Source organism: Modicisalibacter luteus DSM 23508, assembly GCF_000378505.1.
Classification (GTDB): domain Bacteria; phylum Pseudomonadota; class Gammaproteobacteria; order Pseudomonadales; family Halomonadaceae; genus Modicisalibacter; species Modicisalibacter luteus.
Window position 1 is genome coordinate 57,672 of sequence record NZ_KB899994.1, and the last position, 57,671, is coordinate 115,342.

At 59.8% G+C, this 57,671-nt stretch carries 48 protein-coding genes and 5 tRNA genes (1 of these 53 only partly in view); 33 read left to right on the plus strand and 20 right to left on the minus strand.

All coding sequences use genetic code 11. The features are described from left to right. The first annotated feature begins 222 nt into the window (after positions 1–222). The 3 genes from F568_RS0110050 (at position 223) to tmpT (ending at position 2,084) form a co-directional block, all read left to right on the plus strand. A complete protein-coding gene (locus F568_RS0110050) occupies positions 223–552 on the plus strand; it encodes a DUF1820 family protein (RefSeq protein ID WP_019018595.1) in 330 nt (109 codons plus the stop codon). Between the two features lie 212 nt (positions 553–764). Next, the gene (locus F568_RS0110055; RefSeq protein WP_019018596.1) at positions 765–1,376 is read left to right on the plus strand and encodes a TIGR04211 family SH3 domain-containing protein; all 612 of its coding nucleotides are present in this window, start codon (positions 765–767) and stop codon (positions 1,374–1,376) included. Positions 1,377–1,433: 57 nt separating this feature from the next. Continuing rightward, a complete protein-coding gene (gene tmpT / locus F568_RS0110060; RefSeq protein WP_019018597.1) occupies positions 1,434–2,084 on the plus strand; it encodes a thiopurine S-methyltransferase in 651 nt (216 codons plus the stop codon). A gap of 133 nt (positions 2,085–2,217) precedes the next feature. Here tmpT and F568_RS0110065 read toward each other — a convergent pair whose 3' ends face one another. From F568_RS0110065 to ggt, 3 genes are all read right to left on the minus strand, one after another. Continuing rightward, positions 2,218–2,811 carry a YajG family lipoprotein gene (locus F568_RS0110065; protein WP_019018598.1) on the minus strand — a complete coding sequence of 198 codons (594 nt, stop codon included), beginning with the start codon at positions 2,809–2,811 and terminating at the stop codon, positions 2,218–2,220. A gap of 205 nt (positions 2,812–3,016) precedes the next feature. After that, positions 3,017–4,195: an MFS transporter gene (locus tag F568_RS0110070; protein WP_019018599.1), complete on the minus strand. Its 1,179-nt coding sequence runs from the start codon at positions 4,193–4,195 to the stop codon at positions 3,017–3,019. 110 nt (positions 4,196–4,305) lie between these two features. Then, on the minus strand, positions 4,306–6,048 hold the full coding sequence (ggt, locus tag F568_RS0110075; RefSeq protein ID WP_019018600.1) for a gamma-glutamyltransferase: 1,743 nt from the start codon (positions 6,046–6,048) through the stop codon (positions 4,306–4,308). A gap of 193 nt (positions 6,049–6,241) precedes the next feature. Between ggt and rpe the strand changes: the two genes are divergently transcribed. From rpe to F568_RS0110095, 4 genes are all read left to right on the plus strand, one after another. After that, positions 6,242–6,940: a ribulose-phosphate 3-epimerase gene (gene rpe, locus F568_RS0110080; protein ID WP_026300462.1), complete on the plus strand. Its 699-nt coding sequence runs from the start codon at positions 6,242–6,244 to the stop codon at positions 6,938–6,940. Beyond that, on the plus strand, positions 6,921–7,229 hold the full coding sequence (locus F568_RS0110085; protein ID WP_026300463.1) for a GIY-YIG nuclease family protein: 309 nt from the start codon (positions 6,921–6,923) through the stop codon (positions 7,227–7,229). The genes rpe and F568_RS0110085 overlap by 20 nt, the downstream gene beginning before the upstream one ends. A 108-nt stretch (positions 7,230–7,337) precedes the next feature. Next, the gene (locus F568_RS0110090; protein WP_019018603.1) at positions 7,338–8,612 is read left to right on the plus strand and encodes a PQQ-dependent sugar dehydrogenase; all 1,275 of its coding nucleotides are present in this window, start codon (positions 7,338–7,340) and stop codon (positions 8,610–8,612) included. Between the two features lie 54 nt (positions 8,613–8,666). Then, positions 8,667–9,002 (plus strand): c-type cytochrome, encoded by a 336-nt coding sequence (locus F568_RS0110095; protein WP_019018604.1) that lies wholly within the window; start codon positions 8,667–8,669, stop codon positions 9,000–9,002. Positions 9,003–9,053: 51 nt separating this feature from the next. Here the strand turns inward: F568_RS0110095 and F568_RS0110100 are convergent, their stop codons facing one another. Beyond that, the gene (locus F568_RS0110100; RefSeq protein WP_019018605.1) at positions 9,054–10,352 is read right to left on the minus strand and encodes an NAD(P)/FAD-dependent oxidoreductase; all 1,299 of its coding nucleotides are present in this window, start codon (positions 10,350–10,352) and stop codon (positions 9,054–9,056) included. A gap of 228 nt (positions 10,353–10,580) precedes the next feature. On the opposite strand from F568_RS0110100, the gene F568_RS0110105 reads away from it, so the two are divergent. From F568_RS0110105 to trpC, 5 genes are all read left to right on the plus strand, one after another. Beyond that, entirely contained in the window at positions 10,581–11,246 is a 666-nt protein-coding gene (locus tag F568_RS0110105) for a phosphoglycolate phosphatase (protein ID WP_019018606.1), read from the plus strand. 234 nt (positions 11,247–11,480) lie between these two features. Next, positions 11,481–12,980, plus strand: coding sequence for an anthranilate synthase component I (gene trpE, locus F568_RS0110110; protein ID WP_026300464.1), 1,500 nt, complete (start codon positions 11,481–11,483; stop codon positions 12,978–12,980). A gap of 271 nt (positions 12,981–13,251) precedes the next feature. Beyond that, the gene (locus F568_RS0110115; protein ID WP_026300465.1) at positions 13,252–13,842 is read left to right on the plus strand and encodes an anthranilate synthase component II; all 591 of its coding nucleotides are present in this window, start codon (positions 13,252–13,254) and stop codon (positions 13,840–13,842) included. A 39-nt stretch (positions 13,843–13,881) separates the two neighbouring features. Next, positions 13,882–14,910 (plus strand): anthranilate phosphoribosyltransferase, encoded by a 1,029-nt coding sequence (trpD, locus tag F568_RS0110120; RefSeq protein WP_019018609.1) that lies wholly within the window; start codon positions 13,882–13,884, stop codon positions 14,908–14,910. A 24-nt stretch (positions 14,911–14,934) separates the two neighbouring features. Beyond that, positions 14,935–15,741, plus strand: a complete 807-nt coding sequence (gene trpC, locus F568_RS0110125; protein ID WP_019018610.1) for an indole-3-glycerol phosphate synthase TrpC — start codon at positions 14,935–14,937, stop codon at positions 15,739–15,741. Between the two features lie 58 nt (positions 15,742–15,799). On the opposite strand, the gene F568_RS0110130 is transcribed toward trpC, so the two are convergent. The 4 genes from F568_RS0110130 to ydiJ form a co-directional block, all read right to left on the minus strand. Next, on the minus strand, positions 15,800–17,875 hold the full coding sequence (locus tag F568_RS0110130) for a TonB-dependent receptor family protein (RefSeq protein WP_026300466.1): 2,076 nt from the start codon (positions 17,873–17,875) through the stop codon (positions 15,800–15,802). A 90-nt stretch (positions 17,876–17,965) separates the two neighbouring features. Then, positions 17,966–19,768 carry a cation:proton antiporter gene (locus F568_RS0110135; RefSeq protein ID WP_019018612.1) on the minus strand — a complete coding sequence of 601 codons (1,803 nt, stop codon included), beginning with the start codon at positions 19,766–19,768 and terminating at the stop codon, positions 17,966–17,968. A 187-nt stretch (positions 19,769–19,955) separates the two neighbouring features. After that, on the minus strand, positions 19,956–20,156 hold the full coding sequence (locus F568_RS0110140; RefSeq protein WP_019018613.1) for a DUF2905 domain-containing protein: 201 nt from the start codon (positions 20,154–20,156) through the stop codon (positions 19,956–19,958). Positions 20,157–20,221: 65 nt separating this feature from the next. Beyond that, positions 20,222–23,446: a D-2-hydroxyglutarate dehydrogenase YdiJ gene (gene ydiJ / locus F568_RS0110145; protein ID WP_019018614.1), complete on the minus strand. Its 3,225-nt coding sequence runs from the start codon at positions 23,444–23,446 to the stop codon at positions 20,222–20,224. A gap of 176 nt (positions 23,447–23,622) precedes the next feature. Here ydiJ and crcB point away from each other — a divergent pair, with 176 nt between their 5' ends. Together crcB and serS are read left to right on the plus strand one after the other, a co-directional pair. After that, a complete protein-coding gene (gene crcB, locus F568_RS0110150; RefSeq protein ID WP_019018615.1) occupies positions 23,623–24,000 on the plus strand; it encodes a fluoride efflux transporter CrcB in 378 nt (125 codons plus the stop codon). 25 nt (positions 24,001–24,025) lie between these two features. Next, positions 24,026–25,303: a serine--tRNA ligase gene (serS, locus tag F568_RS0110155; protein WP_019018616.1), complete on the plus strand. Its 1,278-nt coding sequence runs from the start codon at positions 24,026–24,028 to the stop codon at positions 25,301–25,303. A 75-nt stretch (positions 25,304–25,378) separates the two neighbouring features. Here the strand turns inward: serS and F568_RS0110160 are convergent, their stop codons facing one another. After that, positions 25,379–26,152 (minus strand): SIMPL domain-containing protein, encoded by a 774-nt coding sequence (locus F568_RS0110160; RefSeq protein ID WP_019018617.1) that lies wholly within the window; start codon positions 26,150–26,152, stop codon positions 25,379–25,381. Positions 26,153–26,290: 138 nt separating this feature from the next. Then, positions 26,291–26,890 (minus strand): cob(I)yrinic acid a,c-diamide adenosyltransferase, encoded by a 600-nt coding sequence (cobO, locus tag F568_RS0110165; RefSeq protein WP_019018618.1) that lies wholly within the window; start codon positions 26,888–26,890, stop codon positions 26,291–26,293. Between the two features lie 186 nt (positions 26,891–27,076). Between cobO and F568_RS23895 the strand changes: the two genes are divergently transcribed. Further along, positions 27,077–28,639 (plus strand): sensor domain-containing diguanylate cyclase, encoded by a 1,563-nt coding sequence (locus F568_RS23895; RefSeq protein WP_156817403.1) that lies wholly within the window; start codon positions 27,077–27,079, stop codon positions 28,637–28,639. Between the two features lie 18 nt (positions 28,640–28,657). Here the strand turns inward: F568_RS23895 and F568_RS0110180 are convergent, their stop codons facing one another. From F568_RS0110180 to F568_RS0110195, 4 genes are all read right to left on the minus strand, one after another. Next, on the minus strand, positions 28,658–29,725 hold the full coding sequence (locus tag F568_RS0110180; protein WP_019018621.1) for a PA0069 family radical SAM protein: 1,068 nt from the start codon (positions 29,723–29,725) through the stop codon (positions 28,658–28,660). Between the two features lie 76 nt (positions 29,726–29,801). After that, on the minus strand, positions 29,802–31,415 hold the full coding sequence (locus F568_RS0110185; RefSeq protein WP_019018622.1) for an OpgD/OpgG family glucan biosynthesis protein: 1,614 nt from the start codon (positions 31,413–31,415) through the stop codon (positions 29,802–29,804). Between the two features lie 200 nt (positions 31,416–31,615). Beyond that, on the minus strand, positions 31,616–32,860 hold the full coding sequence (locus F568_RS0110190; RefSeq protein ID WP_019018623.1) for a NupC/NupG family nucleoside CNT transporter: 1,245 nt from the start codon (positions 32,858–32,860) through the stop codon (positions 31,616–31,618). A gap of 154 nt (positions 32,861–33,014) precedes the next feature. Then, positions 33,015–33,836, minus strand: coding sequence for a glycerophosphodiester phosphodiesterase family protein (locus F568_RS0110195; RefSeq protein WP_019018624.1), 822 nt, complete (start codon positions 33,834–33,836; stop codon positions 33,015–33,017). Positions 33,837–33,901: 65 nt separating this feature from the next. Between F568_RS0110195 and F568_RS0110200 the strand changes: the two genes are divergently transcribed. Further along, positions 33,902–34,471: a hypothetical protein gene (locus F568_RS0110200; RefSeq protein ID WP_019018625.1), complete on the plus strand. Its 570-nt coding sequence runs from the start codon at positions 33,902–33,904 to the stop codon at positions 34,469–34,471. A gap of 28 nt (positions 34,472–34,499) precedes the next feature. Here the strand turns inward: F568_RS0110200 and kduD are convergent, their stop codons facing one another. Continuing rightward, entirely contained in the window at positions 34,500–35,252 is a 753-nt protein-coding gene (gene kduD / locus F568_RS0110205) for a 2-dehydro-3-deoxy-D-gluconate 5-dehydrogenase KduD (RefSeq protein ID WP_019018626.1), read from the minus strand. A 115-nt stretch (positions 35,253–35,367) separates the two neighbouring features. Between kduD and F568_RS0110210 the strand changes: the two genes are divergently transcribed. After that, entirely contained in the window at positions 35,368–36,462 is a 1,095-nt protein-coding gene (locus F568_RS0110210; protein WP_019018627.1) for an NADPH:quinone reductase, read from the plus strand. After that, complete coding sequence (locus F568_RS0110215) at positions 36,459–36,857, plus strand: septal ring lytic transglycosylase RlpA family protein (protein ID WP_019018628.1); 399 nt, start codon at positions 36,459–36,461, stop codon at positions 36,855–36,857. The genes F568_RS0110210 and F568_RS0110215 overlap by 4 nt, the downstream gene beginning before the upstream one ends. Before the next feature lie 83 nt (positions 36,858–36,940). Here the strand turns inward: F568_RS0110215 and F568_RS0110220 are convergent, their stop codons facing one another. The 4 genes from F568_RS0110220 to betI form a co-directional block, all read right to left on the minus strand. After that, on the minus strand, positions 36,941–39,391 hold the full coding sequence (locus F568_RS0110220; protein ID WP_019018629.1) for an acyl-CoA dehydrogenase: 2,451 nt from the start codon (positions 39,389–39,391) through the stop codon (positions 36,941–36,943). Between the two features lie 165 nt (positions 39,392–39,556). Beyond that, positions 39,557–41,239: a choline dehydrogenase gene (gene betA / locus F568_RS0110225; RefSeq protein WP_019018630.1), complete on the minus strand. Its 1,683-nt coding sequence runs from the start codon at positions 41,237–41,239 to the stop codon at positions 39,557–39,559. An 89-nt stretch (positions 41,240–41,328) separates the two neighbouring features. After that, positions 41,329–42,798 carry a betaine-aldehyde dehydrogenase gene (gene betB, locus F568_RS0110230; RefSeq protein WP_019018631.1) on the minus strand — a complete coding sequence of 490 codons (1,470 nt, stop codon included), beginning with the start codon at positions 42,796–42,798 and terminating at the stop codon, positions 41,329–41,331. Positions 42,799–42,843: 45 nt separating this feature from the next. Next, positions 42,844–43,440, minus strand: coding sequence for a transcriptional regulator BetI (betI, locus tag F568_RS0110235; protein WP_026300469.1), 597 nt, complete (start codon positions 43,438–43,440; stop codon positions 42,844–42,846). Between the two features lie 220 nt (positions 43,441–43,660). On the opposite strand from betI, the gene F568_RS0110240 reads away from it, so the two are divergent. The 6 genes from F568_RS0110240 to F568_RS0110265 all read left to right on the plus strand — a co-directional run bounded on the left by F568_RS0110240 (position 43,661) and on the right by F568_RS0110265 (position 45,329). Then, a complete protein-coding gene (locus tag F568_RS0110240; protein ID WP_019018633.1) occupies positions 43,661–44,614 on the plus strand; it encodes a choline ABC transporter substrate-binding protein in 954 nt (317 codons plus the stop codon). A 96-nt stretch (positions 44,615–44,710) separates the two neighbouring features. Further along, positions 44,711–44,787, plus strand: a tRNA-Met gene (locus tag F568_RS0110245). Positions 44,788–44,941: 154 nt separating this feature from the next. After that, positions 44,942–45,017 (plus strand) — tRNA-Asn (locus F568_RS0110250). Between the two features lie 28 nt (positions 45,018–45,045). Next, positions 45,046–45,121, plus strand: a tRNA-Asn gene (locus tag F568_RS0110255). A gap of 28 nt (positions 45,122–45,149) precedes the next feature. Next, positions 45,150–45,225: transfer RNA gene (locus tag F568_RS0110260), tRNA-Asn, on the plus strand. 28 nt (positions 45,226–45,253) lie between these two features. Further along, positions 45,254–45,329 (plus strand) — tRNA-Asn (locus F568_RS0110265). 62 nt (positions 45,330–45,391) lie between these two features. Here the strand turns inward: F568_RS0110265 and F568_RS22650 are convergent. Beyond that, complete coding sequence (locus F568_RS22650) at positions 45,392–47,674, minus strand: heavy metal translocating P-type ATPase (RefSeq protein WP_019018634.1); 2,283 nt, start codon at positions 47,672–47,674, stop codon at positions 45,392–45,394. A 266-nt stretch (positions 47,675–47,940) separates the two neighbouring features. On the opposite strand from F568_RS22650, the gene F568_RS0110275 reads away from it, so the two are divergent. The 9 genes in view from F568_RS0110275 to F568_RS0110315 are tightly spaced (each overlapping or abutting the next) and all read left to right on the plus strand, a layout consistent with a single transcriptional unit that may run on beyond the window. Next, positions 47,941–48,594 (plus strand): cytochrome c3 family protein, encoded by a 654-nt coding sequence (locus tag F568_RS0110275; RefSeq protein WP_019018635.1) that lies wholly within the window; start codon positions 47,941–47,943, stop codon positions 48,592–48,594. Next, positions 48,582–51,707: a TAT-variant-translocated molybdopterin oxidoreductase gene (locus F568_RS0110280; protein ID WP_019018636.1), complete on the plus strand. Its 3,126-nt coding sequence runs from the start codon at positions 48,582–48,584 to the stop codon at positions 51,705–51,707. Before F568_RS0110275 ends, F568_RS0110280 begins: the two co-directional genes overlap by 13 nt. Next, positions 51,704–53,068, plus strand: a complete 1,365-nt coding sequence (nrfD, locus tag F568_RS22655; RefSeq protein ID WP_019018637.1) for an NrfD/PsrC family molybdoenzyme membrane anchor subunit — start codon at positions 51,704–51,706, stop codon at positions 53,066–53,068. Before F568_RS0110280 ends, nrfD begins: the two co-directional genes overlap by 4 nt. Beyond that, positions 53,061–53,591, plus strand: coding sequence for a DUF3341 domain-containing protein (locus tag F568_RS0110290; RefSeq protein WP_019018638.1), 531 nt, complete (start codon positions 53,061–53,063; stop codon positions 53,589–53,591). Before nrfD ends, F568_RS0110290 begins: the two co-directional genes overlap by 8 nt. Beyond that, positions 53,588–54,184, plus strand: a complete 597-nt coding sequence (locus F568_RS22660; protein ID WP_019018639.1) for a c-type cytochrome — start codon at positions 53,588–53,590, stop codon at positions 54,182–54,184. Before F568_RS0110290 ends, F568_RS22660 begins: the two co-directional genes overlap by 4 nt. Next, a complete protein-coding gene (locus F568_RS0110300; protein ID WP_019018640.1) occupies positions 54,181–55,215 on the plus strand; it encodes a hypothetical protein in 1,035 nt (344 codons plus the stop codon). The genes F568_RS22660 and F568_RS0110300 overlap by 4 nt, the downstream gene beginning before the upstream one ends. Next, entirely contained in the window at positions 55,208–55,738 is a 531-nt protein-coding gene (locus F568_RS22665; RefSeq protein WP_019018641.1) for a hypothetical protein, read from the plus strand. The genes F568_RS0110300 and F568_RS22665 overlap by 8 nt, the downstream gene beginning before the upstream one ends. Next, the gene (coxB, locus tag F568_RS0110310) at positions 55,731–56,750 is read left to right on the plus strand and encodes a cytochrome c oxidase subunit II (RefSeq protein ID WP_019018642.1); all 1,020 of its coding nucleotides are present in this window, start codon (positions 55,731–55,733) and stop codon (positions 56,748–56,750) included. Before F568_RS22665 ends, coxB begins: the two co-directional genes overlap by 8 nt. Further along, a protein-coding gene (locus F568_RS0110315) for a cytochrome c oxidase subunit I (RefSeq protein WP_019018643.1) crosses the window boundary here: on the plus strand, positions 56,747–57,671 show its 5' portion. The gene runs 689 nt beyond the window's last position; only the first 925 of its 1,614 coding nucleotides appear in the window; its start codon is at positions 56,747–56,749; its stop codon lies beyond the right edge, outside the window. The genes coxB and F568_RS0110315 overlap by 4 nt, the downstream gene beginning before the upstream one ends.

Consider the following 57,671-nt stretch of genomic DNA (forward strand, 5'->3'; position numbering starts at 1 on the left):
AGCGTGCCGTCGGGTCAATGATGGCCCGATTTGTCCGTGATAGGAGTGAATGCATGGCCGATGTGGCCGGACCCGATGGTATCCGACAGGCCGTGGAATAGGATATGACGATGAATTATACGTAGGGGAGAGGGGACTTGGCCAGTCTCTCGCTGGGTGCGCTTCGAAGCCCCGGCGTCTGTGATATTCTTTGCGTTTTGCCAATGAGCAGATGGGAGCGGTATGGCAGCGAAGCCGATCTATCGGGTGGTTTTTCACAATCAGGGTGAAATCTGGGAACTTTACGCCCGTGACATCTTCCAGAGTGACCTGTGGGGCTTTATCGAGGTCGAGACGTTTGTCTTCGAGGATAACTCAAAACTTGTCGTCGATCCGTCCTCAGAGAAACTCAAGCGGACCTTCGAGGGTGTCAATCGCAGTTATATTCCGCTCAATGCCATCGTCCGTATCGACGAGGTGGAGCGGGAGGGAACGCCCAAGGCAGTCACGGCGCAGGGGAAGGTGGCCGAGTTCCCGCGTCCGTTCTCCTTACCGCCCAGAGATGACAGTTAATGGTTAAAAATTGATCGAATCGTGGCCTTGCCAGACAGTTCGCCGTTCCCGAAATGTTCCGGTCGAGGTTTTCCCAAGGTTTATCCACAGAATGTGTGGATGAGTGCCGGATCTGCCATGGCATCGACGGGCCTGAAAGGATTGACAGCCCGAACATCGCGTGGGCAGCTGCCCAAAGAGCCATCCGAAGGTCAAGATGACGGCAATGTAAAATGCGTAAAATTAAACGTTTAGTTATATGTCTGACGCTCAGCCTGGCGGCTTTGGATAGCCAGGCCCAGGAAGTCCGCTGGGTCGCGGATGACCTGGAAACCTATGTGCGTAGTGGGCCCACCAACGAATATCGCATTGTCGGCACGCTGACGTCCGGTGATGAGGTCACCGTCCTCGAGACCCAGGGCGACTATAGCCGAATCAGAGCGCCGGGTGGCGATGAGGTGTGGATAGAAAGTGATCAACTCCAGGCCGAGCGCAGTGTTAGCGATCGCTTTCCCGAGCTTCAGGCTCAGAACGCGAAGCTGAGTGCGCGTCTCGAGGGTATCGATGAAGAATGGCAAAGCCGAGTGGCCACCATGACCGAAACGCTCAAGCAGCGTGAAGCTCGCATCGCCGAACTGGAGAGTCGCAACGCTGAACTGAATCAACAGGCCAGCCAGGCTGCGGATCAGATTCGCGGGCTGCAGGCCAGGCTCGATACCCGGGAGCAGGACCTGCTGATGCGCTATTTCATGTATGGCGGTGGAGTCGCTGGTGCAGGGCTGATAATGGGCCTGCTGGTTCCGCATCTGCCGCGTCGGCGCAACAAGCGCGACCGCTGGTTTTGAAAAAATGCCAATGCATGTGCGGTGAGACACTCACCGTGACGAGCCGGAAGGACGACGATGCCTCAAGAATGGCTGCAGCGATGGCGTGAAGGACGTATCGGTTTCCATCGCAGCGAAACGCATCCTGCGCTGATCAAGCACTGGGGGGCCTTGGCCGTGCCAGACGGCGCCAAGGTGCTGGTGCCATTATGTGGCAAGAGCCTGGACATGCGCTGGCTGGCCGAGCAGGGGCATCCTGTGCTGGGTATCGAGCTTGCTGCCGAGGCCATCGAACAGTTCCTGGCCGAAGGCGAAGGCGACATCTCACGCTATCGGCAGGGCCATTTTAGTGTCTATCGGCAGGCCAGCGTAGAGCTCTGGTGCGGTGACTTCTTTCATGTACATGTGGAGCAGGCCAAGGAATTCCAGGCCTTCTATGACCGGGCGGCCCTGATCGCCTTGCCGCCGGCTACGCGACAGCGTTATAGCCTTCATCTCGCTCAATTGTTGCCGCCAGGGGCGCGTGGATTGCTGGTGACGCTGACACATCCCGGCGGGCCCGATGCGGGCCCGCCGTTCTCGGTGGATGATGAAGAAGTCCGGCGCTTGCTGGCGCCCAACTTCGAGCTGGCGCTGTTGGAGACCAGTCCACCCGACGAGCGTGGACTCAGCGAGCAGGTCTGGTCGTTGTGCCGCCGTGGCCCCGGACGAGCGGGAGTGGCTGACTAGGTCGTGTTCGAACAGTTGATGAGCAACGGCCAGGCAAGGCGAAAATAGCGAAAGAGCGACATTTACGCGTGAATACCTTGGACTGGTTTTCAATGCCGTATGTACCCAGTGCAGTCACTGTTAGGGCACGACCCTAGCGGGCTAGCAACTGTCCAACCTGCGGATCGTTGAAGGCACGCGCCAAGGCACGACTCAGGACATCGTTGACCATCTCGGTATTGGCTTCGCGGTTAGGCGAGAGAGCATAGGTCTGCTCGCGTTTTGCCGTGTAGGTGCCGGTATAGATCAAGTTGTCGTTTGCAACTTCAGCGCGCAGGCGCGCCAGTAATTGCGCCTTGTCGATGACAGGTTCGGCGTCGGCTTTTTCGTAATTGAGTTGAGCCAGCGTCAAGGTCATGCTTGGGCGATCCGGTGCGGGCTGCGTAGTAGGAGTGAAGCCCATTTGTGAAATTGCCGCTTCTGCCTGGGCCTGCAGCTTGGGAATGACGTCATAGGCCTCGACGGTAATGGTGTCGTTGGCCATGGCTGCGCCACTACGGGTTCCCAGGACATTGGATTCCCGACCATCCACGACCGTGACGGTGACGCTCTGACCACTGCCTATCCGAGGTAGGTTGCCGCTTACCGTAGGGTTGGTCTGTAGATAGTGGGGGCTGCTTGCGCAGCCGGCCATCATCATGACGACCAGTACTCCGCCCAGCCAAGCTACGGTCTTTAGTAAGCGCATAATGTATTCTCCTTGCTGCCAATGAACTGCCGCTCGATAGCGTTTCGAGCGGCAGTATAACGTTGGTGAGCATAGAAACGCAGAGGCTGCGCAGTCTAGGGTGAGAGACTGGCCCGGTGTCGGTGGGCTGTCGTCTCGGCGAAGCGGTGCCAGCAACGAGAAACAAGCTAACGCTAATTGGCCATCCAGACGAACATGTGGTGGTTCAGTTGGTTTTGGACGCGTCGAGGATGGGTTGGCGCAGCAGCCAGAGACCGACCAAGGGCCCCGGGAGTAACAGCCAGGCAATCCACTTGTCGAGCAAAGGCCACACCGGCACGAGGACGACCAGGGAAATTACCGAAATGCCGAAGCCAATGGCATTCTGCAGGGTAAGGGCTGTGCCCATTCGCTGGCTGGGCACAGCACGGGCGGAGAGCGCCGAAAAATGAGCTGAATCGACGACTGCCAGAGCGCTCCAGCAGCCGAGGAAGGGAAGGAGCATTGCAGCAGGTAGCGATGCCGCCCAAGGGTAGACAAGGCAGCAGGCGCCGGAGCCAGCCAGGCCCAGCATGGCGACGCGTCGGCTACCGATGTGTTGGCTCAGCCACCCGCCTAGCCAGCAGCCGGGACCGCCGATAGCGATCAGGGCAAAGCTGCCCAGAGCCAAGGTCACAGTCGAGGCCTGCGGCAATGCCGACGCTAACAACAAAGGCAGCAGGGCCCATAAGGTATACAACTCCCACATATGGCCGAAGTAACCGCCTGCAGCGCGTCGATAGCCTGGTATCGCAAAGACACTGAAATCGAGTACTGCCTGAACCGGAGGCGATCGCCGCTTGGCGGCAGCCACGTGGGGCGCTTCACCGAGCCGCCAGACCACCAGGCCTGCCAGCAGGGCCAATAGCGAGGCGCCCCACACCCCACTGGCCCATGGCAGGTCGAATATCCCGGCTTGGCTGAAGGCGTGCAGCGCGTGCGGCAGTGCCGTGCCTAATACCAGCATTCCGACCAGCCAAGCCAGACCCAGCCCAGTACGTCCCGGGGCCCAACCGACCATGAGTTTCATGCCGATCGGGTAGATCCCGGCCAGAGTCATGCCAGTAATCAGGCGCAGTAATACGGCTGGCCAGAAACCTCCCGCCAAGGGCAGTAGTGCATTCGACATGGCACCGACCAGGCAGGCGCCAGCAAACAGCCGGCTGGCATCGATACGGTCGGCCAGGCCGCTCAGGCCGATACCCAGCGTACCTAGCAGAAAGCCGACCTGCACGGCTCCGGTCAGCCAGCCGAGATCGGTCGCGGCTAGTCCCCAAGCCTGCTGAAGGGCACCGATCACAGCATTGGGGGTAAACCACAAGGCGGTACCGAACAGCTCGGCGACGGCAATAAGAAAAATGGCCATGGGATTTCTCGAAGGCAAAGCGTTATTGAGACACGACGCCTGTTGAGCGTCGATGGCACCTTGGTGGCGTGTCGGAACGCAATGCCCCGGCCGGAGCCGGGGCGAAAGGGTCAAAGCCCGATAGCTGAGGAAGTGGAGCGACGTGGATCGGCGCCGCCATAGTAGGTGCCGCCCTCGATCACGATCGACTGTGCGGCACCCATGGCATCCTGGCGGCTGACGGTGTGGCCGAGCGCTTCGAGCAGGGCGATGGTATCGAGACTGATACCCTGTTCGATACGGATCTCGTCGGGTAGCCACTGGTGATGAATGCGGGGCACGCTGACCGCAGTCTGGATGTTCATGTCGTGATCGACGACGTTCATCAGTACCTGAAGGGTCGTAGTGATGATTCGCGACCCGCCGGGACTCCCCGTGATCAGGAAGTTCTTGCCGTTCTTCTTGACGATGGTGGGCGTCATCGACGAGAGCATGCGCTTGTTGGGCTCGACCTTGTTGGCCTCGCCGCCGATCAGCCCGTAGGCATTTGGTACACCCGGCTTGGCAGAAAAATCATCCATCTCGTTATTGAGCAGAAAGCCTGCTCCGTCGACGACAATGCCCGAGCCGTAGCTGAAGTTGATGGTATAGGTATTGGACACCGCCAGTCCTTTGCCATCGGCAATCGAGAAATGCGTAGTCTCGTTGGATTCGTAGGGCAGCGGATTGCCCGGGGCGATGCTGTCGCTGGGTGTAGCCTGGGCCCTACTGATCTGGTTGCGCAGCTCGTCTGCGTAGGCCTTAGAGGTGATGCCTTCGAGCGGCACGTCGACGAAGTCGGTATCACCAAGGTATTTGGAGCGGTCAGCGTAGGCACGCTTCATGGCCTCGGCCATGACGTGAATGGTGGCAGCGGAGTTGAACCCCATGGCACCGATATCGTAACCCTCGAGAATGTTGAGCATCTGCACGATATGCGCACCACCGGAGGAGGGCGGACTCATGGCGTATACATCGTGGCCCCGATAAGTACCGTGACTCGGTTCACGAATTGCAGGCTGGTAATTGGCCAGGTCCTCTTGGGTCATCAGGCCGTCGTGTCTCTGCATTTCCGCAGCAATCAGTCGCGCCGTCTCTCCTTCGTAGAATTCGCGCGGGCCATGCTCGGCGATTCGCTTGAGCGTGGCGGCGAGGTCAGGTTGGCGGAAGGTGTCGCCGGCCTGGTAAAGGCTGCCGTCCGGTTTGAAGAATACCTTGCGCGTCGACTCCCATTTTTCCAGTCGGTCGCGAGCCTCACGAACGCCCTCGGCAAAACGCTGGGGCACGGCGAATCCATCCTCGGCCAGGCGTATTGCCGGCGCCAAGGCTTCGGCCAGGCTCAGCGTGCCATATTTTTCCAGCGCCAAGGCCAGGCCGGCCACGGTGCCGGGTACCCCGGAAGCATTGTGGGTATAGCGCGACAGCTCGGAAACCGCTTCACCCTGTTCGTTCTGGAACATTGTCTCGTACGCGGCGGAAGGCGCCTTTTCGCGATAGTCGATAGCGATGACCTCCCCGCTGTTCTCGTCCGAGATCAGCATGAAGCCACCGCCACCGATGTTACCCGAGCGCGGTTGAGTGACAGCCAGCGCGAAGCCGGCGGTCACTGCGGCATCGACGGCATTACCCCCCTTGGCGAGCACATCGCGCGCCACCTGCGACGCCAGAAAATGACTGGTGGCCACCATGCCACGGGTACCCACTTCTGGGTGGAAGCGCTCGCCCTCTAGGATGGCTTCCTGAGCGGAGGCGAGCGGAATTGACAAGGTGACGAAAAGGGCGACGCCCAGCCGGCGGTACCAGCCGGAGGAAAAAGGAAAGGAAGGTAAAGCCATGATCGACTCCCTGATTATGGTTCTTGGTTATGTGGGCTGGCTCTGTCTTGAGTACATTCGTTCAAGGCTTTAACAAAACCAGACGTTTTCACTATCGTCACGTAACGCAGCGCATGCAAATCTTGCGAACCGACAATCCCCGAAGGGTGCTGGTAGAATGGCCGCCTTCCATAGCTTCGCTGATGAAAGAGCCATGCCTGACCTGAACCCCGATTTCAAGATTGCGCCTTCCATTCTCTCCGCCGATTTTGCGCGTCTGGGACAGGAAGTGGATGACGTGTTGGCCTCCGGCGCCGATATCGTGCACTTCGATGTGATGGACAATCATTACGTACCCAACCTGACTATTGGCCCGATGGTCTGCGAGGCACTGCGCAAGCATGGCGTGACCGCCCCCATCGACGTGCACTTGATGGTCAAGCCGGTCGATCGGCTGATTGGAGATTTCCTCGACGCCGGGGCGAGCTACATCACCTTCCACCCCGAGGCATCCGAGCATGTCGATCGTTCGCTGCAACTGATCCGTGACGGCGGCGCCAAGGCCGGGCTGGTCTTCAACCCCGCTACGCCACTGACGTACCTTGACTACGTGATGGACAAGGTCGACATGATCCTGCTGATGAGCGTAAACCCCGGGTTCGGCGGGCAATCGTTCATTCCCGGCACGCTGGAGAAGCTGCGCCATGCCCGCCGACGTATCGATGAGAGCGGTTACGACATTCGGCTCGAGATCGATGGCGGGGTCAAGATCGACAACATTGCCGAGATCGCCCGGGCGGGAGCTGACACCTTCGTGGCCGGTTCTGCCGTGTTCAAGGCACGTCGTGAGGAGGACCCGCACCGTTATGACAGCGTAATCCGGGCATTTCGCGATGAACTCGCAAAGGCCTGACGCGCTGACAGGAGCCGCCGATACCTGCTGGTTTCTCTACATGATCGAGACTGCGGCGGGTGCGCTCTACACGGGGATAACAACCGATGTCGAGCGCCGCTTCGGCGAGCACTGCGGGAGCCGGCGCGGCGCACGGGCACTGCGTGGCAAGGGCCCATTGACTCTGGTTCATTACGAGAGGGTGGGAAGCCGCAGCGAGGCGCTCAAGCTCGAGGCGTCTCTCAAGCGCCTTTCTGCTGCCGGCAAGCGGGCCTGGTTAACGACCAGGCCCGCTTGCCGGGATCGCTGAGCCAAACGCTTACCCCCTCCTTTAGTCAGCTTGACGGGTATAAGCGGCCTGACTTAACTCCTTTATGTCAATGTTCGGAAACATTGCATAACAGGAGAGAACAAAATAATGAAGAACAAGACCTTCGCCACTTGCCTGTTGGCTAGCACGCCCTTCTTTTCTACCGCTTTCGCCCAAACCGACGACACCCTGAAAAAGCTGGGTAACTTCCAGACGACGGGAACCACAGAGTTCACCGTCATCGATCAGCAGAGTTCCAGTGCCGATGCGATCAGGCAGACATTGAAGCAAATCAAGCTGCCCGATGGCTTCACTATCGATCTTTACGCGCTAGTGCCTGATGCCCGCCACATGGCCATAGGACCGCAGGGGATCGTCACGTTTGTCGGTACGCGCAAGACTGAGGTCTGGGCCGTGACCGACCGTGACAAGGATCGTGTTGCGGACGAAGTGAAGAATTTCGCTCCCTCACTGGCCAAGTCGATCCCCAACGGCCCCTGTTTTTCACCTGAGGGCGTACTTTTCATCGCCGAACAGAATCGCATACTCGCCTACCCAGCGGCCGAATTCTTCTATGAGAGCCCCGATGTCGTCGCGACCCCTGTCGTCGCAGGCGGTGAACTCATTTCCGAGCCGTTCGTAAGTTACAACCATACCGCGCGCGTCTGTGATGTCGGCCCGGATGGTAAGCTCTATGTCTCGTTGGGGCAGCCTTACAACGTCGCCCCGGCGGAGCACTTGAGCGCGTTCGACGAACAGGGCATTGGCGGCATCATTCGACTCAACCAGGACGGCAGTGAACGAGAGGTATATTCCCTAGGAGTGCGTAATTCGGTGGGGCAGGACTTTCACCCCGGTACAGGGGAGCTCTGGTTCACCGACAACCAGGTCGACGGGATGGGCGACGATATCCCGCCGGGAGAAATAAACCGGCAGGTTCAGGCAGGACAGCATTTCGGTCACCCCTGGTTCGGAGGGGGAGAAGTACGTACCAACGAGTACAAGGATCAGGAGGTGCCGGTGGAGGTCGTCCATCCGGTCGTTGAGACCGATGCGCACGCCGCCGACCTAGGCATGATTTTCTATACCGGCAAGATGTTTCCCGAGTCCTATCGGGGCGGTATCTTTTCCGCCCAGCATGGGTCCTGGAACCGCACTGAGCCGATCGGTGCCCGCGTCATGTTCACGCCTGTCGATGCTGAGGGCAATGTGACCGGAGCAACGGTGCCCTTTGCCGAAGGATGGCTCGACGAAAACGGTGAGTATCTGGGCCGCCCGGTGGATGTCGCCCAGCTTCGTGATGGCTCACTGCTGGTCTCCGACGACTTGGCGGGGGCTATCTATCGGATTTCCTACAACGCGAATGCGCCGAGCGCCCAGTAGTCGTAGACTGCCGGCAGGAGCTCACCTGCCGGTTCGCTTTCATGAGGACGACACATGAAGCTTTTTGTCGCGGTCCTGACCGTGCTTGTCGGTGGGGTTGGATTGGAGCGTAGTGTCTATGCAGCGGACCCTGCCACCGGTCGTACCCTGGCTCGTCAATGCCAGACATGCCATGGCCTGGATGGAATAGCTCAGATACCGATCGCCCCGAATCTGGCTGGTGAAAGCCGAATCTACATCGAGACGCAGCTGAAGGCGTTTCGTAGTGGAAAGCGTGAACATGAAATCATGTCGGTCGTGTCGAAGGGGCTCAGCGACGAGGATATCTCCAATCTGGCAGCCTGGTACGAGTCCATACAGGTAACTGCCACGATGCCAGAAACTCCCTGATGAAAGATGGCTACGCCAATGCCAGGAGCGGGGCGTAGCCACCTTTGTATTTCAGTGCAGCTTCATCCTGGGACGCAGGAAACGGTTGAGGCCGTCAACCACTACAGTCATTCCGGTCTTGAACGGGCCGTGTATGGCCATCTGATGCATGCGATAGAGTGACGCGTAGAACATCTTGGCCAGCCGACCTTCAATGAATAGGCTGCGTGCCGAGGCGCCGCGCATCAGGCTGCCCACGGCATCGAAATGTGCCAGAGAGATCAATGAACCTCGATCACGGAACACGAAGTCCTTGAGCGGACGCCCTTGCATGGCAGCGGTAAGGTTGTTCGCCATCAGGGTCGCCTGCTGGTGGGCTGCTTGGGCGCGAGGCGGGACACGCTTGTCGTCGGGCTGAGGGCAGGAGGCGCAGTCGCCGAAGGCGAAGATGCGCTCGTCGTCCAGGCTTTGTAGGCTAGGCTTGACCTTGATTTGATGGTTGCGCTCGGTCGCAAGCCCCAGTTCGGAGAGAAAGGTCGGCGCGCGAATGCCGGCGGCCCAAACGCTGAGGTCGGTTTCGATGCGCTTGCCGTCGGCAGTAATGAAGCCTCCCTCGTCAGCGCTGGTCACGCGAGTGTCGACGTGGATATTCACGCCGAGCTTTTCGAGTTCGCGATGCACCGTACGCCCGAAACGTTCCGGCAGGGCAGGCAGGATACGTGGCGCCGCCTCGATCAGGTGAACATCGAGCTTGCCGCTATCCAGTGCGGTGAACCCGTAACTGTGCAGCATCTTCGAGGCATCGAAGAGCTCCGCGGCCAATTCCACGCCGGTGGCGCCGGCGCCGACGAGGCCTACTGTCAGCTTGGGGTGTACTCGGCGCTCCGGATCGCTGTAACGCAGGAATGTATTGAGCATATCGTGCCGAAAGGCCTCGGCCTGCTGCGGGCTATCCAGAAAGTGGCAATGACTGGCGACCCCAGGGGTGCCGAAATCGTTGGAAACGCTGCCTAGCGCCAAGACCAGATAGTCGTAGCTGACATTACGGGCCGGAAGAATAACGGAATCATCGTCGTCGAGGATGGGTGCCAGCGTGATGGTCCGCGCTTCGCGATCTAGATCGCTGAGTGTACCGCGCTGAAACTGGTAGCCGTGTGCCTTGGAGTGACCCTGATAGGAAACCTCGTCGAGGCCGGAGTCGAGAACGCCGGTAGCGACTTCGTGAAGTAACGGTTTCCAGATGTGCGTGGGATTGCGGTCGACGAGCACGATTTCGGCCTGCTTGCGCTTACCGAGTTTATGCCCGAGCCGGGTCACCAGCTCGAGCCCGCCCGCGCCTCCACCGACCACCACGATACGTGGGGTAGCCATGTGGGCTCCTTACGAAAGGTTGAAAGAATAAGTCGTAAAATGAGTTGCCAGGGTCAGGCGGTCTGGCGCCTGGAGTCGGCGACGGCTGGGACTTAGCATAATCCTCTTGTATGTAGATTCCTATGCTGCTTCGCCGGGATGGGGTATGTTTTTTCGTAATATTACATGCACGATGCGCACAGGCCTTGGCTCAGCCAGAGGCCGCTGTGCACGAGAAGAGGAATTGGCATGACTCCGAGTCTGGCAGGCATACGCTTGGTGACGTTCGACCTCGACGGCACCCTTATCGATTCCGTACCCGACTTGGCAATGGCAGTCGATGTCATGCTCACCGAGCGAGGCTATCCTGCCGCGGGAGAAGAGAAGGTCGCAGGCTGGGTTGGCAACGGCTCGCGCGTGCTGGTCGAGCGGTCCCTGCGGGATGCCTCGGGGCATGAGCCAGATGACCAGACCCTGGCGCAGGCGCATGACGCCTTTCTTTACCATTACGGTCGGGCCCCGAGCGAGCGCACTCGTGTTTTCCCTGGCGTCCGTGAGGCCTTGGCGGCCCTGCATGATCGCGGACTGAAACTGGCGGTCATCACTAACAAGCCTTACGCCTTCATTACCCCGATACTGGAAGCCCTGGGGCTGGACGGCTATTTCGATTATGCGATCGGCGGCGACTCGTTGCCGCAGAAGAAGCCCGACCCCGCACCGCTACTGCATGTGGCCGAGCGGTTTTCGATACCGCCACAGGCTTGTCTGATGGTGGGGGACTCGCGCCATGACATCGAGGCGGGACGACGTGCGGGATTTCGAACCTTGGCCGTACCTTACGGCTACAATCATGGTGAGCCGGTTGCTGCCAGCCGACCGGATTTCTTGGTTGAATCGCTCGCTGAACTCGTTTAGGGTGCAAAAGGGCGGTGATAAAAGCCGCTAAATCAATAAGATTCAGCAATAACGAACACGTCGGATTTCCGCATGACGCTGAATGCCCGCCATTCCTCCCAAGGCAATGCCACGCTGATGCGCGAGGTCAAGCGCTGGCGATGGTGACGCCCCGGCAGTTGCCACGTTAGCCGCCATCCTCCGGATGGCCTTTCTACCGCTTTACCGACTCATCTCAAGGAATCGACGGGTATGATGACTCCCGAACGCTTCGCCGAATTGGCGCAGGCTGGCTATAACCGCATTCCGGTCACGCGTGATGTGCTGGCCGATCTCGATACTCCGCTTTCCACCTATCTCAAGCTGGCCGATGCGCCCTGGACCTTTCTGTTGGAGTCCGTGCAGGGCGGAGAGAAGTGGGGCCGCTATTCCATCATCGGTTTACCGTGCCGTGAACGTATCGAGGTGCGTGGCTACCAGGTACGCCATGTCGTCAATGGAGAACAGAGCGGGGTCAGTGAGGTTGAGGATCCTCTGGCCTGGATCGAGCAGTTCCAGGCGCGATTCAAGGTCCCGAGTCTCGACGATCAGCCGCGTTTCGATGGCGGCCTGGTCGGTTACTTCGGTTACGACACCATTCGCTATATCGAACCACGTCTGCGTGGAGCGCATGTTGACGCCAAGCCCGATCCCATCGGTGTCCCCGATATCCTGCTGATGGTCTGTGACGAACTGGTGGTCTTCGACAATCTGTCGGGTAGGTTGACCCTGTGGACGCATGCTGATCCGGCCCAGCCGGAAGCCTATGCTCACGCCTGTCACCGTCTGGCGTCGCTGGAAAACCAACTACGCAGTGCCGTGGCCGACTCAGCGAGCCCCGGGACGGGACGTGCCGCGGTGGAAGAAGGCCATTTTACCTCGGGGTTCACCGAGGAGGGCTTCAAGGCCGCCGTAAAAAAGATCAAGGAATACGTACTATCCGGGGACGTCATGCAATGTGTCCCGTCGCAGCGTATGTCGATCCCGTTCCAGGCGCCGCCGCTGGATCTCTATCGAGCACTGCGCAGCTTGAATCCCTCCCCATATATGTTTTTCTTCAATCTCGGCGATCACCATGTCGTCGGCTCGTCGCCGGAGATACTTACCCGGTTGGAGAACGGTGAAGTGACGGTGCGTCCGATCGCAGGGACTCGTAAGCGCGGTCGCAACGAGGAGGAGGACAAGGCGCTAGAGGCCGATCTGCTGGCGGATCCCAAGGAGGTGGCCGAACACGTCATGCTCATCGACTTGGGGCGTAACGATGTCGGGCGTATCAGCGAAACCGGCAGCGTTCAAGTGACCGATAACATGGCAGTGGAACGCTATTCCCATGTCATGCATATCGTTTCCAATGTCACGGGTCACCTCAAGCCCGGGCTGTCGGCAATGGACGTGCTGCGAGCAACGTTCCCGGCCGGCACGCTCTCGGGCGCCCCCAAGATTCGCGCGATGGAGATCATCGATGAAGTTGAGCCGGTCAAGCGTGGCATCTATTCCGGCGCCGTCGGCTACCTTTCCTGGCACGGTAACATGGATACCGCCATTGCCATCCGTACTGCGGTGATCAAGGATGGCGAGCTGCACGTGCAGGCTGGCGCCGGTATCGTCGCCGATTCGGTACCTGAGCTCGAGTGGCAGGAAACCCTCAACAAGGGGCGGGCCCTGTTCCGTGCCGTGGCCATGGCCGAGCGGGGGCTGGACAATCTTGGGGACTAGAAGGAGGCGAAGGCTCCTTGCCTTGACAGCCAATGGCTATAACCACACTATAATGGGTATGAATACACCAGATTCTATCCGTTCAAGCCAGTGGTGGCGCTCCTAAGCGGGGCGGCACACCCATGTCTTGAACATAATGCCGCCGTCAGGGCGGCATTTTTGTGTCTGGGCTCCCTGTACGGCTGGCGGTAGCTTGACCGACCTGGGCACGAAGCCGGGTAACCAGAGGGGGAACCACATGAACGGTGAATCCAATCAAGAGCGTAGCGCCATGTCTGTGTTGATGATCGACAACTACGACAGCTTTACCTTCAATGTCGTGCAATATCTGGCCGAGTTGGGCGCCGACGTCGAAACGCACCGCAATGACAGCCTGACGCTGGCGGACATTGAGCGTATAGCGCCGAGTCATATCGTGATCTCGCCGGGTCCCTGCACGCCTAACGAGGCCGGAATTTCACTGGAGGTCATCCGACATTTCGCTGGCAAGCTGCCGATTCTCGGGGTCTGTCTCGGTCACCAGGCGATCGGTCAGGTCTTCGGAGGCAAGGTGATACGGGCGCCCCAGGTCATGCATGGCAAGACGTCACGGGTCCATCACCATGGCGAAGGGGTATTTGCGGGGCTCGATGATCCTCTCGAGGTGACGCGCTATCACTCGCTGGTCGTCGACGCCGACAGTCTGCCCGATGAGCTAGAGGTCACGGCCTGGGTGGGGGATGATGATGTCACGCCCGGATTGATCATGGGATTACGCCATCGCGAGCTTGACGTGGAAGGCGTGCAGTTCCACCCCGAATCCATTCTGACGCGCCAGGGGCATCAGTTGCTGGCCAATTTTCTCGAGCGCGGCCGGTCCTGAGGGGCCTGGCCGGCACGACGCTACCGAAGGAGACCCGACATGCAGATGCGTGAGGCGATCGACGCCGTAATGCACGGCCGCCATCTGAGTTACGCCGAGACCCATGCCGTGATGCGTTACATCATGACCGGTGAGGCGACAGATGCTCAGATCGGCGGCTTTCTGATCGGCCTGTCGATGAAAGGCGAAACCGTCGACGAGGTAGCGGCGGCTGCGCAAGTGATGCGCGAACTCATGATTCCGGTCGAACTCGCCTCTCTCGACAACGTGGTGGATATTGTCGGTACGGGGGGCGATGGCGCCAACCTATTCAATGTCTCCACAGCGTCGAGTTTCGTGGTTGCTGCCTGTGATGCGCATGTCGCCAAGCATGGCAATCGTAGCGTGTCGTCATCTTCAGGAAGCGCCGACCTGTTCGATGTCGCCGGCATCAAGCTCGACCTGACTCCCGCGCAAGTGGCTCGCTGTATCGACCAGGTAGGTGTCGGCTTCATGTTTGCCCCCATGCACCACAAGGCGATGCGCTATGCGATAGGGCCCCGCCGTGAAATGGGAGTGCGTACGGTCTTCAACATCCTTGGGCCGTTGACCAATCCCGCAGGAGCCCAGCATCAGCTGCTTGGCGTGTACAAGCCGGAGTTGGTCGCATTGATGGCAGAGACTCTGCAGCGCTTGGGAAGCCGGCACGTGCTGGTAGCGCATGCCGAGGATGGTCTTGATGAAATCTCGCTGGCAGCGCCGACCCGTATTGCCGAATTGCGTGACGGGCAGATCACGGAATACGTTATCACGCCGGAGCAGTTAGGGGTTGAGCGCCAGTCACTCGAGTCGCTCAAGGTCGTGACTGCCGAGGATAGCCTGCGTTTGGTCAAGGAAGCCTTGAAAGGTGAAGGGGCGGCAGCCGATATCGTTGCCTTGAATGCCGGTGCGGCACTCTATGCGGCTGATGTTGCGGACACTATCAAAGAGGGCGTAGCGCTTGCCCAGGATGCCATGGCGTCCGGCCTGGCGCTGGAAAAAATGAAAGAACTGACCGACTTCAGTCGCGTTTTTACCGACCAGGCATAAGCTGCTGCAAACCAGGATCATCCTATGAGCCCATCCGACAATCTACCCACCATCCTGGCCCGTATCCTCGCCCGCAAGGAGAAGGAGGTCGCCGAGCGAAAAGCCAGTGTCTCCGAGCTGGCCTTGCTGGAACGCGCCCGAGAACAGGGCGCGCCCCGTGGATTCATCGCTTCACTCAATCGGACCATTGCCGAAGGCGACCCGGCGGTAATCGCCGAGGTCAAGAAGGCGTCTCCATCGCGTGGCGTGATTCGCGAGGACTTTCGCCCCGCCGAAATTGCTCGGGCCTACGCTGATGCCGGGGCCAGCTGCCTGTCGGTACTCACCGATGCCGACTTCTTCCAAGGACATGAAGAAGACCTGATTGCAGCCCGCCAAGCCTGCGACCTGCCCGTGATTCGCAAGGACTTTATCATCCACGGCTATCAGGTCAGCGAGGCGCGTGCCATCGGGGCCGACTGTATCCTGCTGATTGTGGCCGCTCTGGATGATGTCCAGCTGAAGGATCTACATCAGCAAGCCGGTGAGCTGGGCATGGACGTACTGGTCGAGGTTCACGATGCTCTCGAACTCGAACGCGCCCTGGCGCTGGATTTGGCGCTGGTAGGGATCAACAATCGCGACCTGCGCAGTTTCGAAACCAGCCTGGATACGACGTTCCAGTTGCTGTCCCGCATTCCTCATGATGTCACGGTGATCACCGAGTCAGGAATCAATACGCGTGGCGATGTCGAGCACATGCGCGAGTACAACGTTAACGGGTTCTTGGTAGGCGAGGCCTTCATGCGTGAGGCAGACCCGGGCGCGGCGTTGCGCCGACTGTTCTTTTAAACCTCTCTGTGATGCATCGAGCGGGCCGCCAAGAGGCGGCCCGTCGTCGTTGGCAGCTTCAAAAGCCGAACTCTACCCCAGCATAGAAGGTCCGCCCCGGTGCCGTGTCGAAATAGCGCTCGCTGCTCGCATTGATCAACAGGTTGGCGTAGTGCTCGCGATCGAAGAGGTTGCGCACGCCTAGATAGCCCTTGAGCAGCGTGTCGGCGCCCAGCCGCCAGCCCTCACCGGCGCGCAGGTTGACCAGCCAATAGTCGTCGACCTCGACCTCATTGGCGTCGTCGGCATACATATCGCCGATATACTGGGTTTCCAGTGTGGCAAAACGCTGATCGAGTCCTTCCCAGGTCAGCCAGTTGACCCAGGTCTGCTCCGGCAGGCCGGGAATACGATTGCCGTCGTAGTCATTGTTACCGGTGGTGTAATCTTCGAATTCGTAGCGAGCCAGTGTCAGTGCACTATCGATGCGCCAAGCGGGTGTGAGCTGCCAGCCCAGCGAGGTTTCGATCCCTTCCTGCCGGCTCTTGCCGGCATTGCGATAATAGCTTTTCCCGGCGTCGTTCTCGTAAGCGATCAAGGAATCGCGAACGTAGGTCGAAAACACGGCTACGTCGTAATTCAGGCCATTGGCGAAATGACCGCGTAGACCGATTTCACGATTCCACGCCTTCTGCGGCTCGATGCCTGGATTGAAGCCGCCGCCATTCGGGTTGGCAAACTCGGAAAATGTCGGGGTCTCGTAGGAGGTGCCCGTGGACAGATAGAGCTGATGGGCGGGCAAGTAGTGGTAGCTCAGGCCCGCGCTGCCACTCCATTGGTCGAAAGTGCGCTCGCCACTGCCGTCCTCGCCGTCGCTCAAAAGCTGGTCGTCGATGTCGAACTTCACCCGGTCGTAGCGGGTGCCCAGCGAGAGCGTCCAGCGCTCGGTCAGATCCAGATCAGCCTGTACGAACGCGCCGATGGATGTGGCCTTTTGCGTTTCGTCCTGGGAGCGGCGTACGTGCCCGCCGTCGATCAATACATCGTCGCTATGGCGATCGTCGACCTGCCGCGCCACGTCGATACCCGTCATGTATCGCAGTGGCAGGCCACCCAGATCCAGCGCCTGATGATACTCGGCGCTGCCACCATAATAATCGCGATCATAGGCGACGTAGTTCTGAACATCCGTTATCGATCGGCTGCCGCCCGCAAAAGCCAGCTGCTGCTGATAATCGCGATGTAAATAGAAGCCCTTGAGATAAAACTGGCCAGGTCCGGCCGAGAGATCCTCGTACTGCAGACCGAACACTTGTTGATCGACTTCCTGCCCGGAGTCGATTCGTTCGGGTGAGTAGTCATAGTAGCCTTCGCTATCTACCGTGCCGCGACGGTCCTCTTGGACCAGTTCCCGCGTCATGCCGCCCGGGTCTTCGGCATAGGGACTGTCGAGCAGATTGACGATAGCGGTGATGGCACGGTCGTGGCCCAACTCGCGGCGCAGCTTGCCGTTGAAAAGGTATTTCTCCGCCGAGCTGTGATCGCGATAACCCTCGGTATCGAGTGCGGAAAAGCTCAAATGGTGTGACCAAGGGCCGTTCACGCCGCCGTTTTGCGCCGACAACTTGCGATAGCCGTCGCTCCCCACGCCAAAGCGGACGCCGCTGCCCGGATCGTCACGCCCATCCGCCGTGGTCACGCTGATCACACCGCCGGATGCGTTGCCATATTGGACCGCCGCCGGGCCACGAATGACTTCAATACGCTGGGCGCTATCCAGATCGATGGCGTCAGTCTGGGCCTGGCCATCCGGCAGAGTATAGGGAATCCCATCGACCATCAGCGTGATGCCGCGCACTCCCCAAGGGGTGCGAGCACCAAAGCCGCGAATGGCGATACGCTCACCCTGGGCGAAGTTGTTACGGTTCTGCAGATACATCCCCGGTACCAGGACGAGCGATTCATCAAGGCGTACGCGCTGCTGGCCGCGCTGTATATTCTCCTCCTCGACGACCGAGATGGCACGGGGCGTGGCGTAAAGTTCGCGTTCCAGGCGGGGGGCGCTGACCTCCAGCGTGGGTAGCGTGCTTGGTGTATCGTCCTGTGACTGTGCCTGGATGGGGGCCATTGAGCCAAGCAAGCAAAGTGACAGCATCCTGCGCCTATTCACACGTTCCCCCGTTTCTTCGTCATGTTCGGTGTCTAAGTGTTGCAGGCGTGCCGCAAGGCAGCAAGCCGAAGCAGCTCAGGCAAACTCCGGCGAATCGGCGTAAATCAGGCTAATCAGAGTATCGCCTGGCTTTGGGGAAAGGGGAGTACGCGTGTTGGCGACCCGAATACGCCCGTTCGGGGCGATGCTGAACATCGGAAGCAGGCACTGGTCATGAATGGCGCAGTAGGCTTGCAGATTGAAATCTTCCGTCAAGCGTGCGCTGCGTAACTCGCCGCCATGCTCGATCAGATGAGACAGCCGTGCATAGGTGGCATCGCCGTCGAATAGGATCGGTAGATGTTCCAACGCCTGTTCCCGATGGCGATGGGCATTGCGAGCATCCTCCTCAGCCAGGAGGAATACCCTGCCATGCCCCAGGATGTGCTCGAAATGCAGAACGGCGAGATTGTTGAGTTCACGGTAAGGGGAAAGCGGTAGCAGATAGCCTATGCCGGTGAGCTCCAGGTGTTGAGCGGCGTGTTCGGAGAGAGGGTTGCCGTAGTAGACCGGCAGGCCAGCCATTCGTGCTTCCTGCACTGCATCCCAGTTGTTGTCGGCGAGGCGTACGGCGACTCCGGCCTCAGTGAGCTTGAGTGCGATAGCGCGTGCCACCGAGTTGGCACCAACAATCAAAAAGCCTGAAGCTTCCGGTTCGCTTACCTGCAAGAAACGTGCTAGTGGCCGCGACAGCAAGCTCTGCATGACGACGGTGCTGATAATGACGAGAAAAACGACGGGAACCAAAATGTTGGCGCCCGAGACACCCGCTTCCTCGAACTGAATGGCGAATAGCGAGGCGACGGCAGCGGCTACGATGCCGCGGGGCGAAAGCCAGGCGAGTAACGCTTTCTCGCGCCACTCGAGGCCGCTACCCAAGGTACATAGCCACACCGATAAAGGGCGGGCGACCCACAGAAGGATGGCCAGAAATCCCCAGGCCGGCCATGAGAGCAGAGCGAGCTGCTCAGCGGTCAAGCGGGCGGCCAGTAGAATGAACAGACCGGAAATCAGCAGGACCGACAAAGTCTCTTTGAACTCAATGATGTGTTGGGTGGGCACGCCGCGCATATTGGCCAACCAGACGCCCATCACCGTTACGGTGAGCAGGCCCGACTCGTGGAATAGCGCGTTCGAGAGACTGAATAGCGTCAGTACGATCATCAGGGTACCGAAGCTGTGCAAACGCTGCGGTAGCCAGTGATGTCGCAAGACCAGGCCCCACAGGTAACCGCCGAGCATGCCCAGGCCAAAACCGATGGCAGCGGTGCGGGCAAACATCGATAGGGTATGCGAGAACGCTCCCTGACCTTGGCCCAGAACAACGAACTCGAACACCAGAACGGCGGCGATGGCGCCAACAGGGTCGATCAGGATGCCTTCCCAGCGCAGAATCTGGGTCAGGTGGGCACGGGCCCGCAATGTCTGCAGTAGCGGCAGGACCACGGTGGGGCCGGTGACCACCAGGACGGCCCCCAGCACACTGGCCATTTCCCAGGTGAGATCGAGCAGGACGTGGGCCGCCACAGTGGCCACCGTCCCGGTGATCAATGCGCCCCAGGTCACGAGTCGCCGCACCGTGCGGCCATGCCCACGCAGCTCCTTGAAGTCCAGGGTCAGACTGCCTTCGAACAAAATGACGGCGACTGCCAGGGAAACCAATGGAAACAGCAGGTCGCCCAGCAGAAGGTCCGGTTTGAGCAGGCCAGTAACGGGACCCGATAGAATCCCTGCGACCAGCAAAGGCAGAATGGCAGGCAAGCGCATTCGCCAAGCGGCCCACTGACAGATGAGGGCCAACAGGCCGATGCCTGTCAGAGCGATGGCCGGTGTCTGCATTGTCATGTTTCCCTGGTCGGCGCATGAAGAGCCGCGCAGCCTAGCGTTGGCCGCGTCAGCTTGCAACGCCCTCAGGAAAAATCGATTCAGGTTGACGCGCGGTTACGCCTCGCCGCCTTGGCGCACAACAGATACTGACAGGCTGGAAGGCCGCTCCCGGCTTCGCTGGCTCGGTCTGCAGCCCGGCTTAGCGCTGAAATAGCCATATTAGGCCGGTTAAGACAGCACTGATCAGTATCATCGTGGTGATGGGGAAGTAGAAAGCGAAGTTTTCCCGCTTGATGACGATGTCACCCGGTAGGTGCCCTAGAGGTAGTTTTGAAAGCCATGGCCATAGCAGGCCAATGATAACGATAGCGATGCCGATGGCGATCAGGGGGCGTGACATGACAGCCTCTCGGTACTGAGTGATTAATGTGTTCGGGGCAGCGGTTGCCGTTGCCCCGATTCCAGTCAGGTTCGCTTGATGGCTTTTAATAACCCCTGCAAGGGGTGCTGCAACTGCACCTCTGACAACCGCTTGGTCTGGCTACGGCAGGAGTAGCCGGTGGCCAGCAGGCGGCCGGCATTGGCCGGGTCTTCCGTCACCTCCCGCCAGGAGAGGTTGTAGATGCGCTCGGAGGTGTCGCGGTTACGCGCTTCGTGGCCGTAGGTGCCGGACATGCCGCAGCATCCGGTCGCCACGAGCTCCAACTCTAGGCCAAAGGCGGCGAAGACCTGCTGCCAGGCCTTGGGCGAGCCTGGCGCCGTGGTCTTCTCTGTGCAGTGCGAGAGCAGCCGGAAACCGGGGTCGTCGAGTGCCAGACCGCTCGGGAGCAGGCGCCGGCCCAGCGAGACCAGCCACTCCTGCAACAGCAGCACGTCCGGCGTGGCATCTGGCCCCAGCGTCTTGGTGTACTCCTGGCGGTAGGTCAGGGTCATGGCCGGGTCGATGCCCACCAGCGGCACGCCGAACTCGGCCAGGCTGCGTAGCCGGCGTGCCTGCTTCTCGGCGGTGCGCTCGAAGGCGCCGAGAAAGCCCTGCACCTGCAACGGCTTGCCGTTAGCCGCGAACGGTGCGACGAACACGCGGATGTCGAGGCGCGACAACAGCTCGACGACATCCATCACCAGTTTCGACTCGAAGTAGCTGGTAAAGGCATCCTGAACGAGGACAACACTACGTGCCTTCTGCTGCTCCGTGAGCAGGCCCAGGCTGGTCGGCGTAGCCTCGCTGATGCCCCAGGCGCGAAGCTGTCTGGCCAGGCTGGCGCGGGAAATCAGCGGGCTATCGACCATGCCCAGGCCGTTGGCCATCAGGCGATCCACCAGACGATGCTGCAACAGGCCGTTGTAGAGCGGCGCGACCCGGGCCAGGTAAGGCACCATGAACTCGAGCCCGCCGATTAGATAATCGCGCAGCGGGCGCTGGTAGCGCCCGTGGTAGACCTCGAGGAACTGCGACCGGAACTCGGGAACGTTGACCTTGATGGGGCACTGACCGGCGCAGGACTTGCACGCCAGGCAGCCGGCCATGGCATCGTAAACCTCGTGGGAGAAGTCCGCCTGCCCTCGGCGCCGCCGCCAGGAGTTGGCCAGTCGCAAGGGCAGGTCACGCACGAAGCCCCAGGTGCCCTCGGCCTTCTTCTTGCGCGATTCCTCGACCACGTCGATACCGGCATTGCCCTGCAGGCGCAGCCATTCGCGCATCAGGCTGGCGCGCCCCTTGGGCGAGTGGATGCGCTGGCGGGTGCCTTTCCATGACGGGCACATGGCATCGGCCGGATCGTAGTTGTAGCAGGCACCGTTGCCATTGCAGTAGACCGCGGCTTGATGCGCCTGCCACACGCGTTCGTCGATCTGGCGGTCGATCTGGCCGCGGGTGGGAACGCCATCGATGGTCAGCAGGCCCGGATCGACCCATTTGACCGTCTCTTCGGCCGCGCTATCGGTCGAAGACGTCCGTCTTGCAGCTTCGGACGGGCCGGAAAGCGGGGTGGCGATCTTGCCGGGGTTCAACTGGTTATGCGGGTCGAAGGCCCCCTTGAGACGCTGCAGCGTCGGGTAGAGGTCGCCGAAGAACTGGGGTGCGTATTCCGAACGCACCCCCTTGCCGTGCTCACCCCACAGCAGGCCATGGTAGCGCCGGGTCAGTTCGGCGACCTCGTCGGAGAGCTCACGGATCAGGCTTTCCTGGGCCGAATCCTTCATGTCGATGGCCGGGCGCACATGCAGCACGCCGGCGTCGACGTGGCCGAACATGCCGTACTCAAGACCCCGTGCGTCCAGCGCGGCACGGAACTCGGCGATGTAGTCGGCCAGGTGTTCGGGGGGGACTGCGGTGTCTTCGACGAACGGGATTGGTCGTTTCTCGCCCTTGGCATTGCCGAGCAGCCCCACGGCGCGCTTGCGCATGGCGTAGACGCGGCCGATCTGCTCGCGGCCCTCGGCCAGGGTGTAGCCCAGCCGCTCGACGCTGGCATCCGCGGCCAGGTGGTCGGTGAACGCCTGGACCCTGGCCTCGAGTTCGGTGGGGTCGTCGGCATTGAACTCGACCAGGTTGATGCCGCGGATGGCCGGTGCCGTCGTTGCACGGGTGGCGGTCGGCGTGGCGCCGTCGATGTCCGTGGCCTGCTCGGTGGCCCGGGCCTCGCCGGACGGGAAGAATTCCGCCACGCTGTCCCAGACGAAATCTTCCATGGCCAGCGCTAGCACCTTGTCATCGACGGTCTCGATGGACGTCGGGCGGCTGATGTTCGTCTGCGGCTGGCTTCCATCGAGACCCATCAGGGCCTTGGCGTCGCGCAGGGCGTCCATGAAGCTGGCATAGCGGACGTTGACCAGCGTCGAATGCCTGGCCATCGGCAGTACGTTGAGGGTGGCCTCGTTGAGAAAGCCCAGCGACCCTTCCGCACCGCACAGCACGCTATTGAGGTCGAAGCGACCCTCCGCATCCCTGAGATGCGCCAGGTCGTAACCGGTCAGGCAGCGGTTGAGCTTGGGGAACTTGGCCTCGATTCGCTCGCGCTGGGTGTCGATGATCTCGCGGGCCGTGCGATGAATGTCACCGACGATGTCCTCGCGCCGGCACAGGGCCTCGAGTTCCTCATCCGTGACGGGGCGGCTCTCGAAACGCTCGCCCCCCAGCAGGACCGTGTCGAGTTCGAGCACGTGATCGCGGGTCTTGCCGTATTCGCAGCTGCCCTGGCCACTGGCGTCGGTGGAGATCATGCCGCCGATCGTGGCGCGATTGGAGGTAGAGAGCTCCGGGGCGAAGAACAGCCCGTAGGGCTTGAGCGCCGCATTGAGCTGGTCCTTGACCACCCCGGCCTGCACGCGCACCCGGCGTCGCTCGACATCGATATCGAGGATGCGATTCATGTAGCGCGACACGTCGACCACCAGGCCATCGGTCAGTGACTGGCCGTTGGTGCCGGTACCGCCGCCGCGCGGCGTTAGCACGATGTCGCGGAACGCTTCGCGCCCGGCCAGACGCGCGATATGCTCCAGGTCCGCGGCGTCACGGGGGTAGAGCACCGCCTGGGGCAGGCGCTGGTAGATGGAATTGTCGGTGGCGAGCACCGTGCGATTGGCGTAGTCCGGCGCGATGTCGCCACTGAAGCCTGCCTCGCGGAGGGCATCGAGGAAGGCGACATAGCGGGCGTCGACCCGGGATAGGGAGTCCAGTTGTGCGATCATGATCTCGAGTCATCAAGCTGGTCGGAGCAGGCACTACCTTACCCGAGATGGACCAAGGACGCACGATTGGCCTCGGGTCGGCACGTGCGTGCGCGACTTGTGGCAGACGTCGTGGCCCGTCGGTACGCTTTTCCTTACAATAGAAGGCCATTTTTTCGTAATACGCGAGTCTGTGCATGATGACATGGTTGGCCGTGGCGGTAGGAGGGGCTCTTGGCGCCTTGAGTCGCTACCTGTTGAGTGGATGGCTGACCGGCATGTTGGGTCGTGGGTTTCCCTGGGGCACCTTCGGTGTCAATCTGCTCGGCTGCTGTCTGATCGGGGCGCTTTATGTCTGGTTGACGCAGGAGCTCAGGTTGACACCCATCTGGCAGGCCGTGTTGATGGCGGGCTTTACCGGTGCCTTCACCACGTTCTCCACCTTTGCGCTCGAGGCCTTGGTGTTGCTGGAGACGGGGCGAGGGATCCTGGCCACGCTCTATGTCTCGCTAAGCTTGGTGCTCGGTGTCGCCGGGGTGGCGCTGGGTATGAAATTGGCACGCACCTTAATTTAACGATTTCACTGACGGATAGGATTCCATGCTCGATCCCAAACTGCTTCGCAGCGATCTGGAACAGGTCGCGCAACGCCTGGCCAAGCGCGGCTTCACGCTCGATGTTCCGCAATTCGAGGCGCTGGAAGCCCGGCGCCGCGACTTGCAGACCGAGACCGAACAGCTGCAGAACGAGCGCAACACCCGGTCCAAGGCGATTGGCAAGGCCAAGGCCGCGGGCGAAGACATCGAGCCGCTGCTGGCCGAGGTGAGTGACCTGGGGGATCGTCTGGATGCCGCCAAGTCGAAGCTTGCCGAGGTGGCCAACGAGATGGAGTCGCTGATGGCCAGCCTGCCCAACCTGCCGCACGATAGCGTGCCGGAAGGCAGCGACGAGAGCGACAATATCGAGCTGCATCGCTGGGGCACGCCGCGTGAGTTCGAGTTTGAGGTCAAGGATCATGTCGATTTGGGGGCCAAGCTGGGTTACCTCGATTTCGAGATGGCGGCCAAGTTGACCGGTTCGCGCTTCGCGGTCATGCGCGGCCCCGTGGCCCGGCTGCACCGGGCCTTGGCGCAGTTCATGCTCGACACCCAGACCCTCGAACATGGCTACGAAGAGTGCTACGTCCCCTATATGGTCAATCGAGACTCGCTGATGGGCACTGGGCAGTTGCCCAAGTTCGGTGAGGATCTGTTCCGGCTCGAGGGCGATCAGGATTACTATCTGATTCCCACCGCCGAAGTGCCTCTGACCAACATTGCGCGGGATCATATCTTCGAGGCCAAGGAACTGCCGGTACGCCTGACGGCACATACGCCGTGCTTTCGCAGCGAGGCAGGCGCTTACGGCAAGGATACTCGGGGCATGATTCGCCAGCACCAGTTCGACAAGGTCGAGATGGTGCAAATGGTCGCGCCGGAGACCAGTTATGACGCGCTGGAAGAAATGCGCGGCCATGCAGAGGCGATTCTTCAAGCGCTTGGCCTGCCGTATCGTGTGGTAACGCTATGTACTGGCGATATGGGCTTTGGTGCGGCCAAGACCTATGACCTTGAAGTCTGGTTGCCGAGCCAAAACACCTATCGCGAAATCTCCTCGGTATCCAACTGCGAAGATTTCCAGGCCCGGCGGATGCAGGCGCGCTTCCGCTCGCCTGAACACAAGAAGCCAAGACTGCTGCATACCCTGAATGGTTCGGGCCTCGCTGTGGGCCGCTGTCTGTTGGCGGTGCTCGAGAATTACCAGAATGTCGACGGCTCGATCACCGTGCCGGAAGCGCTGCGCTCCTACATGGGCGGTACCGAAACCATCAATGCTTGAGTAGGGCTTTTCGTAACCTCATCCATGAAGAAGGCCTCGCTCTGCGAGGCCTTCTCTCTTCGGCAACGACTTGCGTTACTGGGCAATGCCCCAGTCTACGCTGACCCCCGTTTCGATGGTGATCTCGCCGGGGCGGTACTCCGCCTGTGTCTTGCTCTCCATGCCATCGGCGCGCATCGTAGCCATGTGCGGTGCGAAGACGGGCAGGGCGCTTTCCTGCACGTTCTGGACCCGGCCCAGCTTGACTCCCAATGTGTCGGCGATTAGTTCGGCCTTGGCTCGTGCCTTCTCCAAGGCTCGTTTCAGCGCCTGGTCACTAGCCGCGTCACGATTCTTGAGGTCGTAGGTTATGCCATCCAGGGAGTTGACGCCTGCCTGGGTCAAGGCATCGAGAATCGCCGGAACGCGGCCGAGGTCGCCGATACGTACACTGATGGGACGCTCCAGTTGCGTACGCACCAGCGGCGCCTCGGCTTCACCCTGACGTGCTGGGGCCTGTACATAGTCGGGCCGGATCAACAGGGAGCCAGCGCTGATCGCCTGCTTGTCCAGGCCGTTCTGTTCAAGCGTGCGAATCAGTTCGCCAGTTCTCTTTTCCAATCGCTCACGTGCCTGGGCGAGAGCCGCGCGGTCGGCCTGGGTATCATCCGCCTGGGCGACGGCTGGCGTGCGTTCCCAAAGGCGTGCTTCCAAGGTGGCCATGTCGGGGGTTACCGAGACATCGGCTTGCGCCTGCACCTGGATGCGCTGAGGAAGTGGGTGGGGTGCCGTCTGGGCGGAGGCTGTCGCCGTCAGGCAAGCGCTAAGCACCACCACTAAGGGGAATGTGAGAAAGGTCGGAGCAGGCATGGCGCCTCCTTGTAAGCGTTATACGTCAATCGTCTCGGTCAGTGGTCGGAACCATAAGGATCGTCGCGCTGGCATGTTATCCACGGGGCGAGAAAAGAGCGCGTTCCGACTCTCCCTGGGCGCTTGTATCGAGAGCACTTAATAGTCAATGCCACGTCGCGCCTGAACACCGTCATTGAAGGCGTGACGGACCTCCTGCATTTCCGTGACGGTATCGGCCAATTCAAGTAGTTCACGATGTGCATTGCGCCCGGTGAGGATGACGGTCTGGTCCTTTGGGCGATTCTTCAGGGCTTGTATTACCGTTGCGATATCCAAGTAGCCAAACTTGAGCATATAGGTGATTTCGTCCAGCACGACCAGATACACCGACTCATCGGCCAGCATTTTGGCTGCCTCGCGCCAGACATCGCGGCAGGCAGCGGTGTCGGCTTCGCGATCCTGGGTTTCCCAGGTAAAGCCAGTTGCCATGACGGCAACCTCCAGATTGGGGTCCTGCTCGAGTCGTTCACGTTCTCCGCATTCCCACACGCCTTTGATGAATTGAACGACACCGACCTTGTAGCCGTAACCCAAAGCGCGAGTGACGGTACCCCAGGCCGCGGTGGTCTTGCCTTTGCCGTTGCCGGTGAATACCAGCACGAGTCCGCGTTGTTCACGCGCATTGGCGATTTTCTCGTCCACATGCGCCTTGAGCTTTTCCATGGAGCGTTGGTGGCGTTGGTTGCGGTCATTCATTAACTACTCCTGGTGTCATGTCGGCACTGGGATCAAAAGGCGAAAGATAAGGATAATCCAGGTTAGAAAAACAGCACCCGTCGTGACCGTCAAATAACAATTAATGCATACTTTTGAATTGCCTCTGTTACGAGTTGACGGTAAGTAAAGAAGCGACAAATATGGACCTGCATCCCCATCAAGGGCTTGATCTGGGCGCCTGGCAAGGCGATCGAAAGGAGAACAACGATGTTGCCGTATGGATTGCGTCAATCTCTTGAGCAATGCACAAACTTACCTTCTTTACCAAGTGCAGTTCTGCGTGTTGTCGAACTGGCGCGAGACCCTGAAAGCAGCATCCAACAAATAGTGTCCACCTTGGGTACCGACCCAGCCCTCTCGGTACGTGTGCTCTCCCTGGCCAATACGGTTTACTTCACTCAGTCACGCCCTGTCGAAGATCTACAGCAAGCCGTCAGTCGGATTGGGATGGAAAGAACGCTTTCCTTGGCGCTGGGTTGCAGCCTGGTAACTGGCACCGAGAGTCAGGCATTCCCAGGCATGGATCTGGAGCGTTATTGGCAACGTTCGCTCATCTGTGCACTCAACGCGAAGTCCCTCGCCGAGACTTTGGGCCTGGATGCAGAAAGTGGCGCTCTTTACACCGCCTCGCTGCTTCAGGACATCGGCATGCTAGCGTTGTATGCCGCCGATGCCGCCCATTATCGCCCCCTAATTGAATCTGCCACAGACCATGTGTCATTGCTTCATGAAGAGCGTCGACTCTACGGGGCGGATCACGCCGAAGTTGGTGCTTGGCTTGCGGCACAATGGAAACTTTCCGAGAGAACTACGCAGTGGATCGCCCGAAGCCATGATGGCTTGGAGCGTTCGGATTCAAGGGAAGCGCAAACCCGGAATTGTCTCATCGCCTCGGGTACGCTAGCTGATGCCTGGCTGAAAGGCGAGGCGGCACTGAGTATGGCGATGGCCTCGCTCGAGGAATATTTTGGGCTGGATTCCCCCAAGATGATTGCGAAAATCATGTCACTGCAAGAGCAGCTGCCTTCGGTGGTAGCGCTTTATGATATTGCTTTACCGCAGCCCCTTGATGCCAACCAATTGATGTACGAGGCCAAGTTGCTGCTTGCCGAGAGAAACGCCCGTCTTCAGCAAGACCTGTTACGTCAACAGCAAGAGATCGAGTCACTGCGTCGGCAACAGGAGACGCTGAGCCATCAGGCCAGCGTCGATCCGCTTACTGGTCTCTTTAATCGACGCTACATGGAGCAACGACTGGAAGCGCTTTTTGACCAGGCGAGTGCCGATTCAAACAGCCTATCGATCATCTTCATCGACCTGGATCGTTTCAAAAATATCAACGATGAATTTGGTCATACAGTCGGTGATGAAGTGCTGAGGGGGTTTGCCGCCATACTGTCCGGCATGTTTGATGATGACGAAGCGATCACGGGTCGCTACGGCGGTGAAGAGTTTGTTGTCGTTCTGCCGGGAGTAGGCAGCGACGTGGCTCGTCAGCGAGTGAAGGAGATACGTCGCCAGGTCGATGCCAAGGCCGCAGTCAACTGCCACGGTGCGCCCATTCTAGTAACGGCATCCTACGGTATCGCTGTCATGGAGGAGGCGGGGCGGTTCGCGAATATCCGCGAACTCATCGAGACAGCCGATCAGTGCATGTATCAGTCGAAGCGTAACGGCTGTAATCGGGTGACCGTTGTTACCGCACCCGTTACTACCGCGCCGACCTGAAGTCATCAACATGCTCAGTCAGGCGAACAGATCTGCCTGGCGGTTGGGGGGACGGAAAGCGTGACAGTCGAGCCCCATTGCGGCGCGGCCCTCCATGCCCAGGCGACGAGATGTGGCATCGAAGCGTTGCCGAAGCATGTCGGCGAACACCCCTTGTCCGCGCATGCGCTGCCCGAAGCGCGCATCGTAGCTGGAGCCTCCCCGGCATTGACGAATCAGGCTCATCACCTTGTCAGCGCGTTCGGGGTAGTGGATATTCAGCCACTCTTCGAACAGTGGCGCGACTTCATGAGGTAGGCGTAGCAATGCCCACGCCGCTGTTTTGGCTCCAGCGTCCTTGCCTGCCTGAAGCAGTCTCTCCATCTCATGATCATTCAATCCCGGGATAACCGGTGCTATCAGTGCGCCGACGGGAACACCCGCCTGATTGAGGGCTCGTAGGGTCTTCAGTCGCGCCGACGGCGACGCCGTGCGCGGTTCCAAGGTTCGCTTGAGATCGTTATCCAACGTGGTCAGGCTGATAAAAACACGGACTAATCGCCGTTGAGCCAAGGCAGAGAGCAGGTCGAGGTCTCTTAGAATCAAGGCGCTCTTGGTCACCAAGGTCACGGGGTGGCGGCACTCCAACAGCAATTCGAGCAGTGCGCGTGTCGTGCAGCGCTCTGCCTCCAGGGGCTGGTAGCAGTCGGTATTGCCGGCCATGTTGATAGGACGGCACACATATCCTGGCTTACAGAGCTCTTCGCGCAATGTATCCACCAGGCCTGTTCGGGCGATCAGTTGCGTTTCGAAATCGATACCCGGCGACAGATCCCAGTAAGCGTGACTAGGACGCGCGAAACAGTAAATGCAGCCATGTTCACAGCCACGATAGGGGTTGAGTGATCTATCGAAGCCCAGATCCGGCGAGTCGTTCCAGGAAAGGGCGGACTTGCTACGTTCATCGCGTACCGTCGTGGCAAGTCGCTCCGCCGTCGCTTCCTGCCACCAGCCGTCGTCTTCGGCTTCGCTGGAGGTTGGAGAAAAGCGGTTATGCGGATCGAAGGTTGCTCCGCGTCCCTTGCGGGTATGAGAAGGGTAGCGCATGACAATAACCCGATATACTGTATTTAAATACAGTATATCGGGAGGGCGGAAGGCTTGCCAACTCGCGTTCAGACGATCACAAGTGACCGGGGTTACGCAGTTCGCGCTCTTCCACGGGGGGCGGGTTCCACTGATAGAGCCAGGTTTCGGTCAAGGGTTGGCCATCGCTTGTCTGCAGATAAAGACGTAGATTGATCGGGTCGGTGCTGTCGTCGGGGGGCACCACATCGAACATTGCCCGATATCCCTGAATCGAGGCCAGGGGACGTGCGGAGGTAATCTCGACACGTCCAGCCGAGTGATTGATGACCGGCTCGACCTTGACGTCCTCGCCTTCGTTGAAGGGGAACGGGCCGCCCTGGAAATCCACGACGAATCGCCAGCTGAAATACTCGCGCCGCTGACCGACGACACCGCCCAGACCTGTACGCGTCGCCACGCAGCGGGCCAGCTGCGGCTCTTCCGGGGGGCGTCCACGCCAGAAGATGCGATAACCGTAGAGCATCTCCTCACCCGGTGTTGCTTGCTTTTCCGGATTCCAAAAAGCGACGATGTTATCGAAGGTTTCATCCAGGGTGGGGATTTCCACCAACTGGATCGCCCCGGAACCCCAATCACCCTTGGGTTCGATCCATACGCTGGGGCGTCGGTCGTAGAACACCCCATCGTCCTGATAATGATCGAAATCGCGATCGCGCTGGATCAGGCCGAACCCTCTGGGGTTGTTGTCCTGATAGGAGTTGAACCGCAATTGTCGCGGATTGACGAGCGGACGCCACAGCCATTCGCCATTGCCGGTATGCATCGACAAGCCGTCGGAGTCATGGATTTCCGGTCGCCAATCCCAGTTCGCATCACGGTCGTTTTCGCCGATCATGTACATGCTGGTCAAAGGAGCGATGCCCAGGCGCTCTATGTTCTTCCGCGGATAGAGAGCCGCATCCACCTCCATCACGACACCATCGATGTCGGTGATCGCGAACCGATACGCCCCGGTAACGCTGGGTGAATCCAGTAGAGCGTAGACGTTGATGACATCGCTATTCGCTTCTGGCCGCTCGAGCCAGAAGCGGGTGAAATCGGGGAATTCCTCCGGCCTGTCCATGGCGGTGTCGATTGCCAGCCCGCGCGCCGACATACCGTACTGCATCGACTTGCCCACGGCACGGAAATAGCTGGCGCCCAGGAACGCGGCAATGTCGCGTTTCCAGTCGTTCTGGTGATGTAGCCGGAACCCGGCGAAGCCCAGGTCCTCGGGCAGGGCCTTGCCATCGATACCGGACTTTCCATAATCGAACATCGCCGGGTCGTAGGCGATTTCTTGGGCCTGCCCATTGACGATTTCATATATCTGTACGGGTTTCTTGAAGTACAGCCCGAGATGGAAGAGCTGGGCACGGTACTTGGATTGCTCCATGTCGGACCACAGGGCATGGTCCGGCTTGAAGACGATGGACTGATAATCGTCCCAGGTTAGGTCCTGCAATTGCTTGGGTAGCGTGACCTCGGGCGATTCGTAGTCCTGGGTTGCCAGATTCCTTGCCAGCCCTTTTAGCCAGGCGTAGTCGAAGGCTTCACGCGGGCCAATCGACTTGGTCTGGTTTTCGACGGCGGCGAAAAGGGGCGCAAAGGGAAGAAAGGCACTGCTGCCAATCAGACTGGAGGCTTTCAGGAAGTCGCGTCGGTTCATCTGTGTCTTTCCTAGACAATGGCTGTCCCGTGGCGGACGGTGACCGAAATCGATGTCTGCTGCCGGATGGCGCTACGGAGCGATGATACCTTCAGGTTGTGTGCGGCTGAATATCAAGAACGGTATCCTTTCGAGAATACCGTTTGGCTGGAGCCTGCCCCGCCAAAAAGACGGGGAACGAGGCCTAATCTAAAGTTATTTCACAACGAAAGGAAGAAGCCGGCCAACGCTGCGCTCATCAGGTTGGATAGTGTGCCTGCAGCAACCGCCTTTAGGCCGAGCCTGGCGATCTCACTGCGGCGGTTGGGAGCCATCAGGCCGAGCCCACCCATCAGGATAGCGATCGACGACAAATTGGCGAAGCCGCACAAGGCGAATACGACGATAGCTTGGGCATGCGGGCTGAGCGCACCCTGATCGCCGGCAAGGTCAGCGAAGGCCACAAATTCATTGAGAATCAGCTTTTCACCGATGAAGCTGCCGGCCAGAGCGGCTTCTTCCCAGGGAACACCAATGAGGAAGGCTAGGGGGGCAAATACATAGCCCAACAGCAGTTGCAGCGTCAGATCCCCATAGCCGAACCAGCCTCCTACCCAACCGAGGCAGGCGTTAAGAAGCGCAATCAACGCGATGAAGGCCAATAGCATGCCGCCGACATTGATCGCCAGTTGCACACCCGAGGCAGCTCCCGTGGCGGCAGCCTCGATGACATTGGCCGGCTTTTCGTCAGCGCCCGCCTCGATGACGTCTTCCACCGCCTGGGTCCGGGATTCGGTCTCGGGCACGATCAGTTTGGCCATGAGCAGACCGCCAGGAGCCGCCATGAAGGAGGCCGCCAACAGATACTCGAGTGAGATGCCCATGGCGGCGTAACCGCCCAGGACACTGCCGGCGACCGAAGCGAGGCCGCCAACCATGACGGCAAACAGCTCCGAGCGGGTCATGCCGGCAAGAAAAGGTCTGACGACGATGGGAGCCTCGGTCTGGCCGACAAAAATATTGGCGGCCGCCGATAACGACTCGGTACGGCTGGTCTTCAGAAGCTTGTGTAGAGCGCCACCAATCAGATTGATTATCCAGCGCATGATGCCCAGGTAATACAGTACGGAAATGAGCGAGGAAAAGAATACGATGATTGGCAGTACACGTAGGGCGAAAACGAACCCACCACCGCCGAAGACCTCGAACATCGTATCGCTGACCAAGCCGCCAAAAAGGAAGTCCATCCCGGCCTGAGCGCTATCGATAACCGCCTGGACACCTTCCGTCATGGCAAGCAACATGCGTTGGCCAAAAGGAATGTAGAGCACCAAAAGCCCCAGCCCGGCCTGAATTAGCAGTGCACCTGTCACTGTACGCATGCGTATGGCGCGACGATTTTCGGAAAGAAGAACGGCTAGAAACAAGACGACGGCAATGCCGACCAGGCCCATCAACGTTTGCATAAGGGATCCGGGGGTAGCGGTTTGTTATGAGTTTGGAAGGCTACCATCCCGGGTAGGAAAGCTACACCTTGTTGCAGGCATTCATGGCATACCTGGCCTGGATCGAGTAAGCACATCAGTGACACACCCCCAGACGCCTGAAAGCTGCAGCAGGCTAGCGAGTCAGTTGTCCAGGGTCATCACTGATGACGGCATCCACGCCCCACTCGCACAGGCGTCGGTAGGCTTTCGCATCGTTTACGGTATAGCAGAGCAGGCGGTAGGGGCTAGCAGCAACTTCCTGAGCCTGGGTGAGCTTGAGTCTTTGCCAGTCGAGGTGCAGGCTGAAGGCCTCGAGTCGAGCGGCATTATCTTCCCAGTCGCGAGGCAGCTTCTTGTAGAGCAGGCCCAGTGCCAGGTGCTGGGGATCGGGCGCGAGACGCCGCACGGCGTTGAGAGCGGTCATGTCGAACGATGATACCAGCAGCCGCTCGGCCGGTAACGCCTGCATGGCGTCAGGTAGCACCCGTTCGACCAGCGCATCCACGTCGCGTCCGCGATTGACCTTCATCTCCAGATTGAGTCCCATGCCCAACTCGGCAAGCAAGGCCAGCATGGCATCCAGCGTTGCCATTCGTTCGTCGCTGAAGGCCCTATCGAACCAGCGACCTACGTCCAGTCGGCTCGCCGAGTCCCAGGTCAGCTGATTCAACTTGCCTCGGCCGTTCGAGCAACGACGTACGCCTGCATCATGCCAGATTACTGGCGTGCCATCGCCAAGTAGTTGCACGTCGAGCTCCACCCAGTGATGGCCGGCCGCGTGAGCGGCCCTTACGGCGGCTAGGGTATTTTCGGGAGCGAGTGCCGAAAGCCCCCGGTGGGCAATGGTCGCAGGAAGATCCAGTCGAAGTGCGGTGTCGCTCATGCCAGCGGGTCCAGTGGTCGATTCGTCGTGGCAGAACATCGGCGAAGCGGCGATGACCGTCAAGTGCTGCATGTTCGGTCCGCCGATATGCTAGGCTTCTGCGCTTTTATCGTGGCGGATGGTAACGAGGTCGATCGATGAAAGTAGTCAATATCAAGAACGAACAGCAGCGCGATGCCTGCCTCGCAAGGCTGTGTGCGGAAGTGTATGGCCATGAGGCGGGTATTGCCCCGTTGGCGACCTTTGCCGGGACATTGAGTGTCCTGATCCGGCAGGATGCGGCGCGTGTTTTGGCCTTGGTTGATGATGCCTCGCAACCGGCGGCGCTCGCACTGCTGGTACTCGATGAGCAGGGACAGAGCATGGAAGTGGCCATGTTGGCCGGCCTGGAGACGAACGTGACCAAGCCGACCGAGCGCCTGGTGGGCGAGCTGGCGACACGTGCCCCCCTCAAGGTCAATGCCCTCGATACCGAGCAAGAGGATATGTTCCGCCGTTGTGGCATCGAGCGCTGGTTCGATGGCCCGAAGGGCATCCGGGTCGGCATCAGTAGCGTACATCCAGCGACGTCGCTGGAAGAACTCCCCAGCCCGATGCGCTTCGATGAGCGCGCTGTGGTGCAGTCCTTCAAGCAGGACCGCACCCTGTTCGAGGGATACAAGAAACGCTTCATTCGGGGACTGGAGACATTTCCTCGCGTGCTGTAACTCGGTCACGCCCTGGTCCGGCCTGGTATCAACGGGCCAACCAGCCACCATCGACGGCCAGGGTATGACCATGAACGTAATCCGAGGCCGGGGAGGCCAGAAAGACCACGGCGCCAGCCAGATCGTCCGGGTTTCCCCAGCGTCCTGCCGGAATGCGAGAGAGTATCTCTGCGCTCCTTTGCGGATCGTCGCGTAGTGCTTGGGTGTTGTCCGTAGCCATGTATCCCGGTGCGATGGCGTTGACGTTCACGCCCTGAGCTGCCCACTCATTGGCCATCAAGCGTGTCAGACCGAGGATGCCGCTCTTGCTGGCGGTATAGGAAGGCACACGAATGCCGCCCTGAAACGAAAGCATCGAGGCAACGTGGATGATCTTGCCTCCTGTGCCGCGTTCGATCATATGGCGCGCGGCATGCTGCGTAAGGAAGAAAGTGGCCTTCAGGTTAACGTCGATCACGCTGTCCCAATCGTCTTCACTGAACTCCAGGGCCGGCGCGCGACGGATCATGCCGGCGTTGTTGACGAGAATATCGAGTTGTCCGCCTTCGGCGATGGCTTTCTCGATGATAGTGGCAGGACGGTCCTTGCCCAATTCCGCTTCAAGATGAATGTAGCGCCTACCCAGTGCTTCGACACGCTGACGTGTTTCGTCGGCATGTCGACGATTGGCGCCGATGATATCGGCGCCGGCTTCGGCTAACGCCACCGCCATTGCCTGACCCAGGCCCTTGTTGCAACCGGTGACCATGGCCACGCGTCCTTCCAGCGAGAATAACGGCATGTCGATTCCTCCTTGTGCTTGGGGTTGGTATAGCATGCCATGGATATGATCTGGCGTTGTGAATACGGCGCTTGTATGGTGTTGCCATTCAATAGACTGATATAAGGACATTTTCATGGCCAAGCGTATCCAGTTCTCCCAGACCGGCGGTCCTGAGGTACTTGAATATGCCGATGTGACGCCGGAAGAGCCCAAATCTGGTGAAGTTCGCGTCAAGAACCATGCGGTCGGACTGAACTTCATCGACATCTACTTCCGTACCGGCCTCTACCCGGCACCCGGCCTGCCTTCCGGGCTCGGTACGGAAGGGGCCGGCGTCGTCGATGCGGTGGGTGAGGGCGTTACCCACCTCAAGGAAGGCGATCGTGTCGCCTATGCTCAGGGGCCGCTGGGTGCCTACGCCGAACATCATGTGCTGCCGGCCGACAAAGTGGTCAAGCTGCCCGAGGGCATCGAGTTTGAGACCGCAGCGGCCTCCATGCTCAAGGGGCTGACGGTACAGTACCTGCTGCGTCAGACCTACCGCCTGCAGAAAGGCGAGACGATCCTGTTCCATGCCGCTGCAGGCGGTGTCGGCTCGATTGCTTGCCAATGGGCCAAGGCGTTGGGTGTCAAGCTGATCGGTACGGTCAGCTCCCAGGAAAAGGCCGATCTGGCCATGAAGAACGGGGCTTGGGCAACCATCGACTACACCAAGGAGAACGTGGTCGAGCGCGTGCGCGAGCTGACCAAGGGCGACATGGTGCCGGTGGTCTATGATTCGGTGGGCAAAGACACCTGGGAAACGTCGCTCGACTGCCTGCAGAAGCGTGGCCTGATGGTCAGCTTTGGCAATGCGTCAGGCCCGGTGGAGAACGTCAACATCGGCATTCTCAACCAGAAGGGGGCGCTGTACGTGACCCGTCCGAGCCTTAATGGCTACGCGGATACTCGCAAGCGTCTCGAGGCTATGAGCGCTGAACTCTTCGAGATGCTGGAGAGCGGCAAGGTCAAGGTCGACATCGCCCAACGCTATCCGCTGGAAAAGGCCGGCGAGGCTCAGGAAGCCCTGGCGTCCCGCAAGACGACCGGCTCGACCGTGCTATTGCCTGCTATGCAGGAGACTCAGGCAGTGCAGGACACTGAACAGTCAAATGACGTTAGCGAGTCACAGGAAACCCAGGCGGCACAGGAAGGAAAAGCCTCTCAGGATCAGGATTCGCAGGCATGAGAGGGCGGGCGGCCGGGCTGAGCCTGGCCTTCTTACTGATAGCACTTGCCGGCTGTGCCGGTACGCCACCCACCGGCAGGCCTGATGCCGGTTATGGTGCGTCTCATGCGGAGCAGGGGCGGGCGGCTTATTACAGCGATGCCTACCAGGGCAAGCAAACGGCCAGTGGTGAGCGTTACGACCGCAACTCGTTGACGGCTGCGCACCGTTCCTTGCCTTTCGGCACCCGGGTCAACGTCACCAATCTGGACAACGGGCGGAACGTTACCGTGCGGATCAATGACCGTGGCCCGTATACCCGCGGCCGCATCATTGACCTGTCACGCCGGGCGGCCCAGCAACTGGGAATGATCCGTAGCGGTACCGCCCCGGTACGCGTGACGGTAGTGAACTGACCCATACCCAGCACACCACAAAGCCACGCCCGGTCATAGGCAACATGACCGGGCGTGGCTTTTTTAATGTCCAACGTCGCCGCTCAGGCCGCATCGTGCCAGACGACCTTGTCCTTGTGCGAGGCGAAGGCATCGAAGGCGAAGTCGTCGACGGTGAGCATGTCGAGCACTTCCTGCTCGTAGCGGCGCATGAACCGGGCATCCGCTTCATCGATTAGGCCAGCGTCCAGGGCGGCCTCCAGACGTTGTTCGGGGTGCAAGGCCTCGGCGGGCAGTAGTCCCTTGGCATACGCCTTGCTGATGGTGCGATAGATCGGTTCGGCACGCTCGTACTCGGCAACCAGGGCATTGTAGCGTGCCAGCGGATTGTCCTGCTGCCCCTGCTCCTGGCGGTCCCAGGTATCGGCGGTCAGTTTGCGGCGCAGGGCCGTATCCGTGGAAATGGCTTTGGCGATCTCGCGCGTCAGGCCGTCTGCCGGCTTCGCCCAGCGACGCCCTAAAGGCATTACGATCAACTTCAGCGACCGGGCCAGCGCACGGTTGGGCAGGTTGTCGAGCAACTCGACCAACGCTTGTTCGGCACGGAACAACAGGGTGCGGCAGCTGTAGTGCAGAAGTGCCGCTTCATGCTCGACATTGTCGCCGGCCTGCCACTGCTTGAGCACCATGGAGGTCAGATACAGGTTGGAAAGTACGTCGCCCAAGCGCGCTGACAACATCTCACGTTTCTTGAGCCCCGAGCCGACACTGATCATTGCAGCATCCGCACACAAACCGAAGGCAGCGGACAGGCGTGACACGTCACGGGCGTAGGGAGAGGCTATCTCGTCGAAGGGTACGCGCGGCCGGGCGATGCCCAAGGCCTGCAGAGACGCACGAGCGGCATTGCCGAAGATCAACCCGATGTGGCCGAAAAATGCTCTGTCGAAGGCGTCCAGATCCTGAGCTTCTTTGGCTGCCAGCTCCTTGAGAACGAATGGATGGCAGCGAATCGCGCCCTGGCCGAAGATCATCAGGTTGCGGGTCATGATGTTGGCGCCTTCCACAGTGATCGACACCGGCACGGCGCTCCAGCCCAGGCCCAGATAATTGCGCGGCCCCAGCGTCACAGCACGACCGCCGTGGATGTCCATCGCATCGGCGAGAATGTGGCGCTGGAATTCGGTCAACTGACTTTTGAGAATGGCCGAAGGGACGGCGGGCTTCTCGCCGTGATCTATCAGATTAGCGGTTTGCATGACCGCTGCCTGGGCGATATAGGCATGTGCCGAGAGGCGAGCCAGCGGTTCCTGAACGCCCTCCATGTCGGCCACTGGCATGTTGAACTGACGGCGAATACGACTGTAGCCGCCGGTCCAGCCAATGGCATAGCGGCCTACACCCGACGCACCGGAAGGCAGGGTGATGCAACGGCCCACCGAGAGACACTCGACGAGCATGCGCCAGCCTTGGCCGGCCATTCTGGGCCCGCCAATAATGTAATCGAGCGGGATGAAAACGTCCTTGCCGACGATCGGCCCGTTCATGAAAGGGCTGCCGATGGGATGATGGCGGCGGCCGATCTCCATGCCTTCGGTGTTGCGGGGAATAAGCGCACAGGTGATCCCGAGGTCGGTATCGTCACCCAGCAGGTGTTCAGGATCGAACATGCGAAAGGCCAGCCCGACCACGGTGGCGATTGGCGCCAGGGTGATCCAGCGTTTCTCGAAGTTCAGGCGCAGGCCCAGGACTTCTTCACCATTGTGCATGCCCCGGCATACGACACCGGTGTCAGGCAGTGAGGTAGCATCACTACCGGCCCGCGGTCCTGTCAGGCCGAAGCAGGGGATTTCGCGCCCGTCGGCCAGGCGGGGCAGATAATGATCCTTCTGCGCCTGGGTGCCATACTTGAGCAGCAGTTCGCCCGGCCCCAATGAGTTGGGAACGCCGACGGACACCATGAGCGTCTCGTTGACCGCCAGTTTCTGGAGCACGGCCGATTGCGCCTTGGCCGAAAAGCCGAGGCCACCGTACTGCTTGGGAATGATCATCCCGAAGAAGCCTTCCCTTTTCAGATAATCCCACAATGCCTCGGGCAGGTCGGCGCGCTCACGGGCGGTTTCCCAACCGTTGGTCATGCCGGCCGCTACCGAGCACTGGTGTTCAATGAAGGAGCGCTCCTCTTCGGTTAGCCCCTCATTCCGGTAGTCAAGAAGGCGCTGCCAGCGTGGCCTGCCCGAGAACAGTTCGCCGTCCCAGGATACCGTGCCGGCCTCCAGGGCGGAGCGTTCGGTGGCCGACACCTTGGGCGCAGCGTTGTCGAAGAGTGCGAAGATACGTGGCGACAACCAGCGACGGCGCAGGGCGGGGATGCCGGGAACGGCCAGGATGGCGCCACCGAGCAATAGCAGGGCGCCCAGAATGGGAGCGCCGAAAAGCAAACCGATGACGCCGGTGACGGCGAGGACGCCGATTGCCGAAACGGCACCGGCCTCGCGGCGCATCACTTCCAGTAGGCCGGCAACGGCGGCGACGAGCAGTATGAATTGAAACATGGGACTCTCCAGGCAACTGCGCAGGATTCGAACGGTTGTTTTAATTTATACAGGCTAGCCGATTTCCATCGGTCTGACTAGCTGAGGCCGAATCCAACATCGAAAGCAAAAAAAGCCCCGCGAAGGGCGGGGCAGAAGGGGAAGTCGAATCAGGCTGGTCTGATGTCAGGCCTTGGCGGGCTCGCGAGCCGGGGCGTTTCCGGCAACGTAGTAGGGCACTTCGGCCTTGGGCAGCGGTGCCCGGCCACGGACCTTGTCGGCCATTTTTTCCGCGATCATGATCGTCGGCGCGTTGAGATTGCCGGTGGTGATCACAGGCATGATAGAGGCGTCGATGACACGCAGTCCTTCAAGCCCATGGACACGGCCGGCGCCATCGACAACGGCCATGTCGTCTGTCCCCATCTTGCAGCTGCCGCTGGGGTGATAAGCGGTTTCGGCATGCTGGCGCACGAACTCATCGATTTCTTCGTCCGTTTGCACATCAGGTCCCGGCGAGATTTCGCGTCCGCGGTATGGATCCATCGCGGGCTGGGCGATGATCTCGCGGGTGATGCGAATGGCGTCGCGGAACTCCTCCCAGTCCTTGGGATGATTCATATAGTTGAACAGAATGCTCGGCGGGGCGCTGGGGTCACGAGAAGTCAGCCGAATCCGGCCGCGACTCATCGAGCGCATCGAGCCTACGTGAGCCTGGAAGCCATGTGCCTGCACGGCGCTCTTGCCGTTGTAGCTGATAGCGATCGGCAGGAAGTGATACTGCAGGTTAGGCCATTCCTCCTGGTCATTGGTACGAATGAAACCTGCTGCCTCGAACTGATTGCTGGCGCCGATACCGGTGCCCTTGAACAGCCATTCGGCACCGATCTTGGGCTGATTCCACCACTTGAGCGCCGGGTAGAGAGAAATCGGTTTTTTGCACTCGTACTGGATATACATTTCCAGATGATCCTGCAGGTTCTCGCCAACCCCTGGCAGGTCATGCACCACAGGAATATCGTACTCCTTGAGGTGTTCGGGATTGCCCACGCCGGAGCGCAGCAGGATCTGTGGCGAGGCGATCGCACCGGCACACAGCAGCACCTCGCGGCGTGCGTGCGCTTCCTGCGGTTGGCCCTTGCGAGAATAGCTTACGCCGATGGCCCGCTTGCCCTCGAAGAGGATGCGGTCTGTCATGGCGTGGGTTTCGATGGTCAGGTTGGGACGCTGCTTGGCGATGGCCAGATAGCCCCGTGCCGTGGATGCACGGCGTCCGTTGGGCGTGGTGGTGCGATCCATGGGGCCGAAGCCTTCTTGCTGATAGCCGTTGACATCTTCTGTCTCTGGATAGCCAGCCTCGATACCAGCACGGATAAAGGCACCGTATAGTTCGTTGTTGCCTTCCTTGGGCGTGGCGACCGACACCGGGCCGTCACCGCCATGATAGTCGTTGGGACCGATATCGCGGGTTTCTGCCTTCTTGAAGTAGGGCAGGCACTCAAGATAGTTCCAGTCTTCCAGGCCGGGTGCTTTCGCCCAAGTATCATAATCGAGCGCGTTGCCGCGCAGGTAGCACATGCCATTGATCAGTGACGATCCGCCCAACCCCTTGCCGCGTCCGCATTCCATGCGCCGGTTATTCATGTAGGGTTCGGGGTCGGTCTCGAACGCCCAGTTGTAGCGCTTGCCCTGCAGCGGATAGGCCAGCGCGGCGGGCATCTGGGTGCGAAAGTCGAAGCGATAGTCGGGGCCGCCCGCTTCCAGCAACAGTACCTGAACGTTGGCGTCCTCGGTCAGCCGAGTGGCCAGCACGTTGCCGGCGGAACCGGCACCGATAATGATGTAATCGTATTCACGAGCCTGCGTCATGAAGCGGCCCTCCTTAACAATGCGTCGGTCTTGCGGAATGCGAGTTGCACGAATGGCGTCACGGTCGCCATTCGTGCGTCCGGACAGAATCAGAACACTGCCGGGAAGGGACCCATTTCGACCTGGATGGACTTGATCTGGGTGTAATGTTCGAGCGAGGTGATGCCGTTCTCACGACCGATGCCCGACTGCTTGTAGCCACCCACCGGCATCTCGGCAGGCGAGTCACCCCAGGTGTTGATCCAGCAGATACCTGCCTCTAGACGGTGAATCACGCGGTGGGCACGGTTCAGTCCCTCGGTGAACAAGCCCGCGGCCAACCCATAGTGGGTATCGTTGGCACGACGGATGACCTCCTCTTCGTCATCGAAGGCGAGGATTGCCATGACCGGACCGAATATCTCCTCACGAACGATGCGCATGTCGTCGGAGCAATCGGTGAATACCGTTGGCTCGGCCCATGCCCCCTTGGCGTAATCGCCCTCGGTCATGCGGTTACCGCCGGCGAGCAGGCGTGCACCTTCCTGTTTACCGATTTCAAGGTACGACAGTACCTTTTCCAGGTGCTCGAAGCTGACCAGTGGGCCAAAGTTGACTGAGGGGTCGAGCGGATCGCCGGATTGAATGCGAGCCACACGCTCTTGGATCTTGGCTTCGAAAGCGCTCTTGACCGAGCGATGCACGAACACTCGAGTCCCGTTGGTACAGACCTGACCGCTGGAATAGAAGTTGGCCATCATCGCCGCATCAGCAGCGCGATCGAGGTCGGCATCATCGAATACGATCAGCGGCGATTTGCCGCCGAGCTCCATGGTGACTTCCTTGAGCGTGGAGGCTGCAGCGGCGGACATGACTTTCTTGCCAGTACCGACTTCACCGGTAAAGGTCACCTTGTCGATGCCTTGGTGTTCGGTGAGCATGGCGCCCACGTTACCCGGGCCCTGGATGACGTTGAAAACGCCATCCGGCAAGCCGGCTTCTGTAAAGATCTCGGCCAACTTGATGGCGGAAAGGGGAGTCACCTCACTGGGCTTGAATACCACGGCGTTGCCGGCGGCCAGGGCAGGCGCCGCCTTCCAGCATGCAATCTGGATCGGATAGTTCCATGCACCGATAGCACCGATGACGCCCAGTGGTTCGCGGCGGGTATATACGAACGATGTCTCGCGCAGCGGAATCTGGGTGCCTTCGATGGCCGGGGCCAAGCCAGCAAAATATTCGAGGGAGTCGGCCCCGGTGACGATATCGACGGCAATGGTCTCGCTGATCGGTTTGCCGGTGTCCAGGGTTTCCAGGTGGGCCAGCTCGTCATTGCGTTCGCGGAGTAATGCCACGGCGCGGTTGAGAATACGGCTGCGCTCCATGCCGGACATGGCGCCCCACACTTTCTGGCCTTCGCGTGCAGCCGCCACGGCGCGATCGACGTCGGCCTGCGATGCCTGCTGCACAGTGGCCAGCACTTCGCCGCTGGTCGGGTTGATGGTTTCGAAGGTTTCGCCGGAGGTGGCATCCACCCGACGTCCGCCAATAAAGAGTTGCTGGGTTTCGAATGTGGCCATGAATTCCTCCTGCGGAACGGAATCGAGAATATTGATGATGGCTGGTCAGGCGTAGCACTCGGCGCGAGCCAATTGCTCGTCCAGGTAGTCATAGGCCAAGCGTCGTGCGCGTTCCACGTCGAGACCTTCGGGAGCCAGCGCGCCGCGCAGCCAGAGCCCGTCGATCAGGGCAGCCAGGCCGCGCGCGGCGTCCCGCGCTTCTGCCTTGGGCAGGCAGCGACGGAACTGGTAGCAGAGGTTCGAGTAAAGCCGTCTGTCATTGACGTACTGTAGCCGCTGCAGGTCATCCCGGTGCATGCTTGAGGCCCAGAAGGCCAGCCACGTTTTCATGACCGACTGGCTGACCTGGCTGCGATCGAAGTTGCCATCGATGATCGCTCGGACGTGAGCCTGCGGCGTGTCGTCAGCCTTGGCGCGCCGACATGCGACGGCTTGTCTGAGATCGTTGAGGATCTTGCGCATCGTGGCTTCGAGCAGGCCATCCTTGCCGCCGAAGTAATGACTGATGATGCCTGCCGACACGCCAGCTCGCCGGGCGATACGCACAACCGTGGCATCGGCCAGGCCGGCTTCGTCGATCGCTTCCATGGTCGCCTGGATCAACTGGCGTCGACGAATGGGTTCCATTCCGAGCTTGGGCACCGATCGTTCTCCTCTGCTGGTTGCCCCCGGTTCGACTCGTGACGTGCGTCCGCCGTCAACCGTTGGACTACAGTTTGCTATATTTTTATTGAACGTTCAATCAATAAAAAATCTATTGTATATTGGAATGGCAATTGGGGCTTACCATAAGCTGATCTTATCGAAATTCTCATCAGCATGCCTGAGATAGGTTCTTTCTTACACGCAGGAGATTACAACGATGGCGAACATGACCCCCACTAAGCTCATGATTGGCGGCTTGATGTTCGGGGCCGCTCCCTTGGCGATGGCTGAGGTGCCGCAAGATTGTCAGACAGTGCGCTTTGCCGAAGTCGGCTGGACGGACATCACGGCTACTACTGCACTGACCAGTGAGGTACTAGAAGGGCTGGGTTACGAGACGACCAGTGATACCGTCTCGGTACCGATCGCCTACGCCGGTATGAAGAATGGTGATTTCGATGTGTTCCTGGGCAACTGGATGCCTTCCATGGCATCGATCAGTGATCCTTACATCGAGAAAGGGCAGGTCGACCGTACCGGGGCCAACCTTGAAGGTGCCAAGTACACCTTGGCCGTACCGCAGTACGTCTACGATGCAGGCGTTACCTCCGTGGCCGATCTGGACTCGCATGCCGAAAAGTTCGGGCAGCGTCTGTTCGGCATCGAGGCCGGTAACGATGGCAACATGATCATCCAGGACATGATCGATGACGATGCCTTCGGCCTGGGCGACTGGCAACTGATCGATTCCTCCGAGGCAGGCATGCTGGCTGAGTTGAAGTCTCGGGCCAGCAGCAAGGACTGGATGGTGTTCCTCGGCTGGGAGCCGCATCCCATGAATACCAATTTCGATATCGCCTATCTGGAAGGGGCCGATGATTACTTCGGCCCTGATCTCGGTGGGGCCACTGTCTACACCAATACGCGCGGCGGCTACATCGAGGAGTGTTCCAATGTCGGGACGCTGCTGAATAACCTGCAGTTCACTCTATCCATGGAGAACCAGATCATGGGCGCGATCATGGATGACGGACAAGATCCTCGAGACGCCGCTCAACAGTGGCTACAGAATCATCCGGACGTACTTGGTCAATGGCTGGAAGGTGTGACCACTGTCGATGGCAAGCCGGGCCTTCCGGCGGTCAAGGAATCGCTGGGCATCAGCGATTGATTGTCTGCGGGGCGAACAGGGTTGCCAAGGCCCGTGCCGACAGGCATAATTCGCCCCCGTTGCAGCAGTGCACCGCGGCATTGCCCGCTGGCACATGGCTACGTAGCTCAGCTGGTTAGAGCACATCACTCATAATGATGGGGTCCCCTGTTCGAATCAGGGCGTAGCCACCAGAATCGATAAAGCGCCCGAGGTAATCCCTCGGGCGCTTTTCGTTACGGACTGTCATCAGTGGCAGTGGTCGGCTCAAGCAGAAAGCGTTAGGTAACCTGCTAAGACTTGACGAATTTTTTTCGTTACGTATAATACGCCGCGTGTTCGAGAAGTTCCCCGATAGCTCAGTTGGTAGAGCAAATGACTGTTAATCATTGGGTCGCAGGTTCGAGTCCTGCTCGGGGAGCCAAACAGTTCGGACACCACAATTCGGCGATTCCCCGATAGCTCAGTTGGTAGAGCAAATGACTGTTAATCATTGGGTCGCAGGTTCGAGTCCTGCTCGGGGAGCCAAACAGTTCGGACACCACAATTCGGCGATTCCCCGATAGCTCAGTTGGTAGAGCAAATGACTGTTAATCATTGGGTCGCAGGTTCGAGTCCTGCTCGGGGAGCCAACCTCCCGCCGAAGCCAGTTTATGTAGTTCCCCGATAGCTCAGTTGGTAGAGCAAATGACTGTTAATCATTGGGTCGCAGGTTCGAGTCCTGCTCGGGGAGCCAGCTTGTTTTTTCCTTCCTTGTCGTTTCTTCCTCCCAGTCTCCCTTTTCTCGATTCCGCTTTGCTAGATTGAACCGGTGTTCCTGAGTTCGTTATCCGATATTTGTGGCGCTTGAACTGAGGTTTCCGGCGGAATGTAGAGCCTGGCGGCATTTGCCAGTACGCTGACTGAACTTAACGCCATCGCACCGGCGGCAATCACAGGTGGTATCGGCATCCATACAGCGATGCTCAATGCCAGCAAGTTGTAGGCTATCGAAAAAGCCAGGTTCTGATGCATCAGGCGGTAGGCCGAGCGCGCCAATCGATGTGCTTGCCACGCTTGGCCGATGCCTGTCGTGAGCAAGGAGATTGCTGCAATGTCGCGCGCCTGTGGCGTAGCTCCGGCGACACTGATGCCTGTTGTCGCTGTGGCCAGAGCCAGGGTGTCGTTGATCCCGTCACCGACGAATACCGATGGCTTCGGTAGGGTTTCGACCAGTCTGGCCTTGGCGTCCGGTGTCAGTTCGGCAAAACGCTCGCTGCGGCGAAATCCGCCACGTTGCCCGATCGCATGCACATTAGTCGCCTGATCCCCGCTCAATAACGCCAGGGTGAACGACGCGTCACGAAAGTGTGCTACCGCTGCTGCTGCGTCGCGCGTCAATGTCTCATCGAGAATCAGGGTGCCCAACCAGCGTTTTCCCCGTGCCACACCCACGATCTTGCCTATACCTTCGTCAATGTCAGGAATATCGATGCCATGCTCGGACAGCCAGCGCGGCGAGCCCACTCGAAGGATGGTGCCTTGTGGCTCATGGACCGCAACGCCCAGGCTCGGATGATGAATAGCAGCCAGGCCATCGGCTAGTGCTAGCCCCCGCTCGGTGGCGTGACGACGCAGTGTCTGTGCTACCGGATGAGTGATGCCCTGTTCCGCTTGGGCGGCGAGACGCAGCACGTCGTCTCCGGAAATGCCGCGAGCAGTGTGGATATCGTGGATACCGAGCAGTCCAGTCGTCAGGGTGCCAGTCTTGTCAAAGGCGATGCTGCGCGCCCTGGCTAGCGTCTCGAAGGCACTCAGGTCCTTGAAGACGATGCCTTGGCGTAGTCCGCGGGCCGTTGCTGCCTGCGTGACGACGGGAATGGCCAGGCCCACGGCGCAAGGGCAGGCGACGATCAAGACCGATAGGGACCAGGCGAATGCCTCGTCCAAGTCGACGCCGCGCGCCAGGACCATGAAAAATGTACCAACGGCAAGCCCCAGAGCAGCGGAGGGCAGCCAGCGGGCGACGCTATCCGATACTTTCTGAAACTCACCCTTGCGGGCGTATAGCTGCAAGGTGCGGTTGCGCAAGCTATCGATATAGCGATGGCCTAGCTCAGCGTCGACGCGCAGGATCAGGGCGGGTCCGGCATTGATACAGCCAGCTTCGATACGATCGCCTCGCGTCAACAGCACCGGGGTCGTCTCTCCAGTTAGCACCGCGCGGTCGATCAGGGCTTGGTCATTGTCGAGAAAGCCATCGAAGGGAAGGGCGGCTTGTGCATCGACACTGACCTGATCGCCACATCGAATGTCCTCAAGGGCACTTGATTCCCATTGGCCGTCTCGCCAGACCCTGGCGCTCTCGGGCGAAAGGCTGTCCAGACTCGCCAGCGCATCCAGGCCATCCTGTCGGCTGGCCAGTTCGACCAGACGACCTGCCAGCAGCAGGGTGATCAGCATGACTGCGGTGTCGACATAGACATCGGACGAGCCGCGCCAGAGGTGCCAGGCCGAGAACGTCATGGCGCTGATCACGCCCAGACTGACCAGCACGTCCATGCCGGGGTGTCCGGCACGCAACGTGCGCCAGGCGGCGCGATAGAAAGGCAATCCTGCATAGCTGACCACGGGCAGGGCAAGAAGGCTAGCCGTCAGGGCAATAATCCAATCGACCCGCGGGCCCAGGCCATAGTTGAAGTAGAGTAGCGCCGAGGCCATCAGGGTCCACATGCCGAAAGCAATGCTCACACCAAGCCGAACGAGCAGGGTGCGGCGTGCCTGGGCCAACCGTTCACGGCTGTCCTGGGCGCTGGCCTGGCTGGTCAGGCGGTAACCGAGCGAAGCGACGCTCTTCTCCAGCGACGCCGGCCCCGTCGTGGTGGGGGCCCAGCGCACCAGCGCCGACGCCGTCACGAAGTTGACGCTGGCATCGAGGACACCGGGCTGTTTCTTGAGGAAATGCTCGATGGCGAAGGCGCAACTGCTACACCACATGCCCTGTACGACGAAGATGGCGTCACGCGCTTCTGTATTGGTCGTCGTGTCATGGTTCGACAGGTCGGCAGGGGGCTCGACGCTGCCAAGCAAACGTTGGGGCATGTCCGTCTCGTCGCATTACGGTTTCGTAAAGAGCGTAGTGGAGATCCTCTGGGATAACTAAGGAAGTCAGGGCCTGAGCCGGGAACAGTCCCGGTCCCATTGGCTACCGTGTAGTGGTGAAAATTTTCCTTTTTAAACAAGAAAATTCTTAAAAACTTTTTGCCTGCTAATTGGCGAGACCAAGCGATCCTTTCCTATAGTTAGTTCCGTTGGGCCGAAAGATGGCGTCATGAGGAGACAATAAGAGCAAGGTCAGGGAGAGACCGATGCCACAAATTTTCCCCCGTCGGGCAAATTCACTGGTCAGCATGGCACTCTGGGGAGGCGCCTTCGGCGTCGTGATCCTCATTCTCGTCGCTGTGACGATTGGAAGTTCGGCTCACGATACCGGGGTATACGCGACACCGGAGCAGCCGGTGCCCTTCAGCCACGAGCATCATGTGAGCGGACTGGGATTGGACTGCCAGTACTGTCACACCGGTGTCGAAAAATCCGATTTTGCTGGCCTGCCTCCTACCTATACCTGCATGACCTGCCACTCCCAACTATGGACTAACGCCGAGATGCTGGAACCGGTGCGGCAGAGTCTGAAGCGCGACGAGCCAATCAAGTGGGTCCGCGTCCATGATCTGCCTGATTTCACGTATTTCAGTCACCGGATACACGTCAATAACGGCGTTGGCTGCGAGTCGTGCCATGGACGTGTCGATGAGATGCCCATCACGACTCAGCAAAAACCACTGACCATGCAGTGGTGTCTCTCTTGTCATCGTAATCCCGAGCCCAACCTCCGGCCTGCCGACAAAATCACGGCGATGGGCTATGACCCTGCCAAGGACAGTATTCCAGGTCATGAACTGCTGGAACGCTATGCCATTCGCAAGGACAACCTGACCGAGTGCAGCACATGTCATCGATAAGCCACGACGAACTGCAGCACATTCGTGTGCGGCTGGGCCAGGCGCGAGGACCCCAGTACTGGCGCAGCCTGGAGGAGCTGGCTGAGAGTGAGAGCTTCGGTGAGTTTCTGAATCAGGAATTTCCTCGCCTGGGTGCCGTCTGGGAAGCACCTATGGATAGGCGCGGCGCACTCAAGCTTATGGCAGCCAGCATGGCACTGGCCGGGTTGACTGCCTGCGGCAGACAGCCGCGAGAATTCATCGTTCCTTATGTCAACATGCCCGAGGGCGAGGTGCCGGGCATGCCCCGCTACTACGCTACCTCGCACCTGATCGGCGGCTATGCGCATGGATTGCTGGCGCAGGCTCACCAGGGGCGTCCGGTCAAGCTGGAGGGCAACCCGGACCATCCGGCTACCCTGGGTGCCTGCGATGCATTCTCCCAAGCCTCGGTATTATCGCTCTATGATCCGGATCGCTCGGCCTCAGTGATGAATCGGGGCGAAGTAGCAGGATACGGCAGCTTTCTGATGACCCAGCAGGACAAGCGTCTCGAGTGGAATCGTACGCAGGGGCAGGGCTTGTGTTTCCTGACTGGCAGCCTGACGTCGCCGAGTCAGCACGCGTCCTTGCAGGCGTTGCTCGAACGTTGGCCCAAAGCGCGCTGGTACGTCCACGAGCCTATCGATCGCCAGGCCGTCTACGCGGGAAGTGAGCAACTGTTCGGCAGGCCGCTCGAGCCGGTGTATCGTTTCGATCGTGCTCGTATCGTCCTGTCGTTGGACAGTGACTTCATGCAGTCCCAGCCCGGATTTTTACGCTATGCCCACGATTTCATGGCACAGCGGCGACCACGCGATAACGACGGTTTCCTGGCGCGCCTGTACGTCGTGGAATCGACACCGAGCATTACCGGCAGCGTTGCCGACCATCGTTACCGCCTGTCCTTTCATCATATGGAGAACTTCGCTCGGCAACTGGCTAACGCCTTCGAGCTGGACATCGAGCCGCCCGATGAGCCCGCCGTGCCGGAGAGTTGGCTTTCTCCGCTCGTCGACGATCTGAAAAGCAATGCAGGCTCCGCCGTGGTGGTGCCTGGCGATCAGCATTCGACAGCGGTGCATGCGATTGCCCAGGCCATCAACGAGAAACTGGGCGCGTTCGGTAAAACGGTGACATATATCCCTCCGGTAGATGTCAGCCATGCGGCGCGTCCCTTGAACGAGTTGACCCGGGAAATGCAGAACGGCCGGGTGGAAGCGCTGGTAGTCATGGGCGCCAATCCTGTCTACACGGCACCGGCCGACCTGAACTTTCGGCAAGCGTATCGTCAGGTCCCGTGGCGGCTGCATTGGGGCGAATATTACGACGAGACAGGGCAGATGTCGCACTGGCACATCCCGGCTTGTCACCCGCTCGAGACCTGGGCCGACGCCCGCGCTTACGATGGTACGGTCAGCCTGTTGCAGCCCTTGATTCAACCGCTGCACGGCGGCAAGAGTGCACTTCAATTCCTGGCAGCCCTGGAGCAAGGCACCGAGGAAGACGCTCGCCAGCTGTTGATCGACTATTGGCTCGACCAGCATGCAGCTGGTGATTTTGAAACGTTCTGGCGGCGTAGCCTGCGCGACGGGATTGTCGCCGACAGCGCTTTCTCCACTCAAACCCCTGCGCTGCGTGAAGACTGGGCGCCAGCGCTGTCGTTCGCGTCCGGCGAGCGTCTTCCCGACGATGCCATCACGCTGCAGTTGCAGCCCGATCCGGCAGTCTGGGACGGTGCTTATGCCAATAATGGCTGGTTGCAGGAACTGCCGCGGCCATTGTCCAAGCTGACCTGGAATAACGCCTTATTGATCAGTCCCGTGCTCGCGCAGGAGTACGGGCTGAAAGAAGGCGATGTAGTACGCGTTAAAGCGCAAACCAGCGAGGTTCAGGTCGAGGTGCCCGTATATCCGCTGCCGGGGATGCCGGATCGTGCCGTTACTCTGCAGCTTGGGTATGGCCGAGAAGGGATCGGACATATTGCTGATGGCGTAGGAAGCGACGCCTACGTTTTTCATACCACGGACCACCCTTGGGCGAGCCCGGTCACACTGGAAAAACTGGATCGCCACGAAACGTTAGCTACGACTCAGAATCACCATGCTATTCATGGGCGTGACCTGATCCGCGCCACCACGCTCGAGGAATATCGCAAGCATCCCGAGTTCGCCAAGCATCCGGGCCCCCACGAATCCCTGTATCCCGAACCGTGGCCCGCCGAGCGGGAGGCTGAATACGCGTGGGGTATGGCGGTCGATCTCACCGCTTGTATCGGCTGCAATGCCTGCGTTACGGCCTGCCAGGCCGAGAACAATATCCCCATCGTTGGCCCCGAGGAGGTCTCGCGCGGCCGCGAAATGCACTGGATTCGTATCGATCGTTATTTCGAAGGGCCTCCGGAAAGTCCGCACCTGATTTTCCAGCCAGTGCTGTGCATGCACTGTGAGAACGCGCCGTGTGAGTATGTCTGTCCCGTCGGGGCCACGCAGCACTCCGCCTCGGGGCTCAATGAGATGATATACAACCGCTGTATCGGTACGCGTTACTGCTCGCAGAACTGCCCGTACAAGGTACGACGCTTCAATTGGTTCGATTATACCGGCGAGCAGGCAACCTATACCCAGCCTGAACCCGTCCACAATCCCGAGGTCACGGTTCGCTCGCGCGGGGTCATGGAAAAATGCACTTTCTGCGTCCAGCGTATCAACCGAGCGCGCATCACGGCGGATATCGAAGATGAGCCGATCCCGGATGGCGCTCTGCAAACCGCCTGTCAGCAGGCCTGCCCGACCCAGGCCATCGTGTTTGGTGATATCAGCGACGAACAGAGCCACGTCAAGCGGCTCAAGAACCACCCGCTGAACTATGGCATGCTCGAACACCTCAACATTCGACCGCGTGTGTCATACCTGGCCGGTGTCGGCAATCCCAACAAGGAGGTCGAGGCGCCGCAGTCCGATCCGCTGGTAGCACCGGAAAAAGAAAAGGCCGATATACATCAGGCCTCGGTGAATGGGCGCGACGATGACGAGCAGGTTGTCAGGATCTTCGAGCCCGCCACGGCGGCCAACGGCCAGGGAGGGACGACATGAATCGGCACGACAAGCATCGTCCCTTGCTTCCCCCCGATCTCACCCATGCCCGGCTGACCGAACGTATCAGCAATCTGGTACTGCGAGATCCCTCGCCACGCTCGTGGTTCGTGGCGCTACTCGTCTGCGGGTTGGTCGCACTGATGTTCTTTGGTGCCCTGGGTTACATATTCGAGGTGGGGGTTGGGCTGTTCGGCATCAATATTCCTGTCGCCTGGGGCTTTCCCATTACCAATACGATCTGGTGGATCGGGATTGCCCACGCCGGAACGTTGATTTCCGCCGTGCTGTTGCTTACCCGTCAACCCTGGCGCGCTTCGATCAACCGTTTCGCCGAAGCCATGGCCATGTTTGCCGTGGTGCTCGCCGGGGCCTATCCGATCATTCACTTGGGGCGCCCCTGGTTCTTCTATTACCTACTGCCATACCCCAACGACATGGAGTTATGGCCACAGTGGCGCAGCCCTCTGGTATGGGATTTCTTCGCCATCTTCACTTACCTGACCTTCACGGCGACTTTCATGTACCTGAGCCTGCTGCCCGATCTGGCGACCCTGCGCGACCGGGCCTCGAGCTGGTTCGGTCGGGTGTTCTACGGCACGCTGGCCATTGGTTGGCGGGGGTCGGCTACACACTGGGCGCGCTACGAGAAGGCCAACATGATCCTCTCTTCGGTGGCAGCCCCCATTGTGGTGGCTGTCACCGGTATCATCTCGCTGGATCTGGCGATATCCATCGTGCCCGGTTATCACTTCACCATCTTTCCACCGTACTTCGTGGCCGGGGCGCTGTTCTCGGGATTTTCGACCGTGGCACTACTCGCTGTCGTGCTGCGTAGCATGTTCGGGCTCCAGGACCTGGTCACGCGTACGCACCTCGACTACTTGGGGCGCATGATGCTGCTGTTCGCCCTGGTCGTCGATTACGCCTACACCCAAGAAATATTCTTTGCCTGGTACTCCGGCGAGGACTACTACCGCTACGTGTATATCGACCGCTGGACGGGGCCCTATGCTCCAGTCTGGTGGAGCATGATCTTCTGCAACGTGGTGTTGGTGCAGCTGCTGTGGTTCAAGCGTGTGCGCCGTTCACCGATCGCTATGCTGTGCCTGGCGATCACCAGCGATATCGGTATGTGGCTAGAGCGCTTTCAGATCGTCTTCACGTCAACGCATGCCGATTACATGCCGTCCGCATGGGGCGAGGCGTGGCCGACGGTTTGGGACTGGGCCGTCTTTATCGGTTCGCTGGGTGTCTTCGGAGTGCTGTTGCTGCTCTTCGTGCGCATCATGCCGCTGATTTCGCTGCATGACATGCGAGGGCTCATCGCCAAGCGCAACAAGGGAGGCGACGATGGCTGAGGAGTATGGCGTCATGGCGCGCTTCGAGACTGCCGAGGCCCTGGTAGCGGCAGTGCAGGGCATGCGCAAGGCCGGTTACCGGCGACTTGAACCCTGCGTGCCGTATCCGGTGGAAGGGCTGACAGAGGCCATGGCGTTCAAGCCACGCTGGGTGCCGATCATCTCGTTAGTCGCAGCCATCCTTGGGGCGGCTGGTATTTATTTCATGCAGTGGTACGCCAGCGTGCTGAGTTACCCGTTCGTCGTGGGCGGTAAGCCATTGCACAGTTGGCCGGCGTTCCTGATTCCGGCGTTCGTGTTCGGGTTGCTCTTCGCGGTAGTGGGGGCGGCCGTGGCCATGCTTTTCGGCAACCGCTTGCCCCGGCCGTATCATCCGGCTTTCAACGTCAGCGCGTTCGATCGCGCCACGGACGATGGCTACTTTCTGCTCGTTAGCCGCCACGATACTCGTTACGCCGGGGGGAGAACGCGTGAGCGCCTGAAGGAACTCGCGGCGGTCGAGGTCTGGGAGGTGCCGGAATGAGCCGCCTGATGGGGCTTGCCATCCTGACTCTGGGGCTGGTCATGTCGTTGACGGCCTGTGATCAGGAACCGATGGCCAACCAGCCCAAGTACGAGACCTACGAAGCAGCACCAGAATGGCCTGACAATCAATCGGCGCGCGACCCCGTCGCGGGTACCGTGCCCCGCGATGCGCCGGTCGAGCTGTCCGTGTCGGACACCTTGCCGATGCCATTGACGCGGGAACTGCTCGAGCGGGGCCAGGCGCAGTTCAATATTTACTGCTCGCCCTGCCACGCACGCACCGGCTATGGCAACGGCATGATCGTGCAGCGCGGATTTCCGTCGCCGCCGTCGTTGCATAACGACCGTCTGCGCAATGCGCCGTTGCGCCATTTCTACGACGTCATTACCGATGGCTATGGGGTGATGTATTCCTACGCCGATCGCGTGCCGCCACATGACCGTTGGGCCATTGCTGCATATATCCAGGCCTTGCAGCTTTCGCAGTATGCCCGTTTTGAGGACTTGACGAAGGAGCAGCGTGCCAAGCTGCCTCAGCAGGACTCGACAGCGACAGAAACCACCACATCGGCAGGGGGGGGCCGCCAATGACGAGACCGCTGGTACCGATCATCGGCCTGGTGGCCCTGGCCATATGCGTTATCGGCGCTTTCTACGATTGGACGGCGTTCCTGCGTAGCTGGTTGGTAGCTTCGCTGACCTGGGGGGCGCTGCCGCTGGGTGCCATTGCCGTATTAATGACCTTCGGCATGACCGGCGGCGCCTGGGGACAGGCGAGCCAGACGGTGTGGCGTGCCTTGGCGGGGACCATGCCCTTGTTCGCCCTGGCCATGTTGCCCTTGCTTTTGGGTACTGATGAGCTGTTCTCCTGGACGCGGCCAGCAAGTGAATTGCCGGAGGTAGTGCGGCGCAAGTTGCTCTATCTCAACGAGCCTTTTCTGCTGGTGCGCTGGGCAATCTATTTTGCCGTGTGGCTGGGGCTTGCCTGGCTGATAGTGTACAAGGCGCGCCTTAGCAGGTCTGTCGCGGCGCCGGGGCTGATCCTGTGGGTATTCACCCTGACATTCTTCTCCACTGACTGGTACATGTCGTTGGAGCCTGAATTCTATTCGGATGTGTTCGGCCTGGAGCGGATCTGTGCCATGACGGCCAGCGGCATGGCAGTAGGCATGTGGATTCTTGCCCCGCATGTCACGCCGTCGATTCGCAAGGACATTGCCAACATCTGGCTTGCCGTACTGCTGAGTTGGGCATTCATGGGGTTCTCTCAGTTGATTATCGTCTGGTCGGGCAATATTCCTGACGAGATCGTCTGGTACATCCACCGTACCGAAGGCGCCTGGCACTGGATCGGCCGGGCGTCGTTCGTACTGTTCATGCTGGTTCCCTTTGCCATCCTGCTATCCACGGCTGCCAAGCAAAGCCGGACATGGCTGCGCATTGCCGCTGGTATCTGTCTCATCGGTTATGTGCTGCAAACGCATTGGATGGTATTACCCGCGTTTGAGGAATGGCGCTCGGTCCAGACCTGGCTCGATCCGTCAGCCCTGGTGGCGCTAGGCGGCGGTTTTCTCTGGTTGATAGGACGAAGCCTGCAACGTCAGGAGAAGCGCAATGAGTGAAGCGTCCAATCCCACCGCAGGGCACGAGCAGCGCGATGTACCTGCGCGCATTCCGGTTCTATTCATCGCGTTCATGGCCGGCTTCGTACCGCTCTGCCTACTGGCGCTCTGGATTCTCATGGCCTCGGTATGGGAGGAGGTTCCTTATCCGCCCAATCCGTTCGCCGGTGAACCGGTGCCGGCCAATATGCCGGAGGTGCCCCAATTACAGGCTTCCCCTAAAGCCGATCTGGATGCCTTCAATAAGTCGGTGAGTGAGCAGCTGCATGGCCTTGGCTGGGTCGACCGTGAGGCTGGCCGTGTTCACATCCCCATCGAGCGTGCCATGCAGTTGCTGGCGGAACGTGGTTTGCCCGAGCGGGGCGCGCATGCCAGCCAAGGCATTAACTTGGAGAAGTCGCCGGTTGGCAAGGGAGTGGATGCGAGTGTCGAGATGAAGGTGAACGTCTCGGCAGCAGAGGCCGTTGCGGAGCCGGGTGTGGTCGTCGATCCCCGGGTAGGACAGGAGGCAGGGAATGAATGATGAGGTGGCACCCTATCTGCCCGAGGTGGAAAAGGGACTGCATCTGATCCCGACGCAGGCGACCGAGCATGCTGGCCAGGTCGATCATCTGTACTTCGCCCTGGTGGGTGCAAGCGCCATCATTTTGTTAATGGTGGTGGGGCTGATTGCCTTTTTCGGCTTTCGTTACCGGGCGGGAAACAAGACGGCAAATCGCTCCAATCTGCCTTCCACTCGTACCGAAAACCGTGTCGAGATTGCTGTACTTGCCGCGATGCTAACGGTATTCATGGGTTTTTTCGCTTGGGCAACGACGCTGTATCTCGACGGCTACCGGGGGCCAGAGCCGGCCATGACCATTGACGTCGTCGGTAAGCAGTGGATGTGGAAGATACAGCATCCCGACGGCACGCGTGAAATCAATGCGCTGCACGTGCCCGTGGATGAGGTCATTCAGCTGCGCGTGACTTCGCAGGATGTCATACACAGTTTTTTTGTGCCGGCGTTCCGCATCAAGCGAGATGTGGTGCCGGGTACCGAGAAAACGGCTTGGTTCAGGGCGACCGAACCGGGGGAATATCGGCTGTTCTGCGCCGAGTACTGTGGCAGCTTCCATTCGCGAATGCTGGGTAAGGTCGTGGTCATGGATCGGGGCGATTACCAGGCTTGGCTGACTCGGCAGGGCTCCGGCCGGACGCTTGCCACCGCCGGTAAGCAACTGTTCGAGGCACATGGTTGCAGTGGCTGCCACATGGGCAAGTCGAGCGTGCGGGCTCCTTCGCTGGACGGCATCTACGGGCGTAGCGTGGCACTCCAGAGCGGCGAGGTGATCCTGGCGGACGAAGCCTATATTCGGGACTCGATCTTGCAGCCCGACAAGCATGTCGCGGCTGGATATGAGCCGATCATGCCGAGCTTTGCCGGTCAGCTCACGGAGGAGGAAATCTTGCGAATCGTTGCCTATATCAAGTCCCTGCAGCCTGGCGACTGGGTCAAGGCGTCGGTCAATGGAAATGAAGGAGAAAGCCAATGAGCGAAGCCGCGGCCAATCAAGCCAGCGAAAGCTACTTGAGTAGCGGGTGGAGGATTCGCGACTGGCTGCTCACCACTGACCATAAACGTGTTGCGTGGCTGTATACGATATCGATTACTGCCTTCTTCTTTCTGGGTGGGCTTGCGGCGCTGGTCATTCGCCTCGAACTGATGACCCCCGATGGGGATGTGGTCAGTGCCGATGCTTACAATCAGCTGTTCACGATCCACGGCGTCGTGATGGTATGGTTCTTTCTGATCCCATCCATTCCCAATACGTTGGGCAACTTCTTGCTGCCGTTGATGGTCGGCGCCAAGGATCTCGCCTTTCCAAAGCTCAACCTGATCTCATGGTACATCTATACTGTCGGGGGCTTGTTCACCATCGCGGCCGTGATTACCAGTGGAGTGGATACCGGGTGGACCTTCTACACGCCGTATTCGACCCAGTTTGCCGATCGGGCAGTCGTGGCGGCGTTGACCGGTGTATTCGTGGTGGGGTTCTCGTCGATCGCGACGGGCATCAATTTCATTGTCACAACCCACAAGATGCGTGCGCCGGGGCTGACCTGGTTCCGGCTACCGCTGTTCGTCTGGGCTAACTATGCCACCAGCCTTGTCATGGTTCTGGCGACACCGGTACTGTCCGCGACCCTGATTCTGCTCATCCTCGAGCGCATGATGGGGATCGGTATCTTCGATCCTGCCTTGGGCGGCGATCCCATCCTGTTCCAACACCTGTTCTGGTTCTATTCGCATCCAGCCGTCTACATCATGATTTTGCCGGGGATGGGGGTCGTATCGGAACTCATTACCTGCTTTTCGCGCAAGACCGTGTTCGGCTACCACGGCATGGCCCTCTCGATTCTGGCTATCTCCGTGTTTGGCTTCCTGGTATGGGGACACCACATGTTCGTCTCCG

Bases quoted from the DNA above. Each gene is read 5' to 3' on its own strand.
- F568_RS0110050 (WP_019018595.1), top strand. From the start codon at position 223: ATGGCAGCGAAGCCGATCTATCGGGTGGTTTTTCACAATCAGGGTGAA.
- F568_RS0110055 (WP_019018596.1), top strand. From the start codon at position 765: ATGCGTAAAATTAAACGTTTAGTTATATGTCTGACGCTCAGCCTGGCG.
- tmpT (WP_019018597.1), top strand. From the start codon at position 1,434: ATGCCTCAAGAATGGCTGCAGCGATGGCGTGAAGGACGTATCGGTTTC.
- F568_RS0110065 (WP_019018598.1), bottom strand. From the start codon at position 2,811: ATGCGCTTACTAAAGACCGTAGCTTGGCTGGGCGGAGTACTGGTCGTC.
- F568_RS0110070 (WP_019018599.1), bottom strand. From the start codon at position 4,195: ATGGCCATTTTTCTTATTGCCGTCGCCGAGCTGTTCGGTACCGCCTTG.
- ggt (WP_019018600.1), bottom strand. From the start codon at position 6,048: ATGGCTTTACCTTCCTTTCCTTTTTCCTCCGGCTGGTACCGCCGGCTG.
- rpe (WP_026300462.1), top strand. From the start codon at position 6,242: ATGCCTGACCTGAACCCCGATTTCAAGATTGCGCCTTCCATTCTCTCC.
- F568_RS0110085 (WP_026300463.1), top strand. From the start codon at position 6,921: ATGAACTCGCAAAGGCCTGACGCGCTGACAGGAGCCGCCGATACCTGC.
- F568_RS0110090 (WP_019018603.1), top strand. From the start codon at position 7,338: ATGAAGAACAAGACCTTCGCCACTTGCCTGTTGGCTAGCACGCCCTTC.
- F568_RS0110095 (WP_019018604.1), top strand. From the start codon at position 8,667: ATGAAGCTTTTTGTCGCGGTCCTGACCGTGCTTGTCGGTGGGGTTGGA.
- F568_RS0110100 (WP_019018605.1), bottom strand. From the start codon at position 10,352: ATGGCTACCCCACGTATCGTGGTGGTCGGTGGAGGCGCGGGCGGGCTC.
- F568_RS0110105 (WP_019018606.1), top strand. From the start codon at position 10,581: ATGACTCCGAGTCTGGCAGGCATACGCTTGGTGACGTTCGACCTCGAC.
- trpE (WP_026300464.1), top strand. From the start codon at position 11,481: ATGACTCCCGAACGCTTCGCCGAATTGGCGCAGGCTGGCTATAACCGC.
- F568_RS0110115 (WP_026300465.1), top strand. From the start codon at position 13,252: ATGTCTGTGTTGATGATCGACAACTACGACAGCTTTACCTTCAATGTC.
- trpD (WP_019018609.1), top strand. From the start codon at position 13,882: ATGCAGATGCGTGAGGCGATCGACGCCGTAATGCACGGCCGCCATCTG.
- trpC (WP_019018610.1), top strand. From the start codon at position 14,935: ATGAGCCCATCCGACAATCTACCCACCATCCTGGCCCGTATCCTCGCC.
- F568_RS0110130 (WP_026300466.1), bottom strand. From the start codon at position 17,875: ATGCTGTCACTTTGCTTGCTTGGCTCAATGGCCCCCATCCAGGCACAG.
- F568_RS0110135 (WP_019018612.1), bottom strand. From the start codon at position 19,768: ATGCAGACACCGGCCATCGCTCTGACAGGCATCGGCCTGTTGGCCCTC.
- F568_RS0110140 (WP_019018613.1), bottom strand. From the start codon at position 20,156: ATGTCACGCCCCCTGATCGCCATCGGCATCGCTATCGTTATCATTGGC.
- ydiJ (WP_019018614.1), bottom strand. From the start codon at position 23,446: ATGATCGCACAACTGGACTCCCTATCCCGGGTCGACGCCCGCTATGTC.
- crcB (WP_019018615.1), top strand. From the start codon at position 23,623: ATGATGACATGGTTGGCCGTGGCGGTAGGAGGGGCTCTTGGCGCCTTG.
- serS (WP_019018616.1), top strand. From the start codon at position 24,026: ATGCTCGATCCCAAACTGCTTCGCAGCGATCTGGAACAGGTCGCGCAA.
- F568_RS0110160 (WP_019018617.1), bottom strand. From the start codon at position 26,152: ATGCCTGCTCCGACCTTTCTCACATTCCCCTTAGTGGTGGTGCTTAGC.
- cobO (WP_019018618.1), bottom strand. From the start codon at position 26,890: ATGAATGACCGCAACCAACGCCACCAACGCTCCATGGAAAAGCTCAAG.
- F568_RS0110180 (WP_019018621.1), bottom strand. From the start codon at position 29,725: ATGCGCTACCCTTCTCATACCCGCAAGGGACGCGGAGCAACCTTCGAT.
- F568_RS0110185 (WP_019018622.1), bottom strand. From the start codon at position 31,415: ATGAACCGACGCGACTTCCTGAAAGCCTCCAGTCTGATTGGCAGCAGT.
- F568_RS0110190 (WP_019018623.1), bottom strand. From the start codon at position 32,860: ATGCAAACGTTGATGGGCCTGGTCGGCATTGCCGTCGTCTTGTTTCTA.
- F568_RS0110195 (WP_019018624.1), bottom strand. From the start codon at position 33,836: ATGCAGCACTTGACGGTCATCGCCGCTTCGCCGATGTTCTGCCACGAC.
- F568_RS0110200 (WP_019018625.1), top strand. From the start codon at position 33,902: ATGAAAGTAGTCAATATCAAGAACGAACAGCAGCGCGATGCCTGCCTC.
- kduD (WP_019018626.1), bottom strand. From the start codon at position 35,252: ATGCCGTTATTCTCGCTGGAAGGACGCGTGGCCATGGTCACCGGTTGC.
- F568_RS0110210 (WP_019018627.1), top strand. From the start codon at position 35,368: ATGGCCAAGCGTATCCAGTTCTCCCAGACCGGCGGTCCTGAGGTACTT.
- F568_RS0110215 (WP_019018628.1), top strand. From the start codon at position 36,459: ATGAGAGGGCGGGCGGCCGGGCTGAGCCTGGCCTTCTTACTGATAGCA.
- F568_RS0110220 (WP_019018629.1), bottom strand. From the start codon at position 39,391: ATGTTTCAATTCATACTGCTCGTCGCCGCCGTTGCCGGCCTACTGGAA.
- betA (WP_019018630.1), bottom strand. From the start codon at position 41,239: ATGACGCAGGCTCGTGAATACGATTACATCATTATCGGTGCCGGTTCC.
- betB (WP_019018631.1), bottom strand. From the start codon at position 42,798: ATGGCCACATTCGAAACCCAGCAACTCTTTATTGGCGGACGTCGGGTG.
- F568_RS0110240 (WP_019018633.1), top strand. From the start codon at position 43,661: ATGGCGAACATGACCCCCACTAAGCTCATGATTGGCGGCTTGATGTTC.
- F568_RS22650 (WP_019018634.1), bottom strand. From the start codon at position 47,674: ATGCCCCAACGTTTGCTTGGCAGCGTCGAGCCCCCTGCCGACCTGTCG.
- F568_RS0110275 (WP_019018635.1), top strand. From the start codon at position 47,941: ATGCCACAAATTTTCCCCCGTCGGGCAAATTCACTGGTCAGCATGGCA.
- F568_RS0110280 (WP_019018636.1), top strand. From the start codon at position 48,582: ATGTCATCGATAAGCCACGACGAACTGCAGCACATTCGTGTGCGGCTG.
- nrfD (WP_019018637.1), top strand. From the start codon at position 51,704: ATGAATCGGCACGACAAGCATCGTCCCTTGCTTCCCCCCGATCTCACC.
- F568_RS0110290 (WP_019018638.1), top strand. From the start codon at position 53,061: ATGGCTGAGGAGTATGGCGTCATGGCGCGCTTCGAGACTGCCGAGGCC.
- F568_RS22660 (WP_019018639.1), top strand. From the start codon at position 53,588: ATGAGCCGCCTGATGGGGCTTGCCATCCTGACTCTGGGGCTGGTCATG.
- F568_RS0110300 (WP_019018640.1), top strand. From the start codon at position 54,181: ATGACGAGACCGCTGGTACCGATCATCGGCCTGGTGGCCCTGGCCATA.
- F568_RS22665 (WP_019018641.1), top strand. From the start codon at position 55,208: ATGAGTGAAGCGTCCAATCCCACCGCAGGGCACGAGCAGCGCGATGTA.
- coxB (WP_019018642.1), top strand. From the start codon at position 55,731: ATGAATGATGAGGTGGCACCCTATCTGCCCGAGGTGGAAAAGGGACTG.